General features: G+C 34.6%; 57 protein-coding genes, 1 pseudogene, 1 riboswitch and 1 other annotated feature (1 of these 60 running past the window's edge). Of the genes and pseudogenes, 10 read left to right on the forward strand and 48 right to left on the reverse strand.

Annotated elements, in window-relative coordinates:
* Positions 1–236 precede the first annotated feature (236 nt).
* The 3 genes from pyk to dnaE form a co-directional block, all read right to left on the reverse strand.
* Positions 237–1991: a pyruvate kinase gene (pyk, locus tag CBF37_RS04640; protein ID WP_125983562.1), complete on the reverse strand. Its 1755-nt coding sequence runs from the start codon at positions 1989–1991 to the stop codon at positions 237–239.
* A gap of 59 nt (positions 1992–2050) precedes the next feature.
* Entirely contained in the window at positions 2051–3013 is a 963-nt protein-coding gene (pfkA, locus tag CBF37_RS04645) for a 6-phosphofructokinase (RefSeq protein ID WP_125983563.1), read from the reverse strand.
* 187 nt (positions 3014–3200) lie between these two features.
* Positions 3201–6533 (reverse strand): DNA polymerase III subunit alpha, encoded by a 3333-nt coding sequence (gene dnaE / locus CBF37_RS04650; RefSeq protein WP_125983564.1) that lies wholly within the window; start codon positions 6531–6533, stop codon positions 3201–3203.
* Positions 6534–6675: 142 nt separating this feature from the next.
* Between dnaE and CBF37_RS04655 the strand changes: the two genes are divergently transcribed.
* Positions 6676–6855 carry a YjzD family protein gene (locus tag CBF37_RS04655; RefSeq protein WP_125983565.1) on the forward strand — a complete coding sequence of 60 codons (180 nt, stop codon included), beginning with the start codon at positions 6676–6678 and terminating at the stop codon, positions 6853–6855.
* 54 nt (positions 6856–6909) lie between these two features.
* Here the strand turns inward: CBF37_RS04655 and CBF37_RS04660 are convergent, their stop codons facing one another.
* The 11 genes from CBF37_RS04660 to CBF37_RS04710 form a co-directional block, all read right to left on the reverse strand.
* A complete protein-coding gene (locus CBF37_RS04660) occupies positions 6910–8121 on the reverse strand; it encodes a multidrug efflux MFS transporter (protein ID WP_125983566.1) in 1212 nt (403 codons plus the stop codon).
* Between the two features lie 406 nt (positions 8122–8527).
* A complete protein-coding gene (locus tag CBF37_RS04665; RefSeq protein WP_125983701.1) occupies positions 8528–9955 on the reverse strand; it encodes an NCS2 family permease in 1428 nt (475 codons plus the stop codon).
* A gap of 270 nt (positions 9956–10225) precedes the next feature.
* On the reverse strand, positions 10226–11416 hold the full coding sequence (locus CBF37_RS04670) for a coenzyme F420-0:L-glutamate ligase (protein WP_125983702.1): 1191 nt from the start codon (positions 11414–11416) through the stop codon (positions 10226–10228).
* Between the two features lie 261 nt (positions 11417–11677).
* Positions 11678–12511, reverse strand: coding sequence for a bifunctional hydroxymethylpyrimidine kinase/phosphomethylpyrimidine kinase (gene thiD, locus CBF37_RS04675; protein WP_125983567.1), 834 nt, complete (start codon positions 12509–12511; stop codon positions 11678–11680).
* The gene (gene thiE / locus CBF37_RS04680) at positions 12498–13157 is read right to left on the reverse strand and encodes a thiamine phosphate synthase (RefSeq protein WP_125983569.1); all 660 of its coding nucleotides are present in this window, start codon (positions 13155–13157) and stop codon (positions 12498–12500) included. Before thiE ends, thiD begins: the two co-directional genes overlap by 14 nt.
* Positions 13157–13999 (reverse strand): hydroxyethylthiazole kinase, encoded by an 843-nt coding sequence (gene thiM, locus CBF37_RS04685; RefSeq protein ID WP_125983570.1) that lies wholly within the window; start codon positions 13997–13999, stop codon positions 13157–13159. Before thiM ends, thiE begins: the two co-directional genes overlap by 1 nt.
* The gene (gene thiW, locus CBF37_RS04690; RefSeq protein WP_125983571.1) at positions 13974–14516 is read right to left on the reverse strand and encodes an energy coupling factor transporter S component ThiW; all 543 of its coding nucleotides are present in this window, start codon (positions 14514–14516) and stop codon (positions 13974–13976) included. The genes thiM and thiW overlap by 26 nt, the downstream gene beginning before the upstream one ends.
* The gene (gene tenA / locus CBF37_RS04695; RefSeq protein ID WP_125983572.1) at positions 14513–15184 is read right to left on the reverse strand and encodes a thiaminase II; all 672 of its coding nucleotides are present in this window, start codon (positions 15182–15184) and stop codon (positions 14513–14515) included. The genes thiW and tenA overlap by 4 nt, the downstream gene beginning before the upstream one ends.
* Positions 15185–15206: 22 nt before the next feature.
* Positions 15207–15851 (reverse strand): energy-coupling factor transporter transmembrane component T, encoded by a 645-nt coding sequence (locus CBF37_RS04700; RefSeq protein ID WP_125983573.1) that lies wholly within the window; start codon positions 15849–15851, stop codon positions 15207–15209.
* The gene (locus CBF37_RS04705; RefSeq protein ID WP_125983575.1) at positions 15851–17197 is read right to left on the reverse strand and encodes an ABC transporter ATP-binding protein; all 1347 of its coding nucleotides are present in this window, start codon (positions 17195–17197) and stop codon (positions 15851–15853) included. The genes CBF37_RS04700 and CBF37_RS04705 overlap by 1 nt, the downstream gene beginning before the upstream one ends.
* The gene (locus tag CBF37_RS04710) at positions 17190–17759 is read right to left on the reverse strand and encodes an ECF transporter S component (RefSeq protein ID WP_125983576.1); all 570 of its coding nucleotides are present in this window, start codon (positions 17757–17759) and stop codon (positions 17190–17192) included. Before CBF37_RS04710 ends, CBF37_RS04705 begins: the two co-directional genes overlap by 8 nt.
* Before the next feature lie 142 nt (positions 17760–17901).
* A riboswitch (TPP riboswitch) is annotated at positions 17902–17990 on the reverse strand.
* Between the two features lie 698 nt (positions 17991–18688).
* On the opposite strand from CBF37_RS04710, the gene CBF37_RS04715 reads away from it, so the two are divergent.
* Complete coding sequence (locus CBF37_RS04715) at positions 18689–19135, forward strand: hypothetical protein (RefSeq protein WP_125983577.1); 447 nt, start codon at positions 18689–18691, stop codon at positions 19133–19135.
* Positions 19135–20190: a hypothetical protein gene (locus tag CBF37_RS04720; RefSeq protein WP_125983578.1), complete on the forward strand. Its 1056-nt coding sequence runs from the start codon at positions 19135–19137 to the stop codon at positions 20188–20190. The genes CBF37_RS04715 and CBF37_RS04720 overlap by 1 nt, the downstream gene beginning before the upstream one ends.
* Before the next feature lie 33 nt (positions 20191–20223).
* Here the strand turns inward: CBF37_RS04720 and CBF37_RS04725 are convergent, their stop codons facing one another.
* From CBF37_RS04725 to CBF37_RS04745, 5 genes are all read right to left on the reverse strand, one after another.
* Positions 20224–20610 carry a YbaN family protein gene (locus CBF37_RS04725; protein ID WP_125983579.1) on the reverse strand — a complete coding sequence of 129 codons (387 nt, stop codon included), beginning with the start codon at positions 20608–20610 and terminating at the stop codon, positions 20224–20226.
* Positions 20611–20696: 86 nt separating this feature from the next.
* Positions 20697–21152 (reverse strand): hypothetical protein, encoded by a 456-nt coding sequence (locus CBF37_RS04730; protein WP_125983580.1) that lies wholly within the window; start codon positions 21150–21152, stop codon positions 20697–20699.
* A gap of 373 nt (positions 21153–21525) precedes the next feature.
* Positions 21526–21963: a hypothetical protein gene (locus tag CBF37_RS04735; protein ID WP_125983581.1), complete on the reverse strand. Its 438-nt coding sequence runs from the start codon at positions 21961–21963 to the stop codon at positions 21526–21528.
* Between the two features lie 157 nt (positions 21964–22120).
* The gene (locus CBF37_RS04740; RefSeq protein ID WP_125983582.1) at positions 22121–22537 is read right to left on the reverse strand and encodes a DUF697 domain-containing protein; all 417 of its coding nucleotides are present in this window, start codon (positions 22535–22537) and stop codon (positions 22121–22123) included.
* Between the two features lie 84 nt (positions 22538–22621).
* Positions 22622–23695 (reverse strand): iron-containing alcohol dehydrogenase family protein, encoded by a 1074-nt coding sequence (locus CBF37_RS04745; RefSeq protein ID WP_125983583.1) that lies wholly within the window; start codon positions 23693–23695, stop codon positions 22622–22624.
* 127 nt (positions 23696–23822) lie between these two features.
* Positions 23823–24073: a binding site (T-box leader), on the forward strand.
* 72 nt (positions 24074–24145) lie between these two features.
* Here CBF37_RS04745 and CBF37_RS04750 point away from each other — a divergent pair.
* The 4 genes from CBF37_RS04750 (at position 24146) to CBF37_RS04765 (ending at position 27632) form a co-directional block, all read left to right on the forward strand.
* Positions 24146–25006, forward strand: coding sequence for a MetQ/NlpA family ABC transporter substrate-binding protein (locus CBF37_RS04750; RefSeq protein ID WP_125983584.1), 861 nt, complete (start codon positions 24146–24148; stop codon positions 25004–25006).
* A gap of 11 nt (positions 25007–25017) precedes the next feature.
* The gene (locus CBF37_RS04755; protein ID WP_125983585.1) at positions 25018–26052 is read left to right on the forward strand and encodes a methionine ABC transporter ATP-binding protein; all 1035 of its coding nucleotides are present in this window, start codon (positions 25018–25020) and stop codon (positions 26050–26052) included.
* Entirely contained in the window at positions 26042–26704 is a 663-nt protein-coding gene (locus CBF37_RS04760) for a methionine ABC transporter permease (protein ID WP_125983586.1), read from the forward strand. The genes CBF37_RS04755 and CBF37_RS04760 overlap by 11 nt, the downstream gene beginning before the upstream one ends.
* A gap of 73 nt (positions 26705–26777) precedes the next feature.
* A complete protein-coding gene (locus tag CBF37_RS04765) occupies positions 26778–27632 on the forward strand; it encodes a YitT family protein (RefSeq protein WP_125983587.1) in 855 nt (284 codons plus the stop codon).
* A gap of 164 nt (positions 27633–27796) precedes the next feature.
* Here CBF37_RS04765 and CBF37_RS04770 read toward each other — a convergent pair whose 3' ends face one another.
* The 20 genes and pseudogenes from CBF37_RS04770 to CBF37_RS04865 all read right to left on the reverse strand — a co-directional run bounded on the left by CBF37_RS04770 (position 27797) and on the right by CBF37_RS04865 (position 47208).
* Entirely contained in the window at positions 27797–28591 is a 795-nt protein-coding gene (locus CBF37_RS04770) for an acetyl-CoA carboxylase carboxyltransferase subunit alpha (RefSeq protein ID WP_125983588.1), read from the reverse strand.
* 14 nt (positions 28592–28605) lie between these two features.
* The gene (gene accD / locus CBF37_RS04775; protein WP_125983589.1) at positions 28606–29463 is read right to left on the reverse strand and encodes an acetyl-CoA carboxylase, carboxyltransferase subunit beta; all 858 of its coding nucleotides are present in this window, start codon (positions 29461–29463) and stop codon (positions 28606–28608) included.
* A gap of 14 nt (positions 29464–29477) precedes the next feature.
* Entirely contained in the window at positions 29478–30842 is a 1365-nt protein-coding gene (gene accC / locus CBF37_RS04780) for an acetyl-CoA carboxylase biotin carboxylase subunit (protein ID WP_125983590.1), read from the reverse strand.
* 4 nt (positions 30843–30846) lie between these two features.
* Complete coding sequence (gene fabZ / locus CBF37_RS04785) at positions 30847–31275, reverse strand: 3-hydroxyacyl-ACP dehydratase FabZ (RefSeq protein ID WP_125983591.1); 429 nt, start codon at positions 31273–31275, stop codon at positions 30847–30849.
* Positions 31276–31287: 12 nt separating this feature from the next.
* On the reverse strand, positions 31288–31779 hold the full coding sequence (gene accB / locus CBF37_RS04790) for an acetyl-CoA carboxylase biotin carboxyl carrier protein (protein ID WP_165866636.1): 492 nt from the start codon (positions 31777–31779) through the stop codon (positions 31288–31290).
* Positions 31772–33010: a beta-ketoacyl-ACP synthase II gene (gene fabF, locus CBF37_RS04795; RefSeq protein ID WP_125983594.1), complete on the reverse strand. Its 1239-nt coding sequence runs from the start codon at positions 33008–33010 to the stop codon at positions 31772–31774. Before fabF ends, accB begins: the two co-directional genes overlap by 8 nt.
* Before the next feature lie 13 nt (positions 33011–33023).
* Positions 33024–33758 carry a 3-oxoacyl-[acyl-carrier-protein] reductase gene (gene fabG / locus CBF37_RS04800; protein ID WP_125983596.1) on the reverse strand — a complete coding sequence of 245 codons (735 nt, stop codon included), beginning with the start codon at positions 33756–33758 and terminating at the stop codon, positions 33024–33026.
* Between the two features lies 1 nt (position 33759).
* Complete coding sequence (gene fabD, locus CBF37_RS04805) at positions 33760–34698, reverse strand: ACP S-malonyltransferase (RefSeq protein ID WP_125983598.1); 939 nt, start codon at positions 34696–34698, stop codon at positions 33760–33762.
* Between the two features lie 10 nt (positions 34699–34708).
* Positions 34709–35674 (reverse strand): enoyl-[acyl-carrier-protein] reductase FabK, encoded by a 966-nt coding sequence (gene fabK, locus CBF37_RS04810; RefSeq protein ID WP_125983600.1) that lies wholly within the window; start codon positions 35672–35674, stop codon positions 34709–34711.
* Between the two features lie 77 nt (positions 35675–35751).
* A complete protein-coding gene (locus tag CBF37_RS04815; RefSeq protein ID WP_125983602.1) occupies positions 35752–35988 on the reverse strand; it encodes an acyl carrier protein in 237 nt (78 codons plus the stop codon).
* A 35-nt stretch (positions 35989–36023) separates the two neighbouring features.
* Positions 36024–36998: a beta-ketoacyl-ACP synthase III gene (locus CBF37_RS04820; protein ID WP_125983703.1), complete on the reverse strand. Its 975-nt coding sequence runs from the start codon at positions 36996–36998 to the stop codon at positions 36024–36026.
* 20 nt (positions 36999–37018) lie between these two features.
* Positions 37019–37459, reverse strand: a complete 441-nt coding sequence (locus tag CBF37_RS04825) for a MarR family winged helix-turn-helix transcriptional regulator (RefSeq protein WP_125983604.1) — start codon at positions 37457–37459, stop codon at positions 37019–37021.
* 360 nt (positions 37460–37819) lie between these two features.
* On the reverse strand, positions 37820–38719 hold the full coding sequence (locus tag CBF37_RS04830; RefSeq protein WP_240626665.1) for a YitT family protein: 900 nt from the start codon (positions 38717–38719) through the stop codon (positions 37820–37822).
* A 101-nt stretch (positions 38720–38820) separates the two neighbouring features.
* On the reverse strand, positions 38821–39567 hold the full coding sequence (locus tag CBF37_RS04835) for an NADPH-dependent oxidoreductase (protein ID WP_125983606.1): 747 nt from the start codon (positions 39565–39567) through the stop codon (positions 38821–38823).
* A 450-nt stretch (positions 39568–40017) separates the two neighbouring features.
* Positions 40018–41046, reverse strand: a pseudogene (locus CBF37_RS04840) (3-deoxy-7-phosphoheptulonate synthase).
* Between the two features lie 75 nt (positions 41047–41121).
* Positions 41122–43539, reverse strand: a complete 2418-nt coding sequence (gene pheT, locus CBF37_RS04845) for a phenylalanine--tRNA ligase subunit beta (protein ID WP_125983608.1) — start codon at positions 43537–43539, stop codon at positions 41122–41124.
* Positions 43540–43543: 4 nt separating this feature from the next.
* Positions 43544–44590 (reverse strand): phenylalanine--tRNA ligase subunit alpha, encoded by a 1047-nt coding sequence (gene pheS / locus CBF37_RS04850; protein WP_125983610.1) that lies wholly within the window; start codon positions 44588–44590, stop codon positions 43544–43546.
* 313 nt (positions 44591–44903) lie between these two features.
* Positions 44904–45233: a winged helix-turn-helix transcriptional regulator gene (locus tag CBF37_RS04855; protein ID WP_125983612.1), complete on the reverse strand. Its 330-nt coding sequence runs from the start codon at positions 45231–45233 to the stop codon at positions 44904–44906.
* 591 nt (positions 45234–45824) lie between these two features.
* Positions 45825–46325, reverse strand: coding sequence for an HD domain-containing protein (locus CBF37_RS04860; RefSeq protein ID WP_125983613.1), 501 nt, complete (start codon positions 46323–46325; stop codon positions 45825–45827).
* A gap of 118 nt (positions 46326–46443) precedes the next feature.
* On the reverse strand, positions 46444–47208 hold the full coding sequence (locus CBF37_RS04865; RefSeq protein ID WP_125983615.1) for a TrmH family RNA methyltransferase: 765 nt from the start codon (positions 47206–47208) through the stop codon (positions 46444–46446).
* A 121-nt stretch (positions 47209–47329) separates the two neighbouring features.
* Between CBF37_RS04865 and CBF37_RS04870 the strand changes: the two genes are divergently transcribed.
* Both CBF37_RS04870 and yidC read left to right on the forward strand, forming a co-directional pair.
* Complete coding sequence (locus CBF37_RS04870) at positions 47330–47605, forward strand: acylphosphatase (protein ID WP_125983617.1); 276 nt, start codon at positions 47330–47332, stop codon at positions 47603–47605.
* Positions 47606–47685: 80 nt separating this feature from the next.
* The gene (gene yidC, locus CBF37_RS04875) at positions 47686–48621 is read left to right on the forward strand and encodes a membrane protein insertase YidC (protein ID WP_125983619.1); all 936 of its coding nucleotides are present in this window, start codon (positions 47686–47688) and stop codon (positions 48619–48621) included.
* Between the two features lie 205 nt (positions 48622–48826).
* On the opposite strand, the gene CBF37_RS04880 is transcribed toward yidC, so the two are convergent.
* From CBF37_RS04880 to CBF37_RS04905, 6 genes are all read right to left on the reverse strand, one after another.
* Complete coding sequence (locus CBF37_RS04880) at positions 48827–50311, reverse strand: S41 family peptidase (RefSeq protein ID WP_125983621.1); 1485 nt, start codon at positions 50309–50311, stop codon at positions 48827–48829.
* Positions 50312–50333: 22 nt separating this feature from the next.
* On the reverse strand, positions 50334–50552 hold the full coding sequence (locus CBF37_RS04885) for a YozE family protein (RefSeq protein WP_125983623.1): 219 nt from the start codon (positions 50550–50552) through the stop codon (positions 50334–50336).
* Positions 50549–51070: a peptide-methionine (S)-S-oxide reductase MsrA gene (msrA, locus tag CBF37_RS04890; protein WP_125983625.1), complete on the reverse strand. Its 522-nt coding sequence runs from the start codon at positions 51068–51070 to the stop codon at positions 50549–50551. Before msrA ends, CBF37_RS04885 begins: the two co-directional genes overlap by 4 nt.
* Positions 51071–51074: 4 nt before the next feature.
* The gene (locus CBF37_RS04895; RefSeq protein ID WP_125983627.1) at positions 51075–51749 is read right to left on the reverse strand and encodes a YpmS family protein; all 675 of its coding nucleotides are present in this window, start codon (positions 51747–51749) and stop codon (positions 51075–51077) included.
* Positions 51746–52645, reverse strand: a complete 900-nt coding sequence (locus tag CBF37_RS04900) for an SGNH/GDSL hydrolase family protein (RefSeq protein WP_125983629.1) — start codon at positions 52643–52645, stop codon at positions 51746–51748. The genes CBF37_RS04895 and CBF37_RS04900 overlap by 4 nt, the downstream gene beginning before the upstream one ends.
* Positions 52646–52710: 65 nt before the next feature.
* A complete protein-coding gene (locus CBF37_RS04905; RefSeq protein ID WP_125983630.1) occupies positions 52711–53547 on the reverse strand; it encodes a DegV family protein in 837 nt (278 codons plus the stop codon).
* A gap of 118 nt (positions 53548–53665) precedes the next feature.
* On the opposite strand from CBF37_RS04905, the gene trhA reads away from it, so the two are divergent.
* Positions 53666–54313, forward strand: coding sequence for a PAQR family membrane homeostasis protein TrhA (trhA, locus tag CBF37_RS04910; RefSeq protein ID WP_125983631.1), 648 nt, complete (start codon positions 53666–53668; stop codon positions 54311–54313).
* 712 nt (positions 54314–55025) lie between these two features.
* On the opposite strand, the gene CBF37_RS04915 is transcribed toward trhA, so the two are convergent.
* The 3 genes in view from CBF37_RS04915 to CBF37_RS04925 are tightly spaced (at most 22 nt apart) and all read right to left on the reverse strand, a layout consistent with a single transcriptional unit that may run on beyond the window.
* Positions 55026–55523, reverse strand: a complete 498-nt coding sequence (locus CBF37_RS04915; protein ID WP_125983632.1) for a dihydrofolate reductase — start codon at positions 55521–55523, stop codon at positions 55026–55028.
* Between the two features lie 22 nt (positions 55524–55545).
* A complete protein-coding gene (locus tag CBF37_RS04920; protein ID WP_125983633.1) occupies positions 55546–56493 on the reverse strand; it encodes a thymidylate synthase in 948 nt (315 codons plus the stop codon).
* Between the two features lie 15 nt (positions 56494–56508).
* A protein-coding gene (locus CBF37_RS04925; protein WP_125983634.1) for an ABC-F family ATP-binding cassette domain-containing protein crosses the window boundary here: on the reverse strand, positions 56509–57671 show its 3' portion. The gene runs 727 nt beyond the window's last position; 1163 of the gene's 1890 nt are visible here — the last part of the coding sequence; its start codon lies beyond the right edge, outside the window; it ends in the stop codon at positions 56509–56511.

Genomic DNA, 57671 nt, shown 5'->3' on the forward strand with positions numbered 1-57671 from the left:
TTTCCATGTTGTGTGTGATAAACTTTGATTGTCCTTTTTCATAAGGGACCTCCTAAATGATTGATATTTCGTGGTCGGGAAACCAAATATATCTTATCATTTTAGGAGACTTTTTTTATACCACGCTGAAAGCTCTTCTGAACCACCCGCATAGCAGGTGGTTTTCAAAACATATAATAAAAAAGAAGATACATAGAATAACTATCTATGTATCTTCTTAAAATTTATACATTTAATTAAAGGGCTGCTTCGCCTTCAAAGATTACGCCTTGGTTAGCATTAACTGTGATAACCATGTTGTCATCAATTTTAGCTGTTGCACCTTCAACTCCAACTAAGACTGGGATACCTTCTGCAATACCCACAACAGCTGCATGAGAAGTTAATCCACCTTCTTCAACAACAATTGCTGATGCTTTTGAGATAGCAGGCATGTAGTCTTTATCAGTAGTTTTAACAACTAAGATTGCACCGTCTGTCATTTTAGCAATAGCTTCTTCTGCTGATGATGCTACGATTGCTTTAGCACAAACTGTATTTTCGCCAATTCCTTGACCTGAACATAATTTAGAACCTAATAACTGAATTTTCATTAAGTTAGTAGTTCCTGATTCACCAACTGGAACACCAGCAGTAATAATAATTAATTCACCATCTTTAGCAAATCCAGATTCTTTAGCAATATGAGCAGCTAGGCCGAACATATGATCTGTATCTTCTGGTTTTTCAGTGACTTCAGCATATACACCCCAGTCTAGAGCTAAACTACGCGCAACTCGATCTGTATAAGTTGCAGCAATAATATTAGCATTTGGACGATATTTAGAAATCATGCGTGCTGTACGGCCAGAAGCAGTAGCTGCAACGATAGTTTCTACACCTAAGTTACGAGCTGTGTAACCTACAGATTGACCAATACTCTCAGTCATATCTGTTTTATTATGTAATTTCAAAGCATATGCCGCACGATCAGAAATTGAATTTTCTGTTTTAATCGCAATATTATTCATAACTTTTACAGCCTCTACTGGATAATCACCCGCAGCAGTTTCACCTGATAACATAATAGCATCAGTTCCATCATAAATAGCGTTAGCCACGTCACTTGCTTCGGCACGTGTTGGACGAGGATTTTTTTGCATTGAGTCTAACATTTGTGTTGCTGTGATAACTGGTTTGCCTAATTCATTACATTTTTTGATCAATTCTTTTTGAACGATCGGCACATTTTCAGTTGGAATTTCGACACCCATATCTCCACGAGCAACCATTAAACCATCAGAAACTAATAAAATTTCATCCGCATTATCGATACCTTCTTGACTTTCGATTTTAGGAATAATTTGAATATGTGTTGCATTTTCTTCTTCTAATATTTTTTTGATTTCTAAAACATCACTTGCCGTACGTACAAAACTTGCTGCGATATAATCGATATCATTTTTAATACCAAAACGAATATCGTTAGCATCTTTTTCAGTGATACCAGGTAAATTAATACTTACGTTAGGAACATTAACACCTTTTTTATTTTTCAAGATTCCTTCATTTTGTACAACTGTTACAATTTCACCAGCAGCTTTATCGATTTCACTAACTTTTAAGTCAATTAAACCATCATCTAAAAGGATGTGGCTACCAACATGCACGTCATTAATTAAATCAGCATAAGTAACAGAGAATTTTTCTTTCGTACCTAAAACTTCTGTCATTGAAATGCGAGTAACATCGCCGATTCTAAAATCAAGTTGTCCGTTCTCCATATTGTGAGTGCGGATTTCAGGACCTTTTGTATCTAATAGAAGTGCGATTGTTTTACCCGTAATTTTCGCAGCTTCACGAATATTTTTAATACGAGCACCATGTTCTTCATAATCACCATGTGAGAAGTTTAAACGTGTAACATTCATTCCTGAGTTCATTAACTCTACTAATGTTTCAACTGATTCACTAGCAGGTCCGATAGTACAAACAATTTTTGTTTTTTTCATTACAAAACGCTCCCTATAAATTTATATATTTTTTTACTATAATACCTGATTAATCAAAACTAGAAAGAAATTTGGTGATTTAATTCGTATAAGCTTAAATCCGGATGGTGTTTTCCGTTTTCAAGTGTCTTAACAATGTCAGTTGCAACCATTTTATTTTCAACTAATCCGACACACAAACCGCCTTCGCCTTCTTTAAGCAAATCAACTGCGTATGAACCAAATTTACTTGCTAAAACTCTGTCTCTTGCAGTTGGTGATCCACCACGAACAATATGACCCAAGACAGATACACGTGAATGGAAATCACCGTATTCAGCTAATTTATCAGCAAATTCATGGCCGGGCATAACACCTTCAGCTAAAATAATTAAACAATGTTTTTTACCACGGTCACGACCTTCGCGAACTTTATTTGCAACACTTTCGATGTCAAAATCGTGTTCGGGAATAATGATATCATCCGCTCCACCTGCAACTCCAGCCCAAAGAGCAATATCTCCAGCATTACGACCCATTACTTCGATAATAAATGTACGAACATGGCTAGTTGCAGTATCACGAATTCTATCGACAGAATCTAATACAGTATTAATAGCTGTATCAAAACCGATTGTAAAGTCAGTACCAGGAATATCATTATCAATTGTTCCAGGAATTCCAATTGCCGGAAATCCGCGTTTTGTTAATGCCAAAGCACCATGATAAGAACCATCTCCACCAATAACAACTAGTCCTTCAATACCGAATTTTTTTAATTGTTCAATACCTTTCAACTGTCCTTCTTCAGTAGCAAATTCAGGATAACGTGCAGAATAAAGACATGTTCCTCCGCGTTGTATAATATCTCCAACATCCGGGACATCTAATTTCTTTATATCTCCCACAACTAATCCTGCAAAACCATAATTGACACCATATACCTCCATGCCTTCAAAAATAGCTTTACGTGTTACTGCTCTAACAGCAGCGTTCATACCTGGTGCATCTCCACCACTGGTTAAAATAGCGATGCGTTTCATAAGCGTCCTTCACCTCAACTAGTTTTCTAATTTTAGTATTTCATAAAAATGTATAAAATACTTAAACCCAAAGATATTCTACCATTTTTTTACCGAAAAGTCTTTGTTTAACCGAAAAAACTTTTTGAAAATTATATGAAAACATTTACTTTACTGTTTTTTTAATAACTTGCTCATTTATTTACAATTATTTAATAATAATTGTTTTCTTACCTAAAATGTCTTCTAAAATTTGTATAAATTGTTCAGTTGGATCAATCCAATATTGTTTTTCTAATAAAAGATTTTTCCCCTGATTCATGAAAACTAGTACAACTGGTGTACTTCCTGAAAACTGACTAAAAATATCTTTCAGCTGATTCAATCGGACGTTTGAATCATTAATCTGCTCGATTTTTATATAACATTTTTTTTGAGATAACTGGTTTTGTTTATCAAGCGCATAGTCAAAAGTGTTAACAATCAACTGATTTTGTTTTGAATACTGGCTTAATTCTACTTTTCCTGTCAAATATACAACTGAATCTTGTTCAACATTCATATGAAGTTGTCGAAATAGTTTTGGAAAAATCGTTACTTCAATTTCGCCTGTATTGTCAGTAACTGAAAGAAATGCCATGGACTCGCCTTTTTTCGTCCTGATTTTTTTTACAGTCTGTACAAATCCCAGCAATCTTACCTGTTCTCCAGGAACAATGTCTACGATTTTCTTTACTTTCAACTGCTGACTTAATTCTTTAAATGTATCAATGGGATGCCCTGACACATAAGTACCTAGATAGTCAACTTCTTGCTGCAATTTTTCTTCTGGACTAAAATCTGTAACATTCTCAGTCTTTAAACTGAGAACCCCTAATAAATCCATGCTGCCACCGCTATACTCAATATTACGAATCAAACCGCCTATATCTATTACTAATTGTCTGCGATTTCCGTGTAACTCATCAAATGCACCAGAATAAATGAGCGGTAAAATATTTTCCTCTTTCAGCCATTTTCCATTTAAACGGATCAAAAAATTTTCCAAAGAAGAAAAAGGCCCGTCTGCTTTTCTTAATTCAAGAATATGTTTGATTAAATCTTTTCTAACACCTTTAATAGATGAAAACCCAAAAATAATCTTGCCTTTTTGCAATTTAAAACTGAAGTCGCTTTTATTAATACCAGGTATTACTGTTTTAACTCCAAATTCTTTTGATTCTGCCAAATACTCTTTAATTTTCTCAGGATTATTTCTAACAGAATGAAGCAGCGCTGCAAAAAAAGGGACTGAATAATGAACCTTCAAATATCCCATTTGATAAGCCAAAACGGAATAAACAACGGCATGAGACCGATTAAATCCATAGTTAGCAAAATGTTCAATATAATTATATACTTCATTAGCTGTATTTTTGGAGTGCCCTTGATTCAAAGCTCCTTGAACAAAATGTTCACGTTCTTGGTCTAGAATATCTTTCTTTTTCTTACTGATAGCACGTCGAAGAATATCAGCCTGCCCCAATGTAAAACCAGCTAATTTAGAAGCAATCTGCATGATCTGTTCCTGATAAACAATTATACCGTATGTTTTTTCCAAAATTTCTTTTAGGCTGTCATCAGGATAAGCAATTGGCTCTTCTCCCTTTTTTCTTGCAATAAATTGATCAATAAATTGCATTGGTCCTGGACGATACAGTGCATTAACTGATGCGATATCTTCAATAGACGTTGGATGCAGTTTTTTAAGTACATTTTTTATCCCAGCAGATTCAAATTGAAACACACCGACTGTCTTGCCTTTTTGAAACAACTGCAAGGTCGCCTCATCATTCATAGGAATCTCATTAAGATACAGTCTGTTTCCGGTTAAATAGTCTATTGAATCCAAAGTATTTCCAATAATTGCTAAATTACGAAGACCTAAAAAATCCATTTTCAAGAGACCAATTGTTTCAATTTCACCCATTGCAAACTGAGTCAACGGTATATCATTATTTCCATTTTGAAGGGGAACTAGATTAGTTAAATCTTGATCACTGATAACGACACCCGCCGCATGTGTCGATACATGTCTAGGCAATCCTTCAATTTGACAGGCCGTTTTAAACAACAGTTGATTTCTTTCAGAAAAATCAACTAACTGCTGCAATTTTTTTGAAGTATTTAACGAATCCCCTAAGGTAATCTTTAATACGTTAGGAACGGCATTTGCCCATTGTGTTGCTTCACTTTGACTTAGACCGAACACACGCGAAACATCTCGCAAAGCCATTTTAGCAGCAAGCGTTCCAAAAGTTGCAATTTGTGCCACTCGATTATGCCCATACTTCATATACACATAGTGCAATACTTCTTCACGCCGATTATCAGGAATATCCATATCAATATCGGGCATTGTATAACGTTCTTTATTCAGAAACCTTTCAAATAAAAGTTGGTACTGAATTGGATCGACATTCGTTATCTGCAAAACATACGAGACTAAAGAACCGGCAGCTGATCCCCGACAAGCAGTCACAATGTCATGCTCTCTTGCATATTTCATAACATCCCAAACAATTAGAAAATAATCGTCGTATCCCATTTCATGAATAACACTCAATTCCATGTTCAAACGTTTTTGGTAAGCGGCATTATCTTGCTTATTTATCCTGCGAAGTCCTTTATCACACAGATCACGAAGATACTGATATGAAGGTATACCTTGTGGTAATGGAAAAGCCGGCAATAAAGTTTGATGTAACGGTATATCTAAACAAATCTCATTTATCATCTGTTCCAAATTTTGTATAGCCGACGATTGTTGATTATCGATATATTCTTTGATAAACATCGAGTAGTCAGGCAGCCAATTACTTCCTGTCCTTACCACAAAATCTTCAGCTGATAATTTGATTCCGCTTTCGATAGCTTTAAGTGTATTAACTGAAAAAGCATCATCTGATTTTAAATAGGATACTTGTTTCATAGCAATTAGTTTCACTGATAACTGGTTAAAGTATTCGATATAATTTAATCGTTCATTTTCTTCAGCAGAGTAGTAAGCTAATCCCTGAAACCAATCGTCAGCTTTTACGGTACTATTTATTGATTTAATGAAATCATTTACGTACGTACTTTCCTGTTGGCTGATTAGGTAGCGTAGTTCACTTGTTTCCCAAGGAAAACAGAGTATAACATCAGTAAACAAATGTTGGACATCAGCTAGGTAAAAAGAGATTTCCCTTTGTAGATCATTACGAAGACTTGATATTTTTAGTAAATTATTATATCCCTGCTTATTTTTTGCGTAGACACACACTTCAAATTGTTTATTATCATAATACTTTGATTGATATTGAAGTGTGACACCGATAATCGGTTTAATATTTTGTTTAATACATTCTTGGTAAAATTCAATGACACCGTGCATAACATTAATATCAGTGATTGCTAGAGCTGTGTAACCTTTTTGTTTTGCATCTCTAACTAAATCAGGTATACGATTCGTGCTCTGCAATAAAGAATAACTTGTTAATACAGATAATTGACCTGACATTAGTGTGCACCCCCTACTATTTCTAAAATTATTGTAACATATTCAGATTACTTTCTTTTAATGAATCTTTTCTTTTAATTAATGAAATCTTTACAAGTTCGCTGTTTATTGATAAACTATTTATTGAAAAGAGGTGCGGATTATGGGAAAAATTGTTGTTCTGATATGGACATTTTTACTTGGTCAAGTAGTCGGTTATATTGGCGGTGCGCTAAACCAAGGTTCTTATAATTTTATGGCAACCACAATCGTTTCTTTGATTGCTGGTATTTTAGTGATGATACTTGCAAAGGTTGCCCAACCAGCAAAAGTCAACAAATAAAGTAATTGCTTACCTTATTATTGTTACGAAAAAGCCATCCGCTATCGGATGGCTTTATTTTTTTCTTAATATGGAACTGAACCGGATATCACCTTGAAAATTAATAAGAGTAATTACAATATTCACAACAACAAGTAAACTCGTAACTACGAACACCATTCTGTAATTATAAATATTTGCTACTAATGATCCAATCATTGGCCCCACAACTTGACCCAAATTGGTAAACATCTGATTAAAGCTGAATACTCGGCTCACTCCTTCTTGAGGCGTCATTTTACTTATCAGCGTATTTATCGATGGCATCAGTGCACCAGTTGAAAATCCAAGGAAAAATCTTAGCATACCCAATTGAAAAGGACTTGTTACTAGTGACATTGGAAACAAGCACAGAGCAGAAATTATTAATCCGATTAACAGAATTCGCTGATTACCAATTTTATCCCCCAATTTACCTAAAAATGGTGATGAAATAAATGTAGATACGCCAGAGATTGATACAATTAAACCACTGACAAAAAGAATATTTCCCGAATTGTCACCTAACTGGCGAATATAAAGAGTTAAGATTGGGCTGATGCTTGTCATTCCTACTTGAAGAATTAATGTAGAAATAAATAAGCCAATCAAAATTTTAGGTGATTCAACTTCTCGGAATACTTCTCTAGTTGACATTGCTTCATCTCGTGTAATTGGTTCAAAATCCTCATGAACAAAGAAAATTGTCAGTACCGTATTAATTAATAAAATAAGACCTGTCACAATAAACACATTCTTTATACCAACCACTTCAGCTAAAAAACCACCCATCGAAGGTCCAATCAAGCTACCGGCTACAGCACCAGTTGCCAATGTCCCTAGTGCCCAACCATTTTTCTCCATTGGTGCTTGAGAAGCTATCATTGCTGTTGCATTAGGTACATATCCTGATAAAACCCCATTCATAAAGCGCATAAATAACAACCAAAAAACATTGGGAACAAATGCCAAAGAACCCATCGTTATCGTCATACCTGCAGCAGCACGAACCATCATCAATTTACGACCTTTACGATCAGCTAAACTGCCCCACATCGGTGAAACAATGGCCGCTGATAAAGCTGTTAAACTAATAGATAGGCCTGCATAAAACTCTACCTTATTCGCCGGAGCTCCTAACTGTTCTATGTAAATAGGAATAAACGGTAATACTAAACTAAAACTTGCACCTGTAAAGAAACAGCCTATCCACGCAATATATAAATTACGTTTCCAATCTACTTTCACTTGTCATCTCCCCTTTTTCATTCATTTACTATTATAGCTTAATTTAAATAAAATCATAGGGATTGTATAACTAGTTCTTAATAATTCATAGCATTGTCAGTTATTTTATCAATCAGATTAGCGACATTTAATAATATCACTTGATTATTTCTATTTATATTGTTAAATATTCTTAAACTCCAAATATTATAAAAGTAAATCCAGTGATAAGAACTAATTCATTCCAATTTTACTGTTCAATTTTATACATACCAGTCATTACTTAATTAATAATACAAAATATATTTCGAAAAAGCTTTAAATTACTTAGCACTTCCTAATTAATAAAGATAGTTTAAAACATACAAAAATCATATAAAAAAGACAGCACAATAGCTGTCTACTTCATACAAATAGTAAAATGTCATTATAAAAATGCCAACATTATAAAGTTGATGACAAAGAGTCCTGTTACCACCCAAAGAACCGGTGATACCTCTTTGCGTTTTCCTTTTACTAACTTAATAATAACGAAAAAAATAAATCCTGCTGCAATTCCATATGAAATACTGTAACATAATCCCATAAAAACTGATGTAAAGAATGCAGGTATCGCATCTTCTAAATCTGTCCACTTTATTTCTTTAAATGACGACATCATCATTACCCCAACTAAAATTAGGGCGGGAGCTGTTGCTTGAGGTGGTACCATTCCAACAATTGGCGATAGAAAACTACTCAATAAAAACATTGCTGCTACTACAACTGACGTGAAGCCTGTCCTACCTCCAACACCAATACCTGCAGCACTTTCAACAAAAGTCGTCACATTTGACGTCCCAACAATAGAACCAGCTGTTGTTGCGATAGCATCTGCAAATAATGCCTTATCCATTTTTGATTTAACACCGGAGCTATTTTCTACAGCATCTTCATCTTCTTTGGTAAAGATACCTGTTCGCCTACCTGTACCGATAAAAGTCCCAATAGTATCAAAAATATCTGATAAACTGAATGCTAAAACTGTCAACAGAACCTGTGGAATGCGTGAAGAATCAGCAAACAACGATGGTAATCCTTTAGTCCCAAAAGCCGCACCAAATGTTGTACCTAACTCTTTAAACGAGTTACCTAAAGAATTTTGATGAAAATCAACACTGGATAACTCCACAACACCCATTGGGATCGCCAGTATTGTGGTTGCAAGAATACCTATCAAAATCGCACCTTTAACATTTTTAATGACCAAGATTGTTGTTAAAACTAAGCCGATAAATGCTAAAATAATTGCTGGACTATTAAAGTTAGCTAGTGCTGGAACAATTCCTCCATTCGATACTACGTTTACCGCTTTGCCTCCCTCTACAGTTGACGAAACAATCGCTTGCTGATCAGACGTAAAATGCAAAAATCCAGCATTTTTAATGCCTACGTAAGCAACAAAAATCCCAATTCCTCCCCCTATAGCATGCTGCAAACTTTCAGGAATTGATTTAATTATCATTTTTCTTAGTTTAGTTATGGTTATAACGATATTAATTAATCCACATAAAAAGACCATTGCCAACGCTTGTTCCCATGAATAACCTAAACCCATAACAACTGTAAATGTAAAAAATGCATTTAGACCCATACCAGGAGCTTGTGCATATGGTACATTTGCAAACAATCCCATGATAAGCGTTCCAATTGCTGAACTGATAATTGTTGCTAAAAATACAGCCTGAAAAGGCATACCTGATAATGATAAAATTGATGGATTAACAAATAAAATATAACTCATCGCAAAAAATGTTGTTAAACCCGCAATAATTTCTGTTGAAACCGTCGTACCGTGTTCCTTTAATTTAAACATCTTCTCTACCAACTTAATTGACCACCCTTTGTTCGCTTTTTTATTATTATACTTTTGATTATATCTTAAAAAATAATTTTATCAACAATTATATTTACATTTTCTAATAAAAAAAATATATAGTTCGTGTTTAAGTAGTAAATATATGTAATTTCCTAAAATAAAAAATAAGCAACAAAAGCGAGTTGGCTTTCGTTGCTTAATTGTAATTATTTTTATCTATCTACATCACTTAAAAGTAAATGTACTATTTAAATTATGACATCACAATTATTTAGTAAAATTATCAAAATAACCTTGTATATAAACAATCGGTGTTCCTTTGTCACCGCTACCCGATGTCAAATCGGCTAACGATCCGATTAAATCTGTTAACTGTCTAGGCGTTGTGCCTTGCGCTTCCATAGCACCGACTAAATCATCTTCTTTGTTATCGATGTGTGCTTTAATTGCTTGTTCTAACTCTTCACCTCGTAATTCAGAAAAATTGTTATCAGCTAAATATTTTAATTTGACTTCATTCGGTGTTCCATCAAGACCAGCAGTAAATGCAGGTGATACAACCGGATCAGCTAATTCCCAAATTTTCCCGACTGGATCTTTAAAAGCCCCGTCTCCGTAAACCATTACTTCAACGTTTTTACCTGTTTCATCTTTAATCATCGTCTGAATCTTATCGACCACCGGCTGACAGTTTCTTGGAAATAATTTAATGCCTTCTTCTGTTGATTTGTTTGAACCCAACAAACCGTATTGTTCATTGTAGCCACTGCCGTCAACTGATGATGATAAAATATCATCTAGCGTATAAACTCTTTCAGCTCCAGCATTCTCTAAAATACGCTTTGTTCGCTGACGTGTGTGAATATCACAAGTTAACACATTTTTTGTGTAGTCTAAAATTGTTTTTGGTTTTTGCGAAAAAATCACTTCACATTCAGTACCTTCTTCAGCAATTAAGTCCTTGTAAAATTCAACGTAATCAACGCCAGTAAAACGATGTTTACCAAATCCGAATAGTTCTCGGAATTGAGTTTCCGATAAAGTATCAGTCCAAGGATTAATACCTTTTTCATCTAATAAATCTAAAGAAATCAAGTGGTTACCGACTTCATCTGACGGATAGCTCAACATTAAAACAATTTTTTTTGCACCTCTCGCAATCCCTTTTAAAATATTTGAAAATCGATTACGACTTAAAATCGGAAAGATGACACCAATTGTTTCATTCCCGAATTTAGTTTTAACATCGGCAGCAATTTGGTCAATCGTTGCATAATTACCTTGAGAACGAGCTACAATTGATTCTGTAATTGCCACGATATCTTTATCTTGTATGTCAAATTTTTCTTTATTCGCTGAATTTAGAACGGTCTCAACAACAATCGATTCAATTGAGTCTCCTTCATTAATAATAGGACAACGTAATCCCCTTGTTACTGTTCCTACTGTTCTTTCCATCATTTAATATCTCCTTTAAGCTTCATTGAAGTAGTTAATCTACCTTTGTTAATATACACGGTTTTCACTTTTTTGTAAAATTATCATACTAAATAAATCTAGTTATTATTAAAACTTTCTTCAATATTAAAAGAATTAGATAAATTTTAACTATACTCAATAGTTATCCTTTTAAATTTAATCAAACAAAAAGACCCTTTCAGCGGATTTTCTAATATCCGCCAAAAAGGTATAAATCATATTAGAGTTAAGATTTTGTATTTATTTATGAAAATCTTTGACAATAATATCTTGATTTAACGAAGCCCAGTGATTAGTCGGACCATGACCGTGACCAACAGATATCGGCTGACTGATAGCCCCTTGAATAAATTTTTTAGCAGTAATTATCGACTTACTAATCGTTTGGCCTTTTGCTATTTCAGCAGCAATACATGCTGAAAATGTATCTCCTGTACCATGTGTATTTTCTGTATTTATTCTTGGAGCTTCAAGCCAAAAGCGTTCTCCATCAGCCAACCACACAAAATCTGCTGATATTTTTCCTTGACCATGACCGCCTTTAATAATTACATGCTGAACCCCGAGTTTTCTTAAATCAGCAGCTGCTTTTATCATATCCTCACGTGTCGTGATAGGGTAACCTAGCAAAATTTCAGCTTCTGGAATATTTGGAGTCACAACACTAGTTATCGGCAATAGTTTTTCTTTAATCAATACAATAGCATCATCCGCTAATAATTTATGTCCTCCTTTGGCAATCATGACTGGATCAACAATTAATGGACCAAAATCAAATTTTTTCAGTTGCTTAATAACTTCAGACACATGTTTAGCATCGGCTAACATACCAGTTTTTACAGCTTTAATTTTAAAATCTTCAGCAAGTGACTGAAACTGAGCAGCAATAAAATCACAGGGTATCGGCAAGCTTGCTTGAACTCCCATTGTATTTTGAGCAGTCAATGCGACAAAAATTGTCATTCCGAAGACTTTTCTTGCTTGAAAAGTCTTCAAGTCAGCCTGAACACCAGCTCCACCGCCTGAATCTGACCCGGCTATTGTAAGTACTTGAGGCGTTTCATTTATCATCATGATCAGCTATCCCCTTTTTTAATATGTCTCGGTTAATAACTCCGCGGAGCATTTTAGTTTTTTGCTTAACTGATTCAGCTAACATAATATCACTTACTAGAGAAATTCCTGAAATGCCGCTATCTGCCAATATGCTTAAATTTGTTGTATTAATTCCGCCGATTGCAACAACTGGAATTGTTGTTTCTCTTGTTATTTGTTTTAATGTATCAATCGACACTTCTTCAGCATTCTTTTTTGTTGATGTTGGAAAAATGGCACCCACACCTAAATAATCTGCACCGTTTTTTTCAGCTGCTAAAGATGCAGCAACGGTCTTGCTTGAAACGCCTAACCATTTATCCGGTCCGATAAGTTGTCTGGTTACATCAACCGGCAGCTCATCATCACCAATATGAACACCTGCAGCGTCAACTGCTAAACAGATATCAATACGATCGTTAATGATTAATGGAATTGAATAGTCATCTGTAATTTTTTTCACTGTAGAAGCTAACTCATAAAATCTACGAGTAGTCGCCTTTTTTTCACGAAGCTGAACCATTGACACACCAGATTGACATGCCTCACGAATGATATTTAAGAAGATATCATCAGAAAAATCATAACGATTTGTCACTAAATATAACGGTAATAATTCCTCCATCAGCAATCGACTCCTTTAATTTGTTTGACCCATTCATACCCTTCCTTTAGAACAGACAAATGATTCAACGTATAGTGTCTGAAATCTGCTAAAGCAGGGCTGTCGCCAAGACTATCCCTTGATTTTTCTCCACAAATATTGAAATAACTGATTCCTGTTAAAACCGCTTCAACAGTCGTATAATCATCTGTTAAGCACGCAGCAATTATTGCTCCAACAATATCTCCAGTTCCCGTAAAAGAATCAAGTTCGGGTACACCGTTTGATAACTGAAAACATGACTCAGAAGATACCACTAAATCAATAGGTCCAGTCGCAAGGAAAACTGTATTAGGATATTCTTTGGTCAATTCTTTTAACTTCATTGTTAATTCTGACAGTGACTCCGATGTTTGATCTAACTGACTTCCATCCACACCTTTTCCATTAGACGCAAGACCACAAAAGGAGCGCATCTCAGACATATTGCCTTTTACCACATCAGGTTGATTTAATAATAGTGCTTTTCCCAGCTGCAATCTAAGCTGAGTTGCACCAACTCCAACTAAATCAACAACAACTGGCTTATCAAAAGCATTTATTTTGCTACTTGCTTGGACTAAATTCTCCTCACGCTCAGGTGATATATGCCCTAAATTTAATAATAACGCATCAATTTGCTGAAATAATTCACCAAACTCACGCGGATCATCAGCCATTATTGGTTTTGCACCAATATACAATAATGAATTCGCCATTGTTTCACATGTAATTTCATTAGTGATGCACTGGATCAACGGAGACTTTGTTAAAAATTTCTTAGTTAAACCAGCTTCTTTAAATTCTTGAATTGACAGCACCATTTACACTTCCTTTAAAAATTTCTTGAGTTTGTTTGAAAAAAGTTACTTGACTCAGCTTAAGCAAGACTATAAAACCGATAATCGATCCTGAAATAGCTCCACCAAAAAAACGCGGTGTATAAATAAACCAATATAAAGCTTGACCGCTACCTGTAAACCAGACCATTACCGGATATGATAGCAATGAACCGACTAAACCAGTTCCGATAATCTCTCCGGCACATGCACCGTAGCTGTGTCTAGTTAAACGATAGCCTAAACCGGCTAAAAATGCACCAAATACCGCTCCAGTTAGAGCTAAAGGAGGAATCCCTAAAAATGTCATCCGAATCAGTGCGCACATTAAAGCCATAACTGTTCCATAAATTGGACCGAGCATAACTCCGCCGATCACGTTTATCACACTTGACATTGGTGCCATTCCTTCAATCCTAAATAAAGGAGATAACACAACATCCAAAGCTATCATCATTGCTAAAATTGTCAATTTTTGTACGGATTGAGCTGATTTTGTCATTTATTTGCTCCTTTCGGCCAAGTCTCTTTAGTTACAGCCATATTCCAAAATAGATATTCTAGCTGACTGCTGATGTAAAAAGCCTCAATCATCTGTTCCTTTTCAATGTCTGTGCTAGTTAAAAAAAGCTGATCAGCTAATTCACAGTGCTCCAAAACCTCCTTTGCTGAATCCTCTCCCGAATATGTTTCTATCCAACGTTGGTACAACTCGTTAGGTGAACCAGTTTTAATCAACCTTAATCCTATTTCATGATAAAGCCAAGGACATGGAAGTAATCCAGCTACTGCACTGCTGACTGCTCCCTCTGCCAATTGTCGATACATATGCGACACATAATGGTAAGCTGTCGGAGCAATTGGTGTTGCTGCGACCTCCTCATCAGTTATACCCAGTTCTTTGAAAAACATGGTTCTAACCATAACCTCTCCAGATTCCAAATGATTCGCACCTTTAATCATAATTTCTTTGACTGTTTGATTATCTGTTTTTTCAGCTATCATGGCATGAATCTTGCTAAAATGCTCTAAATAGTATCTATCCTGAATTAAATAATAACGAAATTCATCTGCTGGGAGAGTTCCCTCAGCTAATTGTGTAATAAATGAGTGCTTAAAACTTCCCAACCAATATGGATTAGCACGTTCCCTTGCTATTTTTGAAAACATTTTCATTCCTCCGTATTAAATTTCATAAAAAAAGTATTACATTGAATCCTATAAAAAGACAAAGAGCAGTAACTGCACCTAAACGATTCAAATAAAATTTATTTTCTGCGCGACGATTGCCGTTTTCATCAAATCCTCTAGAAAACATAGCTTCCGTATAGCTGTCTCGCCATGACAGTGCGACAACAATTACCTTTAAATACAACATCGGTGACCAAAAATGCAAACTCTTACCTCTCATTTTACTTGACTCTTGAATCGATTTAACTTCTTGCGTAATTTCCGGCATTGCATGAATAACAACTAAAATCCCATAAATAAAATTTGGCGATATCTTTTTTTGCTCTAAATATAATAATAATTCCTCTAAATCAACTCCAAAAGCAAAGGTCATACCCATTGCGGCGAAAGCAAAGGTTCGACTAAATAGTAAGAAAGCTTGTTCTAAATTATTACCATGTAAATAAATCGACCAAAATGAACCGATTGCCGGAATTATCGGTAAAACTATCATCAGTATTATACCTCGCCATTTTTTGTTTATTAATAAATAAACTAAGGCGCTTGCAATAATACAAATATTTAACATGATTGATTGTGAGAACGATATTTCCAGTGTCAATATTAAGATTAACAAAGAAATCGTCAAAGAATTGGTAGACTTCATTATATTTCACCTACCTTCTCGAAAAATTGTTTATCAGCTAAATTGATATGATGATGGCTGATGCCATCTAAAGGAGTTAAGCGGTGTGTCACAATAATAAAACTCTGCGTCTTTGATTTCTCTTTTATCCAATCAACAAAATACTGACATGAACGTTTATCTAAACCTGTAAAGGGTTCATCTAAAAGCAAACACTCTAAATCAAGGCTAAGCATACAAATGAGTTGAATCATTTTTTTCTGTCCTTCACTTAGATGATAAATGCTGCTATTTAACTTTTCTGTCAACTTTAAATATGCCACGGCTTCTTGCTGCTTGAGGTTAAGCTCCTTATCATTTGATGAAAAAAGTAGTTCTTCTTTCGGAGTTAAAGTGATAAATTGTTTTTCAGCATCTTGTACAGCTAAAGAAATTTTTTGATACAGCTTTCTACTGCGTTTCAATCGACTTTCTTTTAAAAACAGTTTCCCTTGATATTGGTGTAACTGTACAATAGAGCGTAAGAATGTCGACTTACCCGTACCATTCTCTCCTGTTAAGGTTGTAATACCATCCCTAAAGGTAAAGTCTTCTTTAGAAATTAACTCTTTTCTACCCTGCTTCAAACAAAATTCCGAACCTGAAATCAATCTGTTTGTTACTTCTTTTGTACTATTTAATCTTACTTGTTCCTCAGCATTAGCTAATTCTGTTTTTAACAATCCCGTTTGACCTACTTCAAATCTAATATCAATTACATTCAAATAATTATTTAGATCGTGGTCGCATATAATAATTGTTTTACCTAGATCTCTTAGTTTTGCTAATTTATTTATTAATAGTTGACGACTTGATGGATCAATACTTGCAAATGGTTCATCTAACAAAAATACATCTGGATTTACAGCAACGATAACTGCTAAAGCTGCTCGTTGTTTTTGACCGCCCGATAATGTTGTCAAATCTTGATTCAAGATGTCCAGAGTTTCAGAAAAATCTACTGCTTCTTTAATACGAAATTTTAAATTATCACCATAAATGCCACAGTTTTCTAACGCAAAAACCATTTCATTATAAAGCGTTCTCATCGTAAATTGCTGAGAAGGATTTTGAAAAACCAGCCCAACTTTTTGAGCTTTTTCTGACATAGACAGATTTTGGTAAGAACAACCATCTATTAAGATTTGCCCCGTATAATCCAATGAAGAAAAACCAGCTATTAATCGAAGCAGTGTCGACTTACCACATCCACTATCTCCAGTTAATAAGACCATAGTTCCTCTTTCAAAAGAGGCATTAAAATCACGTAAAACCACATGATTTTTTCGTTTAAAAGTAACATTTTTTAACTTAATTTTTTTAGTCATTCACTATCGCCAATCCTTGCATCCGGTTATATAATTTCATAATAGCGTTGACGATAACTACACCAAAAAATGTGACTGATACAAAACGAACTACAAATAAAGTGATAATCATTAAAATAGAGTAATTTCCATAACCCTGTTTAAAGTATTCATATGTAAAACTCAACACCGTTGTTCCAACTGCACTATACATCAGTGTATGCATATCGAATCGGCGGTAGCGCGTAACAGCAAAACCCAACTCTGAACCTAAACCTTGGATGAAACCTGAAATCAATACACCAGGACCAAAATACGACCCATAAAGCATTTCAGCTGCCGCTGCCAACATCTCACCAAGAATCGAGCTCCCTCTTTTAGGAATCAGCATGCTTGCCATTGGTGCAGCCATCGTCCACATACCAAACAATATTTCATTAGCAAACGGCCCTAACCCTAAGGGCAACAAAGCAGATTCTAAAACAGCATATAAAAATCCAGCACCCATAAAAACACCGCCGAATAGAAATCCTATAAACCCTAGTAATACAACTTGCTGCAATGTCCATTTATTTTTGTCCATAATAAACGCCTCCCTATTTATCAATCTAAATTGAAACTTAAGGAGGCGTTAATCTCAACTGTTTATTAAAGTAACCCACTTTAATAAAAAAACCTATTCATATCAAATATGAACAGGCGAAAAAACGATAATTAACAGTTCTAATTATTCACAGACATTTCTCTTCGCCAGTACTAACTGGAGCAGATTCCACGGGTATAATCTCAGCTTAACGCACCCCAAATGTTTCTATTTAAATGTAAAGTCAGTATATCATTAAAAATTAGATATGACCACTAATTTGTGTAATTTTCCTATTTGCTTTTATTTACTATCATTCATCTGCTAAATTTTTCAACAACTCTATGTAGATTATTTCAATCCTTTTATCTTCTTTCCTGATTTATTCTATATTTTCAAATATACTGATACCGGCGAATGTGTCGTTTGGACGCACCAATCATCTGGACAGCATCCTTAATTGAAAACATCCATGATAATATTTTGTTTTCTAAAGAATATATCAAAATAAATCGTACAAATATTTTTGAAAATATCAATATTTTAAAATAACCATTTGACACATAAACTAGTTTTCTTACTAATATTTTATATAAAAAACAGAAATTTGTTATTTTTTTAAGTCGATCTTTTTAGCCAATACTGGACATTACGGATTTAAGGCTTCCTCTTCCAATCTGCTCTTAAAAAGAATAAACACATGTCAATTCTTTACTCATCAGTTTATCAGACGTACAAAAAAATACTAATAACTTTATTTACTTGGAGATACTTAGTCATTTGTAACCCAAAAAGGTTTGCACTACGATTATAGAAGTCTTTTCTATTGATAATTATATAATTTTAAATTTTTTTCTCATAATAACTAGTTTTATTTTCAATTTACGTTAAAATAATTAGTAGGTTTAAAAAAAGGAGTGTCCTATAACATGAAACGTACTAAAAAAAAATACTTCATAATGTTTTTGTTTGTTCTTATTATTGCAGGCGAATGTTTTTATATGTTCCAAGTTAACTTAACCTATAAACAAATTGTTAAATCAGACAATCAGGTAAAAAAAGTTAAAGCTGATTTAGATGAGGCTAACCGCCTCAAAGATGAATATACTAATACAAAAAAACTTGAAAAAATGCAGCGTGATACCGATAGCTTCACAAAAGATATCGATATTTATGACTTGGCTGATAAAAAGGCTGATGCACAATTATCACCTTACACTAAGGCTATTGATTCTTATAAGGAACCAGCTAAAAGCAAAGATTTAAAAACACAAATAAATACTTTCAACAGTCTTATACAACTAACACCTCCCTATACATCGAAATCCGAAGCAAGAGATACCCTATATAACAGTGCAAAGGGGGAAATTGACTAGTGGATGAGCGAAGAAAACAAAGAAAAAAGGAAAAGCATGATTATTTATTTATTGGCCTCATCATATTAATGTTCATTACATCTGGCTTTACCGTATACTCATATAAAAAAACCGGAGAGGATTCCCTACAAAAACTTACAGATAATCAAGACAATATTAATCGGATGAAAGAAAAAATTGATACTATTAATTATACAAATAAAGATAATAAAGATTACTATGAAAAAATTACCGGAGCCTATAAAAAAGTTGATGATGAACTAAGGGAAAAAAAGGATTTATTTGATAAATACATTGATGATGCCTTTGCAGCCGAAAAAGATCGAAAAAAGATGATTGTATCCATTGAAAAGAACATCAAAAAACAAAAAGCACCAGCCGGTAAAGAGATTCAAAAAAATACTAATGGTTTATATATTCTAGTTAAAAAAATGCCTACCGAAGAAGAAGCAAAAAAAGATTTCCCTGAAATTTGGAATGAAGCAGTACATATTGCAGGTCTTGTCAATAATAACAACGATTCAGGCCTTGCGTATACTATTTTTAAAACATTATATGATACAGACTATCCATTTGCTGACGATGGTTGGCCTAGTGAAGTAATTGATAAATCTGATAATACAGTTGTAGAAATCGGAACAAAATTATATGATTCTATTATGAACACTAATTTTTACGGTGAAAACCCAAGTAATAAATATGCCGGTGCTTCCGATTATAAAGCCGAAAATTATAAGCTCAAAAAGGAACAAGCTGAGCAAGATAAGAAAGACCGAGAACGCCAGAAAAAAGATGAAGAAATACGACGGAAGAAAAATACACCGCCAAACGTTTCGGATGCTTTGAATACATTTAAATCAAGTGAATTTTACGAAAGTGATGACAACATCAGTGATTTAGGCGTTGGAACAAATGATATGGGTGGATACCGTACATTTAAGATTGAACAAAAAAATACGACATCATCCAGTGATGATAAAGATAATAAAATCTTTAAATATGCTCGTGTTTACTCTGACGGAACTATTCAATACTCTGATGGACCGTTCACATAAAAAAAGATTACTCATTTACTGAGTAATCTTTTTTTAATCTTTATTTACTATCGAATTAACCGGTTTTCGATTAAGATACATTGGTAAAAAAATACAATGAGCAACAAAAACCGTAATTAAGCAAATGCGCATAAATAAATTTGGTACAATGATAAATGGTATAGCTAGAATTAAAAATAGAAATATTAACGCTTTTATTTGCTGAGTTTTCGTCATTCTTTTCTCTATAAGCAAATCATTCACATATTGTCGATACCATTTTGTTCCCGTGAAACGACTATGTAAACGTGGAGAGCTGCGGACCAATAAAAAAGATGTTAATAAATAAAACGGTACTGTAGGCAACAACGGCAATATTATACCAATAGTACCAAGAATAAATGTGACGGTCGCCAATACAATAAAAATAATTTTTTTCATAGTCTCCTCCTTTAATCTTCAATTTAATTGTAAGTGATTGCACAAACAAACACAATAAGAAAAGTCACCATACAATCAATAAATTGTTATGATGACTTTTTTACTTTTCTCTTTCTTTTTACGCGTTTTACCCGAACTTTACCATTCTGAGACATATGTTGTTCTTTTTTAATCGACATATAATGCTGTCTTCTGATTTGCCGTTCTCTCAAACATAAAACACCACCAAAAACATACATTAAACCTGACACACTAATCACACTAATAGCTCCTAACGCGATAAAAACAATCGTCCAATCTTTTGAAATTAAGACTTGATTTAGGCCAAACATAGCAATCGCTTGTCCGATTACTAAGATCAGAACATAAATACTTAATGCTCCTGACAGATTACCTATAAATAAAACGGACCCTGCGATGTCTTCTGTTTTAAATAATGAGGATGCTAGTCCGATTAACAAAGTAATCGGAATCACCAAAACCGCTGTTCGAACCCACCAAGCAATTTTAATCAATAATACGCCAATAGACTCTTGCTTCATATATATACCCACCTGCCCTATTGAATTCACTGATTAAATTATAGCATATTCAAAAACTAAGAATATAACTAATCAATTAAACGATCTTTGTTTTTTTGAGTATGTCAGATATTTTTGCAGTTTCTCTTTTTTCTTCACTTTAATTCGCTCAATCTTTTCTTTGGCCAAACATTTTCAAAAACCATTAATTTGCAATTTCTCAATCAGCAATTCATCTTCACTCATAACTTCTAATTTGTCAGGATGTCGATCATCAAAATCGAACGTAATCCTTTAGATACACATTGTTGTATCTCAGCGTATTCTTCAATGACAACAACATATAAACATTCATTTAATTTAATAAAAAAATCTCCTACTAAAATAAAATTTTTTATTTCTTTTTGCTTTTTTGTTTATATTTATTAGATGTTTTCTTATGTCTTCTATTTGCAGATTTTTTTTTAGAATTTTTAGATAACGCTTTTTTTTCTTTTAAACCGATAACAGCACCTATGATATAAAGTACTGAAATTAATGTATAACAAGTCAATACACCAAAAATCAAATAATATAATAACCAGCCTCTTATTTTTGGTACTTTTGTCAATCCAAAAAAAGCAATTATTTGACCGATTACTGTCGGTATAATCGTTAATGTTATAAAGCCTAAGATAGAACTAATTATTTCAGACTTTGAAATAAAGCCAGACATACTAAGTGTCATCACAACTCCAAAAATGAGGACTAATGGTACTGTAAGAACCCACCATGCTATTTTCATAATTTTTTGCGATTTACTTGCAAGTTTATTTTTACGGTTGGCTCCCATTATTAGATCCCCATTCTATCTGTAATTTTTATCTATAAATAATTCATACTCTTAAAAGTATTACAGATTAACTGCTTTATGTAAAGAAAATATCGAGCTTTTTAAATATAAAAAAGTCATTTGCTAAATTATCTGCAAATGACAGTCAGTTCTTTTATTATCTTTTTATTAGTCGTCCTGCCTTTCCAACAATTCCCAATAAGTCAGAGACATTATCTATTTCATCATGCTCTAAAGCATGTGCAATTGAAAATCCGATCATTTCCGTCAAGGCAACAGCTACCGAAGCATTTAGAATTCCACCAGATACTGTTCCAATGCCAGGAAAGAACTTAAATAAGTTACCAACAAGGCCTTTTCCGATTGTCGAAGCTGTTAGTGCCGTTAATAAGCCTTTTTTAGCTCCAGATGTCAGTTTTTTCCCATTTAATTTATACAATTTAATAATCATTGTCATTTGTATAGGTAAAATAAGTGCAGAGTCAGCAAAAGGTATTGGTGCAGCACCTACTGCGCCTGCCGCCGCAGATAAAGTATGTATTATTTTTTTTGAGCTTGGACTGACTGACGTCATATGTTTATCACCTACCCAATCTTACTTGTCTATAAACAAGTATAGTCGATTAAGGATGAACATTGTATCCGACTTAAGATGGATTTATTTATTTCCTAATGATTCAACTTTAACAATAGCTTCATATAATTTTTCGGGAGTAATGCTGCTGTCTAATAAAACGAAAGACTCTTCTGGACTAACTGCATGATTTAATACCGGAACTAAGTAATCAAAACCTGTATTACTAACATTTAATTCTGCTAACTTTGTCGGTAAGCCAACCTTATCATAGAATGGCAGCAGCGTGACAATTTCGCCAAGGTCTCCTGTATAAGCTAATTGAACTAGAATACCATAAGCAACTTTTTTTCCATGAAGTTCTTCATGTGTTTCTTCCAAATAAGACAAACCATCATGAAGTGCATGCGCACCAGCAGAACGACCATAAATTCCACCAAAACCACCGACTTCAGCTGCTAAAGCAATTATAGTATCGGTTAATCTAATAAAGGCAGGTGTTACTTGTTGATTCTTTAAATCCTCAATGCCCTGCTCTGCATCTTCCAACAGTAATTCTTTAATCATTTTTGCACTCGACACTGCCAAACGGATGTAAGCTGTTTTTTCTTCATCATTTAAAAATCTTAAAATGCCTTCAATTTCATACCATTTCGCCAATGTATCTCCGATGCCTGCAACAAAATAATCTTCCGGAGTTGTTAGCAATAACGTCGGATCAACTAAAGTCAGATAAGCAGATTTTTCAAAATAACCAACGCCTCTAAAACTGCGGTTTGGATAATAGACAGCCGCAACTGGTGCAAATGGTGCACAATTGGAAATTAAAGTGGGAACCAAAACTGTTTCTGCTTTTAAATTATCTGCCGTGATTTTAGCCGTATCCAACACACGTCCCCCGCCGATACCAACAACGACATCAGCTTCTCCTATTAAGTTTGACAATCGTTCACCGTCTTCGTAACTTGCTGTTCCGTCATAATAAAATACATTATCAATTTCTTTTTGATAATAGTCGCTAAAAATTTTAAAGCTTTTTTTTCCCGTAACAAAGGCAATTTTTTTAAACGGTTTTAAGTAATCAGCTAATTCTTTCACTGATCCTTCATAACTGACGTAACGATTTCCTCCCGGCCTAACTTCATTTGCTATATTCATATTGTATCCTCCTTTTTTTATTAAAAAAAGATTAAATTATTGCTATAATAAAGCAAAAAAAAATAAAAGTCAATTAAAAATAATCATTGACTTATCTATTTATCAAGGTTATATTAATGCCAATAATTAAAAAGCGATGAAAAGAAAAGTAGAGATACGTTAATTTTACAGAGAGTTTCTGATGGTGAGAAGGAACATACATTAACTATTTTGACAATGGCCTTTGAGCGATTAATCATGAGTTTATTCTTGACGAATGGTTAACGGGTGCACCCGTTACAGTTGCACAGTATGGAATTCTCGTACTGGTTGAGATTATGTTTGCGAAAACATAATGAATCAAGGTGGTTGCACGAAGCGTCAGCTCTCGTCCTTTTGAAATATATTTTACTGTATTTCAAAAGGACGAGAGCTTTTTTGTTACTTTTAAAAAAAATGGAGGAATTTAATATGAAACAGATCAAAAAGTTTATTGGTATCTCATTATTAATTGGAACACTGGCATTAGCAGTAGGTTGCGGAAATAAAAATCAAGAGAAAAGCTCGACAACAACAGATAAAGGCAGCAGTAAGACCATAAAAGAAGCAACAATTGGAGTTGCACCTGGACCTTACGGTGATATGGTCACGGAAGCTATTTCTCCACTGACAGAAAAAGAGGGATTTAAACTGAAAACCAAAGTCTTCAACGATTATGTTCAACCGAATAAAGCGCTTGATGCTGGGCAGATTGATGCTAACCTGTTTCAGCATACTGCCTACCTAGAAAAATTTTCAAAAGATAATAATTTGAATCTATCTGTTGTTCAACAAGTACCTACTTTAGGAATGGGAGCATATTCTAAAAAAATAAAATCTAAAGACGATATTAAAGATAAAGCAACGATCGCAGTTGCCAATGATCCATCCAATCTGGCTCGAACGCTAAAATTACTGACTGATGAAAAATTGATCACCTTAAAAGAGAACGTTGACGAAACTAAAGCAACGATTAATGATATCGATAAGAATCCACACGATTTCACTTTTAAAACGCTAGATGCGGCACAATTATCACGTTCGTTAGATACTGTCGATGTTGCACTTATTCCAGGTAATTTTTCATGGGCTGCAAAACTTGATCCAGCCGATGCTTTATTCTTAGAAAAACTTCAAGAAAAATATCAAAATGTGGTGGTTGTTAAAGAATCTGAGCAATCTTCTGATTTAGCAAAAACTCTTAAAAAAGTATTAGATGGTCCAGAATTCCGCAAAGCAATCAAAAAATCAAAATTCAAAGATTTTACAAAACCTGCATTCTGGTCTAAATAGAAAGGATACTTATGACGAAACTAATAATAGAAAATTTAACAGTACAGTTTCAACAAAAAAAGAAGACAATAACAGCAGTTGATGACGTTACTTTCTCAGTTAAAAGTGGTGAAATTTATGGTATCGTTGGATTAAGCGGTGCAGGTAAAAGCACATTAATTCGAACGATAAATCTACTGCAGCGACCATCTTCAGGAAATATAAAAATTGATGGTACGTCAATTACTGACTTAAAAGACACTTCTTTAAGAGATAAGCGACAAAAGATTGGGATGATTTTTCAACATTTCAATTTAATTCAAAATAAAACAATTGGTGATAATATTCGTTTTTCACTAAAAGCCGGCAATTATCCAAAAGAAAAAATCGATACGCGAATTGATGAACTCTTGAAAATTGTCGATTTGCTGGATAAAAAGAATGTGTACCCAAACAACTTGTCAGGCGGTCAAAAACAGCGCATTGGCATTGCTCGTGCTCTAGCCAATAACCCAGAAATTCTATTATGTGATGAAGCAACAAGTGCTCTAGACGTGGAAACTACAGAAGAAATTCTGCTAATCTTAAAAGAGATCAATCAAACATTTGGAATTACAATTATTTTTATTACTCACGAACTTGACGTAGCAAAAAGATTATTTAACAGAATTGCTGTTATGGAAAAGGGTCAAATTGTAGAAGAAAATACAACCTTTGATATTTTTGCTAATCCACAGCAACCGATAACAAAAAAATTAGTCAATCGTTACTTAAATATAGAGCTTCCTGCTGAAATTTTGGAACAGCTTGATAATGGATTACTAATAGAACTCAGATACCAAGGTGAACAGACGTTGGAACCTTTAATTTCTGATATCGCAAAAAAAAGTGATGTAAACATCAGCATTGTCCATGGAAAAATCGAATACATTCAAAATAAATCAATTGGATTATTGTGTGTTTATCTTACTGGAAATCAGCACGCACTTGGTTCTGCTTATACTCAATTAAAAAATAATGTACATTCAATAAGAGTCTTAAAAGGAGGTACTAAGAATGAACGCTGAAACCTTATCGATTTTACAAGAGAATCTTCCAAAAGCTCTATTTGATACATTTTATATGGTAGCTATCTCCACAATAGTCGGTGTATTATTCGGTACTTTTATTGGTCTAGGTCTTTACTTAATTAATCATCCATTATTTAGCCGTAATCCAATAATTTATCGTATTTCTGGATTCTTAGTTAACGCATTACGATCCTTACCTTTCTTAATATTACTGGTTGTCTTAATTCCACTACTAACCTTGTTACTCGGTGATCCTTATACTCCTACTGGCGGAGCGATTGCTTTATCGATTATATCAATACCTTTCTATGCACGACTAGCTGAAGGATCGTTTGCTGACATACCGAATGGTGTAATTGAATCCGCTGTAGCCAGTGGAGCTAAAATATCATTAATCATTCATGAAGTGATCATTCCAGAGAGTCTACCGGCTTTGATTCGTGGAACAGTCTTGACTATTATTAGTTTACTTGGCTACTCGGCAATGGTCGGTACGATTGGAGCAGGGGGCATTGGCGACTTAGCCATCCAATACGGTTACTATCGCTATGAAACAGTTATATTAATTATTGTCATCATGATTCTTGTTATTCTTGTCCAGCTTATTCAATGGATTGGTGATATATTAGCTGACTATTATACTAAGTAATTTTTAATCAAATTCTTCAACTTCTTGCACTATATATTTAATTACGTTATTATGCAAATTGGAGGTTGATTTAATGATTCAAAAATTACAACAGACTTTAGGAAAACGTCCAACCGATATTCTGCTGATCACTATTGGTTCGTTCGGTGTAGCTTTAGGTTTTGATGTGTTCTTATTGCCTAATAAAATAGTTTCTGGCGGTATTAATGGGTTAACCATAATCTTGCACGATACGTTAAATTGGAATCCCAGCATCGTTTTATTCTCATCTAATATCGTTTTGCTGGTTTTGTGTTTCTTATTGCTAGGAAAAGAAGTTTTCAGTAAGAGCATCTATGGTAGTTTAGCTGTCCCAGTTTTTGTTTCTCTACTTGCAAATGTTGATATCGGTGTAAAAGAACCGATATTAGCAAGTATTTTTGGCGGCATCGTTATCGGTACTGGTGTAGGCATTGTCTACTTAGGTAATGGATCAACTGGTGGAACGTCTCTACTGGCTCTAATAATCCAAAAATTTATTCCCTTACGAATCGGTATTATTTTAGGTATCTGCGACGGTCTTGTCATCCTTTGTGCTTTGTTTGTATTTAATGTTCAGACGGTACTATTTGCTTTAATTTCACTTTATTTATGCAGTCGCATGGTGGACACTGTAAAAACAGGACCTGACTTCTCGAAAAATCTATTTATTGTTTCAACTCAATATGAAGCAATTAGAGAGGCCTTGATTAAACTTGGTTGCGGTGTAACTTATATTCCGATTGAAGGTGGTTTAAATTTAGAAAAAAATAAAATGATCATGACTGTTATTCATGATGATCAATTTATGGAAATAAAAGAAACTGTCCTAGAGATTGATTCTGAAGCATTTATTACTATCCATAGTGCTAACGAAGTTATGGGTCGTGGTTTCACTTTAAATAAATAAACATCACTAAAAAAACAATCTCATTATTTAAAATAATGAGGTTGTTTTTTTATCTAATATACAGCTCTATAACATCTTTGTTAAAATTTTAAGTTTATATTCTCACACTGAGCTAATATTTTAGGTCTACTATTAAATTCCAAACTCTATTTATTGTTCATTTTTTAGAATTTACGGAAACGAGCCATTCTTTGCAACACTAACTCTTCCTCGCTTAACGAACTTAATGATGCAAGTTCATGCAGCAACATTTTCTTTAATGAAGATAGAATGATATCATTAGGCAATGTTTTACCATTTTTCGTTTCTTCAATAACTTTATCAATAATACTCAATTCAAATAAGTCATCTGCAGTTAATTTCATAATTTCAGCAGCTTCTTTAGCTCGACTACTATCTTTCCAAAGAATCGAAGCAAATCCCTCTGGTGAAAGGATTGAGTAAATACTATGTTCCATCATCCATACCTGATTACCGACAGCAAGAGCAAGAGCTCCACCGCTGCCACCTTCGCCAGTAATAACAGCTAGTATCGGGACATTTAGATGACTCATCTCGTACAAATTTTTTGCAATAGCCTCACCTTCACCACGTTCCTCGGCCTCTATACCGCAAAAAGCTCCAGGTGTATTTATAAAAGTTATAATCGGTCGTTTAAACTTTTCAGCTTGTTTCATTAGTCGTAACGCTTTACGATAGCCTTCAGGTGTCGGGGAACCAAAATGAGTTGTAAGATTTTCTTGCAAGTCTCGCCCTTTTTGAATACCTATAATTGTAATGGGGATATTATCAATTTTACCGATTCCGCCAACAATTGCTTGGTCATCTCCAAAATAGCGATCACCGTGACACTCAACAAATGTATCACATAAAAAGTTTATGTAATCCCGTGCAGTTAAACGATCTGCCGCACGTGCTAAAGCGACAACTTCACTAGCAGATCTTTTATTTGTTGTCATACAGTAGAACCACCTCATCTCTCGTGTAAATCTAGAATAATTGATAATTGTTCACGTATTTTGTTTCGAGGAACAATCTTGTCAATAAAACCATGCTCAAGCAAAAATTCAGCTCGTTGAAAGTCATCAGGCAATTTTTGTCCAATCGTTTGTTCAATTACACGTCGTCCTGCAAAACCAATTAATGCTTGCGGTTCTGCTAGAATTATATCTCCTTGCATAGCAAAACTTGCAGTCACCCCGCCTGTTGTCGGATCGGTTAATACCGTTACGTACAACAAACCAGTATCACTATGGGATTTTACTGCACCCGATATTTTAGCCATCTGCATGAGTGAAATAATCCCCTCTTGCATTCGCGCACCTCCAGATGCCGTGAACAATACCACTGGCAGTTTTAATTGCTCAGCTTTTTCAAAAGCTCGTGTAATTTTTTCTCCAACTAGACTGCTCATACTGCCCATAATAAAATGACTATCCATAATACCTATAATAGTTTCTTTACCTTCTATGCTGGCTTTTCCAGTAATAACCGCTTCATCCAATCCTGTTTTCTTCTGTGCTATTTGATGCTTTTCAGAGTACCCAGGAAAATCTAACGGATTTACAAATTCTAAGTTTTTATCCCACTCTTCAAAGCTCTCAGCGTCAACAACTAAATTTAGACGCTCTCTTGCACCAATTCTGAAACAATAACCGCAGTGAGAACATATTCGTTCAACACCCATCTTTTTTCGATAAATCGGTTTTCCGCAGCCAGGACATTTTTCCCACATATTATCAGGAACTGCTGGTTTAGCTATTTCTTTACTTTTTTGTTGGCTAGGTGCAGGAGTAATTCGGATATACTCTCGCTTTTTAAAAAGTCCCAAATTATTCCACCTCACTATCTATCATTTTTCCATGTTGGAAGAAACGTTTCTTGTAAGAAACTCGTATCGTATTCACCGCTGATAATATTCGGATGGGTAATTAAATCTAATTGAAATTCTTGATTTGTTACCACACCCTCTGTTACCAATTCTGATAACGCACGCTGCATTTTTGAGAGAGCTTCAACGCGTGTCTCCGCATGAACAATGACTTTAGCAATCATTGAATCATAAAAGGGAGGAATTGTATATCCGCTATACATACCACTATCAACACGAAGGCCTAAACCTCCACCAGGTAATAATAAATTAACAATTGTCCCAGGAGAAGGAGCAAAATTGAACTCAGGATTTTCAGCATTAATTCGGCATTCGATAGCATACCCGGTTAAATTAATATCATCTTGACGTAACGTCAAGTGCTCACCCGCTGCTATTTTTAATTGCCATTTCACAATATCAATTCCTGTAACCATCTCTGTAATTGGATGCTCAACTTGTATTCGTGTGTTCATTTCCATAAAATAGAAATTCTGCTCTTCGTCAACCAAGAATTCGATTGTTCCCGCATTTTCATACCCGACGGCTTTTGCTGCTCTAATAGCTGCATCTCCTATTTTATTGCGTATTACCTCAGATAATCGAAAAGCTGGTGCTTCCTCTAAAACTTTTTGATTATTCCGTTGTAATGAGCAATCTCTCTCACCAAGATGAATGGTATGTCCAAACTGATCACCCAGTATCTGTACTTCAATATGCTTAGCTGGATAAATAATTCTTTCTATGTACATCTGTCCATTACCAAAAGCTGCTAGGGCTTCCTGTTGAGCAGACTGAAAATGCCTTGGTAATTCGTCGGCATTTAATACTTTTCGAATTCCTTTACCGCCGCCCCCTGCTGCGGCTTTCAACATTAATGGGTAGCCGATTTCTGCTGCTATTTTTTGTGCATCCTTCAAGATTGAAACTTCACCCTCACTGCCAGGAATTACAGGAACACCAGCTTCTATCATCAATTTTCTTGCATTTATTTTATTTCCCATGTCATCAATCGTTTTAGGTTTTGGCCCAATAAACTTGATTTGACAATCATCACACATTTCCGCAAACACGCTGTTTTCTGCTAAAAATCCAAATCCCGGATGAATTGCTTCAGCACCGGTTACAATTGCAGCACTTAGAACTGCATGCATATTTAAGTATGAATCCGCTGCACGACTTGGACCTATACAAATAGCTTCATCTGCCATCTCAACATGCATTGCATGACGATCGGCCTCAGAAAATACAGCAACTGTTTTAATACCTAATTCTCGACAGCCTCTAATAATACGAACCGCAATTTCACCGCGGTTCGCAATTAATACTTTATTAAACATAGGCTTATGCCCCAATGATAAATGTCATCAACGCTTGACAGACTTTCTTGCCCTCAACTGATGCAGTAGCTTTACCAACACCAATATTACCTTTACGTTTGATAATCTCCATTTCCATCACAAGAACATCCCCAGGGACAACTTTTTGACGGAATTTTACTTTATCAATTCCTCCAAGGTAACCTGTATTTCCTTTAAATTCATCACTCATTAATAAAGGAATTGAACCAGTTTGTGCTAAAGCCTCTAAAATTAGGACACCTGGCATAACGGGCTCTCCCGGAAAATGTCCTGGGAAAAAGTGTTCATTATAAGTAACATTCTTAATTGCTTTAACGTAATGACCCGGCTCTAATTCAGTTACTTTATCTACCATCATAATCGGGTATCGATTTGGGATAATTTCCATAATTTCTTGACAGTTTAATTGCATGTTAAATGCCTCCTAGATTATTGTAAATAACGGTTGACCATATTCAACAACGTCTTCATTTTTGATCAAAACCTCTGTAATTGTGCCAGGTTGGTCACTTTTCACATCGTTCATAATTTTCATTGCTTCAATAATGCAGAGTGTATCTCCAATTTCAACCTTATCACCGACTTGTTTAAATGGCGCTGCTCCAGGTTCATTTGATGTATAGACGACACCGACAATTGGTGCATCTACTGTTTTGCTGTCTGACTTAACAGGAGTAACATCTGATTCCTGAGATTCCTTTGAATCGGCCATTATCGGTTGTTTTGACAAAACGTCCAAATTCGTTGAAGAACTATCTTCTGATATAGATTGTTGATTTACAGGCAGCTGAGTTACTTGTTCATTTTTACTCAAATACAGACTCAGTGATTCCATTGATAAATTCAATTCGCGTATGCTGCTGCTTTCGAAAAATTCCATTAATTCTTTTACTTCTTGAAAAGACAATTTATTCACCTCGCCATTTTTTTAAACATATCACGGCATTGTGACCACCAAAACCTAGTGAATTACTCAAAGTATAGTTTACTTCAGCCTCACGTCCAATTTTAGGTACATAATCCAAATCACATTCTTCACCTGGTGTTTCTAACCCGATAGTCGGTGGGATAAAATTATTGTTTATTGCTGCTAAACAAGCTAATGCTTCAACTGCTCCGGCTGCTCCCAATAAATGGCCGACCATACTTTTTGTACTAGACACCGGTGTGCGATATGCTTCATCTCCGAAAGCGTACTTAATGGCCATCGTTTCCGCACCATCATTCGTTGGCGTACTCGTTCCATGAGCATTAATATAACTAACCTCATGAGGTGTTATACCAGCTTCAGCCATCGCTAATTCCATACATTTTCCTGCGCCAGAACCGTCTTCGCTTGGACTAGTAATATGATTGGCATCACAATTTGAACCGTAACCTGCAACCTCACCGTAGATTTTTGCGCCGCGAGCTATTGCATGCTCTAACTCTTCAAGTACAAGAATAGCACTGCCTTCGCCCATAACGAAACCACTGCGGTCCTTGTCAAAAGGAATTGAAGCTCTTGCTGGATTGGGTTCTGGAGTTAATGCTGTCAACGCTGCAAAACCACCGATACCGATCTCACAAATCGTTGCTTCCGCACCGCCAGCAAAAATCACATCAGAATAACCATGTTTAATATTTCGATAAGCTTCACCAATTGCATTTGTTGACGAAGCACATGCTGTAACAATCGACGTACAAATTCCTTTAGCTCCCAGTTTAATAGCAATATTTCCTGCCGCCATGTTACCAATACACATTGGTACAAACAAAGGAGCAATTCGCTGAGGACCTTTTTTATGCATTTTAATTACTTGGTCTTGTATCGTCTTCATTCCGCCGATACCAGAACTGACTATCACGCCAATACGATCAGCATTTTCATCAGTTATATCAAGTTTACTATCCACATGTGCTTGTTTAGCGGTAGCAATACCATATACGGAGAACATATCCATACGTTTAACATCTTTCTTCTCCATATACAATGTTGGATCAAATTCTATAACCTCTGCTGCGACAGTTATTCCGGTTTCACTCGCATCAAATTTTTGAATTGGTGCGATTCCGTTTTTACCTAATAAAACATTTTCCATAAACTCATGAGCTGAATTCCCTAATGGAGTTATTCCACCTACACCTGTTACAACTACACGTCTCATCCGTTAATTCCCCCTATCCGTTCATCACCATTCCACCATCAACGTTTATTACTTGTCCTGTAATATATGGGCTGGTTGCTAAGAATATAGCTGCTTTCGCCACGTCTTCTGTTGTGCCCATTCGTCTAAGCGGTATTTGTTCTGATACCTGTTCTTTGACTTTATCACTTAAAACATCAGTCATATCAGTTCCTATATATCCAGGAGCTATCGCATTACATGTAATTCCTCTGCTTGATAGTTCACGTGCTGCAGATTTCGTTAAACCAATTACACCTGCTTTACTAGCCGCGTAATTTGCTTGACCAGCATTACCAACAAGTCCAACAACACTTGCCATGTTAATAATCATCCCGCTGCGTTGTTTTAACATAACTTTTGACGCATGTTTCATTGTATTGAATGTCCCTTTTAGATTAACATTGATTACTGTATCAAAATCATCTTCAGTCATTCGCATTAAGAGCATGTCTTTTGTAATTCCAGCATTATTAATCAAGACATCAACAGAACCAAAGACCTCTTTTGCCTCATTAATTAACATCTCAGCTTGATCAAAATATTGAACGTCGCCAATCACGATATGCGTTTTTACTCCATATGATTCAACTTCTTCAACTAAGACTGGATCAATGGCACTTCGTCCATTTAACACGATACTAGCGCCTTGTTTAGCGAAAGATACAGCTAATTCACGGCCAATTCCTCTAGAGCTTCCTGTAATGATGATTGTTTTCCCTGATAACATATTAATCCTCCAATTGACTTAACACTTTTTTTAATTTATCAAAACTTTTTAATGAATCTACATTCTGTACAGTGACATTTTTATCAATTTTTTTTACAAAACCTGATAACGCCTTTCCTGGTCCAATCTCGATAAATGTATCAACACCATTCTCAATCATTGTACGAATACTGTCTTCCCAATAGACAGGAGACATGACTTGCTCCATTAAATTATCAACTAAATCAGTTTCTTTTGATAAAATTTGTCCAGTAACATTTGTCACGACTGGTATCTTCATTTCCTGAAATGCAACGCTAGTCAGAATTGGTTTTAATTTTTCTGATGCAGGTTTCATCAACGGTGTATGGAATGGTCCACTGACATTTAAACGAATGATTCGCCTTGCTCCAGCCTCATGCAGCAGCAATTCTGCCTCTTCGACACCTACTAATGTACCGGCAATCGCAATCTGAGTTGGCATATTATAATTTGCTGCGATGACTAATCCCTTGCTCTGTGCGCCTAAACAAATCTCCTCAACTATCATTCGATCTAAACCGATAACCGCTGACATCGCTCCCTGACCAGAAGGAACTGCATCAGCCATGAATTGGCCTCTTTGTTGAACTACCCTTAGGGCATCTTCAAATGACAATGCTCCGCTCTCCACTAGTGCCGTGTATTCACCAAGACTTAATCCAGCTAATAAAACAGGATGAAGATTTAATTCTTCTTTAACCATCTTCATTAGTGAGACACTCATTGCCAATACTGCCGGTTGTGTATACTGTGTTTGATTTAATTTTTCATTATCGTTGATAATATCGATAATGTTATAACCTAAAACTTTACTCGCTAAATCCATTGAATGACGATATGTTTCAGAATATTCTAAAAATTCATTACCCATACCTGCAATTTGCGCACCCTGTCCGCTAAAAATAAAACCAATTTTCATAAATTTTCTCCTATGAATTCCAAAAAGCTGTTCTTGTATTCAAGACTTCTGTTGTTTCTTTCATCAACTCGTCAATTATTTCTGCACATGTCTGATTTTCTTTTTTCAGCATACCTGCAATTTGGCCAGCCATCAGTGAGCTGTCTTTTGTGTCTCCATCAATTACAGCACGCTTCAAGGCACCTTTTCCCAAATCTTCCAAACGATCAAAATCTGGTGTTGCTTTACCGCCTTCTTCTCGCTCAGCTTTTTCATATACTTTTGTTAATCGATTTCTTAGCCCGCGGACAGGATGTCCTGTCAATAAACCTGTGATAACAGTATCGATATCTTTTGCTTTCAATACTTTACCTTTAAAATTATCATGTGCAATTGACTCTTGAGAAATTAAAAAACGTGTCCCTAATTGTACTGCTTCAGCACCCAACATAATTGCTGCTGCAACTCCACGACCATCACCGATTCCGCCAGCTGCAATAACTGGAATTGTCACTGCATCAGCAACTTGCGGAACTAAAGTCATTGTCGTTGATTTACCGATATGACCTCCGCCTTCCATGCCTTCAACAACAACAGCATCGGCACCTTCCTTTTGCATGCGTTTCGCTTGTGCTACTGAAGCTACCACAGGTATTACAATAATTCCAGCCTCTTTAAAGCGTTTCATATATTTTCCTGGAGAGCCAGCTCCTGTCGTAATTACCTTAACACGTTCTTCAATCACTAAATCCACAATATCTTCTACAAATGGCGACATCAACATTATATTGACCCCAAAAGTTTTATCCGTCATACTTCTCGCTTGATCAATTTTATCTTTAATAATTTCTTTTGGTGCATGTCCTGATGCGATTAAACCTAATCCACCAGCTTCTGACACAGCACTCGCTAGTTTCTCCTCAGCTACCCACGCCATTGCTCCTTGAAAAATTGGATATTTTATATCCAGCATTTTACAAACCCTTGATTGTGTCATCTTTTCACCCTCTCATTTTTCTTAAAAAAATAGCTAAAGAAGGATAATCTTCTCAGCTATTTTAATGTGACAATTATTTATTTTCTGCAATTTTCAACAAATTTTACTAAGTCTTCAACAGTTGTTAATCCTTCATCTGTTTCAATTTTTACATCATCATCTTCAAATGCATCTTCAATATCATTCATAATTTGGAATAAATCCAAACTATCTGCTTCTAATTCTTCACGAAAGTTTGTTGTTAATTGTACTTCCTCTTTTTCTTTACCTAATTGATCCACAATAATTTCTTGAATTTTTTCAAAAGTTGACATAATAATAATTCCTCCGATAATATATAATTTATTTTTTATAATTTTATAAGTAAACTACTCCAAGTTAAACCTCCACCAAAACCAGTCATTACAACTAGTTGTTGACTATTCAATACTAATGTTCCCTTATCAATCATATCTGATAATAATATTGGTATTGATGCTGCTGATGTGTTGCCATATTCTCGAACGTTAGATAAAAATTTTTCTCTTGAAATATTTGTTTTTTTTGATAACATATCCAAAATTCGTTCATTTGCTTGATGAGCCAAAACGTAATCAATATCAATAGTATGAACGTTAGTTTCTTCTAATATATTCGACACTTGTTTCGATACATCTCTTAAAACAAAATCAAAAATTTTCTTTCCGTCCATTTCTAGGAACTCTCCAACAGTTTCTTCACTTTCTTTAAACGGGTGATGTTTCTTTTGCTGCCTCGCTTGCAAAGAATAGCTCCTAGATCCATCAGACTGAATTATTTCTGCTAAAAACCGCTGTTCTTCTGAAGTGTTTTCAATCAACACACCACCAGCACCATCACCAAATAAGACGGCTGTACTTCGATCATGCCAATTTATAACATTAGACATCGTCTCAGCCCCTATGACGATTCCCCGCTGATAACGACCAGACGATAAAAATTTTTCTGCTGTATTTAATGCATAAACAAATCCAGAACATGCAGCATTAATATCAAATGCAAAAGCGTTAGCAGCCCCAATCTTATTTTGGACAAGACATGCAGTTGAAGGCGTCGCAAAATCAGGTGTCATCGTTGCCACAATAATAAAATCAATTGTTTGACAATCAATACCTGAAACAAGCTGCTGTGCGACAGTAGATGCCAAGTCACTAGTTGTTTCATTAAAAGCGATATGCCTGTTCGAAATACCGGTGCGTGACATTATCCATTCATCAGTAGTTTCCATTATTTGAGATAACTCTTTGTTTGATACATCGTCAACTGGCACATACTTAGCCGTCTTAGTTATCATCGGAAAACTCATTCCGAACACTCCTCTATTCATCAATAATACTGCTTTAAAAAATTGTGCAAACTTTGTAATCCTTGGGTCAACGCGTTTTTCTCATCTTCAGACATGTTCTCTAATGCTGCATCCACCATATGACGATGAAATTTCTGATGTGATCGATAAAATAGTTTTCCACGATTCGTCAATTTCAACATTACGACACGTCGGTCATGATCACTGCGTACACGGTCTACGTAGCCTTTCTTCACCAAATTATTTATTGCAACAGTGAGTGTGCCGACAGTAATCGATAAATCTTTCGCTACTTCACCAGTCGTCTTGCTACCGCTCATACCTATTGCTTCTATTGTATGCATTTCTTTTATAGAAATATCATTAAAATCGCCTTTTTTCAACTCAGTTTCTTCGATAGTCAAAATATCATTAAAAACTCTGACTAATTGGGTATTGATAAGGTTGAATTCTTTCTCCATTCAGCAGGCCTCTTTCATATTTGTTTGATAATCAAAGTATATGAGTAAAAAAATAAAAAAGCAATCTTTATAATAGTTTGATAATCAAAGCATTAACTTAAATTATTTTGGTTATCAAATAATTTGATAATCAAAGTATATGCGAATGAAAATAAAATTTCAAGACTTTCTAACAAAAAAAATAAATTAATTTGAAAATCAAATAATTTGATAATCAAAGTATATGCAAAGTCTATCTTTTTTGCAAGTCTTTTTTTAGATATTTTTCAATTAAAAATTATTTATACATCATATTTTCACTTTTAAACTAATCAAAAAAGAGCTGAATACCCTATAGTATCCAACTCCTTGACATTATATTTAATTCATTGTATCTTTAATTTTTTTTTGTTGATCCTCATTCCAAAACTGTCCCATCACCGTTTGTGTTGGGATAATATTAATAAAAGCATGTTCATCCATTATATAAACAGCTTGTTCTAAAGTATATAACTCATAACGAGTTACTACAATCATCAATACTGTTAGTTCTTTTCTTGAATATGCACCTGTTCCCGGTAGGATAGTCATGCCACGAACCAAATCCTTTTGAATCGATTTCGTCACAGCATCTGGTTTAGATGTTGTAATTAAAGCAGTAACTTTTTGATGACTTGTGTGTATAGTATCAACTACTTGCGTTGTACAGAAAATTGAAATCATCGTATATAATGCGGCTTCCCAGGTAAATAAAAATCCAGCAGCAACGACAATTAAAACATTAATAGCAAACATTAATGATCCTACTGTTCTACCTGTCGTCTTAGATAAAACTAAAGACACAATATCCATCCCGCCAGTGCTAAATCCATATTTCATGGTTAAACCAGTCGCTAATCCTGTCAAAACACCACCAGCAATAGCATTCATTAACGGATTATCTGTTATCTCTTGAACTGGTATAATAATTGCGGCAAGCGATATACTGACAACAGTTAACAAACTATAAATTGTCGATGACTTTCCTAATTTAACCCAACCCAACACAGCAATTGGTACGTTTAAGAGAAAGATTAAAATACCTGTATTTATACTGATATTTGTTATTTCAAAAATAACACTTGAAAGAAGCTGTGATATACCGTTAACTCCTACAGAAAAAATATTGGCTGGTACTAAAAACCAGTTTAATCCTGCTGAAATCATGAAACCTGCCAGAATTAAAATAACAATTCTTTTCAACATTTCATTTTGTTTATATGCTTTACTAAAACGCGACACTTTTCATCCCTCCTAAATAAACTAATCCTAGTTAAACGTAACAATTTTTTACAAAAAAATAAAGAGAAACATCTCGTTTCCCTTTGTTTTTTCACGACTATTTAATCTAATAGCAATCCTTGTTTTTGTACTTCTTTCAAAATATCCATGCGCTTAGCTGGTCGACGACTCATTCCATCCGTAATTTGTTTTGTGAATGAATCAATTCGTTTATTTGCATCTCTTAAATCATAATAATCTGTGACGATTGTATCATAATCAGATAATTCTTGTTTGATGTCATTCACAACTTTATATTCGTTATCAAAGAACATGACTTCTTTTGGCAACCTTGGTTTTAATTGAGGTTCTTGATCTGGATAACCAAAAGCTAACCCAAGAATCGGGAAAGTTTTCTTAGGTAAATTTAATAATTCGATAACACCGCGTGCGTCATTTAAGATACTTCCCAAAAATACTGTTCCAATCCCCATACTCTCAGCTGCAAGATTAACGTTTTGGGCAGCTAGACAGGCATCTGTCATGCCTAACATAAAACGATCCATTGATGTTAGGACTGAAGTCTCCTGCTGATTTTCTTTTGCGATTTGCTGATTACGATGTTGGTCTGCTACAAACACGAAAACATGACTTGCTTCCGCAACATAATGCTGATTACAGATTTCTGAAAGAGCCTGCATCTTCTTTTTATCTGTCAAACAAACAATACTATAAGACTGCATAAAATTACTGGTTGCTGTATGACGAGCGACAGCTGTTAAAATTTCTATTGTATCATCGCTTAGCTTTTCAATCTTAAATTTCCGAATACTTTTGTGATTTAATTGTGTTTTTACTGTCTCGTTCATTACCTAGTTCCCCCTGATTATGTTTGGACTTTTTGTTGATGTTTACAATTTGGACAAGTTATCTTGATGGTCCCTCGGTGTTTTGGTACACGTAATTTTTGTTGACATGAATCACAAGTTATATAAATGAAGTCTTTTCGATTTTTAAACTGAGTCCATTTAAATAACAAAGGTTTTAAAAAACGACAATATTTTTTATTTTCAGCATCTCGCCTTGTTATATTTTTCGACAACATCCGACTATAGATTAACAGAAAAACTATCAGTGGCACAAGCACAAAATATTTCCATTTTATAAACGGAGATACTAATAACAAAATAATCCCAATAAAAAGCATATGTCTATTTAATAAATCGTTTCGACCGTATCTTTCTTTCATAAAATTCATCATTTTCTGTCGCAGGTTTTTCTTAGTAAACATCAACTCACCTCATTCACAATTAAACAGGCTAACCATTTGTAGCAATATACTCCAATAGTTCTTCTGTTTCTTTCCAACCCAAACATGGATCAGTAATTGATTTTCCAAATATACCTTCGCTTAAATCTTGACGCCCAGGTTCAATAAAACTCTCTATCATAAATCCTCTAACTAGCGGTGCTAAATCTGGATTCCATTGACGATGATGCAAGACTTCTTGAACAATTCTTATTTGTTCTTTAAATTGTTTACCTGAATTATCATGATTCGTATCAACTACTACAAATGGGTTCTTTAAACCTAATTTATCATATTCTTTTTTTACGTCAATTAAATTTTCATAATGATAGTTTGGAAGATTGTTTCCATATTTATCTAATCCACCTCTTAAAATAGCATGTGCCAACGGATTGGATGAAGTTTTTACTTCTTGATTATTATAAATAAATTCATGTGATTGTTGTGCTGCATAAATTGAATGAAACATTATCTGCAAATACCCACTAGTCGGATTCTTCATACCAACTGGTTGGTCAATCCCACTAGCAACAAAACGATGATTTTGATCTTCTACAGATCTAGCACCTATTGCTATATAGCTAAGTAAATCTTTAACTAACTCTAAATTTTCAGGGTAAAGCATCTCGTCTGCCGTTGTTAAACCAACTTCGCTAATAACACGATAATGTATACGACGAACTGCTTCAATACCTTTCATCAAACTAACACTACCTGCTGCATCAGGTTGATGTAATAATCCCTTCTACCCATCACCATTCGTTCTTGGTTTATTAGTATAAACACGTGGAATAATAAAGAGCTTGTCCACTAACCTATCTTGCACTTGCTTTAATCTTTTGGTATATTCTAAAACTGATTCTTCATCATGCGCTGAACATGGACCGACTAAAACTAGAATTCGCTGATCGTCACCAGTCATAATTCTCATTAACTCACTATCTCTTTTTTGTTTCAGTTCTAACATTTCTCCTGATAGTTCATAATTTTTAATCACATTTTTACTCATTATCTTTGAACCAATTTCTTTAAACGTCATCCCGAATCCCCCAATTATTAGAGAAAACGACTTTAACATTTTTGATAAAGTCGCCTTACTCTATATGCTTTAATTTTATCTAACTTCTATACTTAATTCTGAGATTAAAGCTGCTGTTACTTTTTCAACTGATGAAGTAACTTCTTCATCTACAAGGGTTGCTTCTTCATTTTGATAAATCAATGAATACGCTAAAGATTTTTTACCGGATCCTAAATTTTCTCCTTCATAAACATCAAATAAATGAATATCCTTAAGGAAGCGACCAGCTTTACTAATAATAACATCAATAATTTGTTGATTCGTTACAGATTTGTCGACTAATAAAGCCATATCTCGTTTTATTGATGGGTATTTTGTTACTTCTTTAAATGTGATTTGTTTTGTGCTTAGTTCACATAAAACTTCCAAATCTAATTCTGACACATACGTATCGATTAAATCCATTTCTTTAGCAACCGTCGGATGAACTTGACCTATAAAACCGACTACAATGTTATCAACAATAATTTCTGCTGTACGGCCGGGGTGCAAATCTTTATATTTTGTAGTAGCTACAAACCTGACACGTCTAGACATTCCTAGGATAGATAATAAGTCTTCAACAATCCCTTTAAGTGTAAAGAAATCAACCGAAACCGTTTGAGTGTTCCACTCATTTGTTTGCCATTCACCAGCGACAGCTAAAGCAACGTGTTTTGTTTCAATTGGTAAGATTGATTTCCCACGTGATTCAAAAACTTTTCCAATTTCATATAAAGCAATCTGTTTATTCTTTCTAGCTAGATTATAGGCTGTATCAACCAGCAAGCCAGAAGTTAGACTTTGTCTTAAAATAGAATGTTCTTGACTCATCGGCCAATCTAATTCGACAACGGGTTTTGCTTCTTTCACAAATCTTACCGCTAACTCAGGGGTCGTGAGTGCATAACTAATAGCTTCATCTAAGCCAGAACCTTCTAGATTTCGTCGAACATCTCTTATTAATTGCTGGGAATGTGTTAAGTTTCCTAGCAGTGAACTGCCACTTGGTAATGTGGAAGGTAAATTATCGTACCCATAAATACGTGCAACCTCCTCAACTAAATCAGCTTCAATTGTAATATCCCATCTTCTTGGCGGAACAACAACAGTGAATTGTTCGTCTAATTCGGTTGTTTCAAAGCCTAACTTAGCTAAAATAGTTAGAATATCTGCAACAGTCAATTCTGTCCCTAAAGAATCATTTATTTTTTTTAATGAAATCGTCACAGTTTGACTTTGAGCTTCATAAGGTGTGCTTATTACAGTTCCTTGGAGTACTTTACCACCGCTTAACTCAGCAATCAAGGACGCTGTAAAATCACTGGCTTCCATTATCGTTGCTGTGTTTATTCCACGTTCAAATCGTTTGCTTGATTCACTTGATAGGCCGAATGAGCGTGCTGTTCTGCGAATAAGGGTCGGTTCGAACAATGCCGTTTCTAATGCAACAGTAGTAGTCGCGTCATCTATTTCAGTTGACTCTCCTCCCATTATTCCTGCTAATGCAATCGGTTTTTCACCATTAGTAATAACTAGATTTTCAGAAGACAAAGCGCGTTCAACTCCGTCCAACGTAACGAGTTCTTCATTGTCTGATGCACGACGAACATCGATTTCAGCAGTACCTAGTTTATCATAGTCAAACGCATGCTGAGGTTGACCAAATAGCAGCAGTGTATAATTTGTCGCATCAACCACGTTATTAACAGGACGAATACCTTCATTCATCAAACGTGTTTGCAACCATAAAGGACTTTCAGATACTTTTACATCTTTTATAACACGCATCGTATAAGTTGGCGTATCTTTTACATTATCCACTGTAACTTTAATTTTGCTTTCAACTGACTCAGTATCATCTTCAGTAACGGTTTTTGTTGGAAAATGAACGGATTTATTATAAATAGCAGCAACTTCATGAGCAACACCACGCATACTTAAAGCATCGGCACGGTTTGGTGTCACTGACAATTCAATAATTTGATCATTCATTTCTAAATATCTGAATACTGGCTCACCAGGAACAGCATTATCTGGTAAGAAATAGATACCTTCAGAATAAGCTTTCGGCACTACGCTGTCAGCATATCCTAATTCTTGCAAAGCACACACCATTCCCAATGAAACTTCTCCACGCATTTTACCTTTTTTAATTTTTACATTATCTGCAATACGTGAATTTGGTAGTGCAACAATAACTTTTTTGCCTGCTTGAATATTTGGCGCTCCGCAGACAATTTGATACAAATCATCTTCACCGACATCTATCTGACACACTGATAAATGATCACTGTCAGTATGTGGTACACACTCTTTCACATCACCAACAACAATTTTTTTCAGCCCCTCAGCTGGTACAATCACGTCTTCAACTTCAATTCCCGTACGAGACATTTTATCTGCTAACTCATTGACTGGGATGTCTGTTAAATCTACTAATTCATTTAACCAATTATATGATACTAACATTTTTCTACCCCTTTACCTTAAATTGTTCTAAAAAGCGACGATCATTTTGATAGAAATAACGGATATCGTTTACACCGTATTTTAACATCGCAAATCGATCAGGTCCTAATCCAAAAGCAAATCCGCTGTATTTCGTCGAATCCACCCCTGACATCTCTAAAACTCTCGGGTGAACAATACCTGCACCTAAGACTTCAATCCAGCCAGTATGTTTACAAACATTGCACCCTTCACCACCGCATTTAAAACAACTGATATCTACTTCAACAGATGGTTCTGTAAATGGAAAATAACTTGGACGTAATCTGATTTTACGGTCAGCACCAAACATTTTCTTTATCAATACTTCAAGAGTTCCTTTTAAATCACCCATCGTTATCTTTTTATCAATAACTAAGCCTTCAATTTGATGAAATTGATGACTGTGTGTAGCATCATCATTGTCGCGACGGTATACCTTGCCAGGACTAATCATGCGCAGGGGTCCGTTTGTAAAATCGTGTTTTTCCATGGTTCTTGCCTGAACGGGAGATGTATGTGTTCTTAATAACAAATCTTCAGTGATATAAAATGAATCCTGCATATCTCGAGCTGGATGATCCTTCGGTAAATTCATCCGTTCAAAATTATACTCATCTTGTTCAACTTCATTTCCTTCAATAATTTGATAACCTAAACCTAAGAAAACGTCTTCTATCTCTTGCATAACCTGTGTCAGAATATGCGGTGTGCCAGTTTTAACCACTGTTCCTGGAAGAGTGACATCAATTGTTTCCTTGCCCAGTGCATCATTCAATGCAATCTCTTCTAGTTCTATCTTCTTATTATCTAGTGCATCTGTTAAAATATCACGTACTTCATTAGCAAAAGATCCAACAACGGGACGCATCTCAGCAGTCAAATCTTTCATGCCGCGAAGAACCTCTGTCATGGAGCCCTTTTTCCCTAACGTTTTTACTCTAATCTCGCTTAACGTGTTTAAATCATTTGCTTGAACAATTAAATCTAACGTTTCAATTTTCAGCTTTTCAAGTGTTTCCTTTATTGCCATTTTCTCAATTCCTTTCAAATTAACTAAAAATACGCAAAAAAGACATCATTCCAAAAGGAACGATGTCTCGCGGTACCATCCTAAATTACCAAATGTTTAATCATATAAACATAAGTATCTCTTGATTGTTAACGATGTATTACACCGGTTTGTTAAAACTACTAGAGAAGTGAACTTCACATACCACACATCAGCTTGCTTTCAGTCGATGACAAGCCTCCCTATTGATTGATTAGCTATGCTACTCTTTTCTCATAACGTATTTCTTTATTTACAAGTAAGTTTACAAGGTTTATCGATAAAGGTCAAGTACTTAATTGACCCAACGTTCACCCCATGTTTGAATTTCCTGCATTACGCTCTTTAAATCCTGACCTTTATCAGTTAAACGATACTCGATACGATTATTTTCTTCTTCAAAAACCTGTCTCAATAAAATACCTTTATCTTCAAGTTCTTTTAGGCGTTCAACCAGTACACGATCACTAACATCTGGAACTTTTGACGCCAGCTCTACAAATCTTTGAGGTCCTTCTTCAAGGAGAACATCAATTATTAATCCATTCCACTTTTTACCTAAAATTGCAAATGTTTTCTCAAATCTAGGGCATAATTGAAATTTTCTTTCTTGACACGATGTCATACTACCCCTCCCTTCACCTAACACAATCATCATATTAATTATAAAATAAAGATAACCTTCTGACTACCTTTCCGCTTGTAATTTATTTTAGTAACATCCTTTAGAGTGATAATCAATGCCAATCAAATTCACATCATTTCATTACCTAATAAAACTTGCTTCAAGCATCAGTATAAAAAATCGTTAATTATATACACAGTTAAATAATTCAAGCAGTATTACAAACTTTCTGATAAGTATATATAGAAAATCGGTTAGCGCCTGATATCGTTTTACCTAATCACAATTTTCCATGACCAAATATGACTTGAAAATTTATTAGGCGAACGATTAATTTATCACAATAACTAATTAATATACTTCCATCGATACCTAGCCGTTACTATGTTTATCACTTATAGACAACCCTTTATTCAATTCATCGATTAAATCACATAGAACATTATTATTACTCATCTATAATTCAATATTTATAAAAGTATACCAACATCAATTATCAATAACGTAGACATTAACAACACCCATTTTAACTAATAAATAGGTTACATAAAAAAACTTGCATAACCGAAATCATGCAAGTTGAAATAATCTTTAAATTTGTGATAATCCTAAATAATCAGATGCTTTATGTTTAAATTTGCGATATAAAGGAGCGATAGCTTCTTCACATGCACAATATTTATCAACCATCGTCACGATGTAGCTTTCTTTATACTTAGGTGGAGCAATCGTTGCACCAAACATGTGTTTAATAATTATATCTTCTTCTAATTTAGAAATTTTGGTTAATTTACGTGCATTTTTTAATGCGATTCTCGGATGAACATATGCGTGCGTTCCTTCGCCCATCTTTTGGTCACGCCAATCGTAAAAGAATAAGTCATGCAATAACCCAGCTCGAGCAGTAGCTCTGACATTTCCATTCCATTTTTTTGCTAATAAATAACTTCTGTAAGATACACTAATTGAATGTTCTAATCTATTTGAGTAATGATGTTGTTTAAAATCTGCTAAACTTTGCACTTCTTCCGTAAAGATTAAATCTTCTACAAGTGCAAGGTAGTCTTTATCATTTTGCCAATCCAATGCCATTTACGGTTCACATACTTTCTATTTAATGGATATTATTTACATATTTTTAACATAAAGTTATTTTATCACCATCAAGTAAATCTGGCTATATAAATGACTTAATTTAATAAATTCATAACTATTGTAACGAAAACATGAGAATTCCGGCTGCTACGGCAACGTTTAACGATTCTGCCTGACCTATAATTGGAATGTAAACATTTTTTGTAGTGTATTTTAAAATTTCAGCAGATACACCTTGTCCTTCATTTCCCATAACAATGGCAAGATTTTGATAATCTTTCTTTATTTCACGATAATCAATAGCTTCCGGATTGAGTTCTGTTCCGTAAATCAGATATTCTCGCTTAAATAATTCTGACATCCTCTCCGATACGTCCCCTTCTTCAAGAGTTAAATGATATTGGCTACCTTGCATCGCACGCAACACCTTTGGTTGGTAAACATCTGCACAGCCTTCTCCTAAAATGATATGAGTGAAGCCTGCTGCATCAGCAGTTCGAATCATTGTTCCGACATTACCTGGATCTTGAACGCAGTCTAAAATCAAAATCCGACCCTGATAAAGAATATCTACCGCAGCTTTTTTTTCAATAATTGCCATAATCCCTTGCGGTGTCGGTAACGTTGACAGTGTTTGAATAATTGAATCAGTGACTAAATAAACTTTTTCGTCATCGAAGTCTTGGATAAGGTAATTATATTTTTCCAACATATTTTCTTCAACGATAACATAAACAATATCAGCATTGTGTTTCACGGCCTCTTCAACTAAATGCTCCCCTTCAATTAAGTATAAATTTGATTCGGAGCGATATTTCTTTTTATGCAATTTTTTTGCGTTTTTAACAAAATTATTCTTCGCTGATGTAATGTATTTCATAATTTCCACCTTTGCATTTTATCATCAACCCATTATAACAAAAAACTAACAATTTAGTATAAAATTTGTCAATTTAAAAATTGCATTATATACTGAATTCAATATATGAAAGCGAGGAATTATTATGTCAATTCAAATGATTGTTTCTGGTAGAGTACAGGGAGTAGGCTTTCGTTACTTAACAAAAATGACAGCAGAACAAATAGGTGTAACCGGACTAGTAAAAAATCTAAATGATGGCTCAGTTTACATCGAAGCTGATGGTACTGATGAACAATTAGAACAATTCATAGCAGCAGTCAAAAAATCTCCATCACCTTCCGGTCGTGTGAGCGATTGTCAAATTCATTACAATACATCCAATAAAATACGAAGTAGCTTTGACGTCTCGTATTAAAATTAACTAAATTTAATTGAAAAAAATCATTTATTTAGTTATAGTTATCTTTGTGTAGATTATTGTAAAGGAAGAATTCAATGAAAAATTTTAAAAAATGGCTGATAACATCTGGTCTTTTTATGTTGCTGATTACGTTATCTGGTTGTGTTGATACCGACAAAAAAGGTAATCCTACTGGAGACGGAATAATTTATAACGTCTTAGTAAAGCCGATGAGTCACTTAGTAACATACTTAGCTGAAAACTTAGGTCTCGGTTTTGGTATGGCAATTATCGTGCTAACCCTTGTTGTCAGATTAATTATTTTACCGCTTGGTCTTAGTCAAATGAAAAAATCAATGATCCAGCAAGAAAAAATTGCTGCCTTAAAACCGCATATGGATGCTATTAATGAGAAAATGAAAAATTCATCTTCTCAGGAAGAACAACTTGCTGCACAGCAAGAATTGCAGAAATTATACAAAGAGAATGATGTCAGCATTATTGGCGGCATCGGATGCCTGCCTTTAATTATTCAAATGCCGATTTTTACTGCTTTATTCTTCGCAGCAAAAGTCACACCAGGAATTTCAGAATCAACTTTCCTAGGAATTAATCTAGGTAAACCAAGTCTTATCCTTGTAGCTCTCGCGGGGATTAGCTACTTTATCCAAAGCTACGTAAGTATGATGGGGATGGATGAAGCACAAAAGAAACAAATGAAAATGATGTCCTATATTTCACCGTTGATGATTATCTTCATATCATTCAGTTCCCCAGCTGGTGTAACACTTTATTGGGTAGTCGGCGGTATTTTCAGTTGTCTTCAATCAGCGATTTCAACCTTGTATCAAAAACCAAAAATCAAACGTGAGTTAGAGGAACATTTTGCGAAAAACCCTATAAAAGTTACTACATCAAGTATCGCAAAGGATGTAACTCCGCCTGTTAAACAAAACAATAAATCAAATAAAAATCAATCTACTAATAAAAAAATAGGTGGACGAAACGCTGGCAAGCAACAGAAAAAATAGTTTTATACTAATTAACGACTTTCACAAATCAGACTAAACAACTGATTTGTGAAAGTCGTTTTTTACTAACTTCATCATTTAAAATTTTTAATCATACTTTGATAAAAAATGATTAAAATAATCAACCAGTCACAAGACACACTGTAATTTTAATATTAAAAAGGAGCGAGAAGAAACTCGCTCCTTAAAAGGATTACTAAATATTCTACTTAACTTTTTCTAAAACTAAATCCATCGCTTTTTGATATTGTGTGTCATTAGCTTTCCAATAATTAATAACTGACTCAACGATTTTAACTGCCGTATCCTTATCAACTTCACCTGTCACAGTCAAGTCTTCTTTTTCTTGAAATTCACTGACGGCCGTTTTAGTTGTGTTTGTATATGTATCCGATTTTCCGTCAACTTGATAGCCTAATGCTTGCAAATCGCTATTAATAATTTTCACATCATCACTAATCATACCCTCCCTATACGTCTTAGAGGTATCAATCATGCGATTTTTTAAGTACTCAGGGTACTCAACGTCTACTGTAGGTTCAACACCCTTTTTATGAATCCACTGACCCTTAGGTGTTAACCATTTACTGATAGTCAATTTAGCTTCACCTTGATCTCCAAGAGGTATCAATGATTGAACAGTTCCCTTGCCAAATGTTTTAGTACCGACAACGTCAAAACGACCACTGTCTTTTAATGCAGCTGCCATAATTTCAGACGCACTCGCACTATCTTGATCTACTAATAAAACTGTTGGTAAATTAATTTTTTTACCTTCATCTAGTTGTTCACTAGCCGTATCCTTGCTTTCTTTTTTATTTCGATCTTCAAATTGAACAATTGTTTCACCATTTCTTAGAAAACGACTGGTTATTTCTTCAACTTGCGGCAAAATACCGCCTGGATTACCACGAACATCGATAATTAATCCCTTTGCTCCCTCTTTTTCTAATGATTCAATAGCTTTGTTAAACTCATCTGAGGTTGTATCATTAAAACTTTTAATGTCAATGTAACCAATATTCTTATGATTTTTATCGATGTTTGATTTGACAGATTCAACTGGAATTTTATCTCTTTTTATTTCTACATTGAATACTTCTTTATCACGTGCCACCTCTAATTTGACTGTCGACCCTTTTTTTCCTCTTACCTCTTTGACTACATCATTTAATGATTTGTCAGATACTTTTTTATCGTTAATTTTTAATATTTTATCATTGGCTCTTAACTGTGCTTTTTCTGCTGGACTACCTTTAATCGGAGGCTCTGCAATAGTAGGTACACCGTCTTGCATCGTCATGACAGCGCCAATACCCTCAAAACTTCCAGAAATACTATCATCAAAATCCTTTGCTTCACTTTTACTAAAATAGCTTGAATAAGGATCATCTAGTGCTTCAACCATTCCCTTTAGGGCTCCATCGATTAATTTTTGATCATCTACTTTATCAAAATAAGCCATCTTAATCACTTGGTTTAAGTAATCAATGCTTTGTATTGAGCTGCCTCGCAGCTGGGTAGCTTCTTTGCGCGAATAAATTCCAAAAACAGCTACAGTTGCACCGGAAGCCACAATTGCAATAATAATCAAGCTTATTATATATTGAGTAAGTGATATACTGCGTTTTTTCTTGGGCTGCATCTTTTGTTCTGATTCTTGTACTTCTTTTGAATCTTCTTCCTTCAAACTACTTCACGTCCTAACCTAATCAATTTGTTTCTACATAAAGTTCCCAAAGTTCATCGAACAAATCCATATTTGATATATAGTAAGCATTTGTTTCAAGGTAATGTGATATTTCTTCATAATCCTCCGACTGTTTTGGAAATTGCAAATCTGTAAAGATATCTTCTGCTAACAACACTTCTGGAGTTCGTAACTTAGTATCTCTGTGGGTTTGTATGTAATGGTAAAAGCTACGTTTCATAATCGATCACTCCAAACTTTTTTTAAGAACTGATCTCGTGTATGATGAGACAAAGCATATCTTGCTGGATTTTTTCTATAAAAATCTTGATGATAGTCTTCGGCAACATAAAACGGGCTAGCGGGTTCTATTTTAGTGACAATTGGTTCTGAATATTTACTAGATTTATCCAGTTCCGCAAGACTTTTTTCTGCCATTTCTTTTTGTTGAGGTGATGTATAAAATATTACTGGACGATAACTGTCGCCACGATCTTCAAATTGTCCAAACGCATCTGTCGGATCTGTCTGCTGCCAATAAATAGCCAATAATTCTTTATAAGAAGTAATATTTGGATCAAATTCAATTTTAACAGCTTCAGTGTGACCAGTTTGTCCACTGCAAACTTCTTCATATGTAGGGTTTTCCTTATGTCCACCGGTATAACCAGAAATAACCGAATGAATACCTAGCTGTGTATCAAATGGCTGAACCATGCACCAAAAACACCCACCGGCAAAGATTGCTGTCTCATTCATAAAATCACTTCCCTTTCTTTTCATCTGTTAAGTTCAAATACACACTAAAACTTATTTCATCATCAATCAAATTAATCTTATCTGCACGAAGTTTCATCCCATTTTTTAGTATGTACTTATCCAAGTGTAATGTAATTGTTTGTTTTTTTGAATCAACTTCTACCCACTTAGGAAAATCAACACTATGCGAAATATAATTAATCATTGCCGTAATCGGAACACTCAATGTTCCAACTGATAAATTTTTAGCTCGCAGTTGGACATTACCATTTGTTAAGACATACGGTTCAAAAAACAAATAAAAGTCAGTCTCATGACCTAAAAGGTCAAATGTGCCTTCGAGCATTGCCTCTTTATCAAGAGTAAATTTATAGTCCACTCCTGATTTTTTCATAAAATCATTTAAATAATAATCAAGAATATCATTAACTTGTTGTTTTTTCAACTGAACTTGAAAACTGGGTTCACCTCTAACACTTGTATTGGATTGATTGACAGAAAAGTTGGATCTTGGTGTCATAATTCGTGAGCCTAAAAAAACTGCCCCTCCAATTATTATTGCCGCCAATATTAAAAATGCAATTTTCCAAGGGTTATTAAAAAAATATCTTATTTTATTTTCGTGGACTAAATTTTCTTTATTTTCATTTTTGATTGTTCGTTTCATTGTCTCACTCATTTCTTAAACCAAAGTTCTTTGGTACTGCTTATTTTTTTCTCAAATGCATTCGCAATCACCTGATATCCTAAATTATTTGGATGGAAACTATCATCCTCAGAAATCAAATTATTAATCAACGCATTATTGACCGCTTTCTCTGCCTGTGCTTTTGTTAGCGATGAATCATTAGCGGGGTTTTCCTCATTCAGAGTCGGTTTTCCATCAAGTCCATTGGATATTTCTTCGTTAATTGGAACAAAAAAAGCATTTTTTTGTTCATTAACAAATTCACGAGAACCGTTATTCCAAAAATCAACAATATCCTGTGCTTCCTCAATTTCACCAAAACTCACAAGAAATGGATTATACACACCTAATTGATAAACTGGGGCTTCTGGATTAAGTGTGCGTATTTCCTCGTATAACTTTTTTAGTTCTTTTTGATATTTCGTCATAGGCTTCTCAAATTTTTTTATTGATGTTTTACCAAAAATTCTTGATTGAAAAGCTTGCATTAAGTCATTTCCGCCAACTGTCATAGTAATAACATTTGCTTCTTTGACAGATTTTTGCATGTCTTTATCCTTTTTAAGTCTTTTTAAAATTTGATCACTACGATCACCAGCTTTACCGAAATTAGACATTTGAACGACATCAATCGGCTGCTCATCTGTTAAGTCTCTTTGCAAAATTGGGACATACCCTCCTGATTTAGTGTTGTCCCCTACTCCTTCTGTCAAAGAATCCCCTATCGCACTGATTCTTAATATTTCCATTCTTTTTTCGCTAACTTTAACAGTTGGAGGATTAATTCGTTCAGCTGGTGCTATCACTAAAGACAATGTAACAAAAGTCAGTAAAGAAACAAAAACAAAGAACAGCGCATAGAGTATTATTTTTTTTAATTTTCTCATTTGAACACTCCTATTGATAAAAAAAACAGACCATTAAATGATCTGCCTTTCAAACAGTATGCTTATTATTTAGTATAGTACATAATCGCAAAGGCACCCTTACCAGCATGAGTAGCCACCAAAGGGATTGTATGAATAATCGGTATATCAAAGTCAGGCAATATTGTTAACAATGAATTTTTCAACTCAGTAGTTAGTTCGCGACTATCAGCATCTGAAATACCAATATATTCAAGATCTAGATGTGCCAAATTTTTTTCAAGTGCAGTTAACCATTTAGTAAACGTTTTATTACCGCGTCCTTTACCTACAACTTCTAATTCGCCGTTTACAAGTTGCATCATTATTTTCATGTTTAAAAATCCTGACAAAGCACCGACTAATTTACCAACACGACCTCCCTTAACTAGATTTTCTAGTGTTGCTACACCAATGTATAAAGATGTTCGCTTTTTAACATCTTCCACGAGCTGTAAAACGTCATCTTTGGAAGCACCTGATTGTGCTAATTTAGCAGCCTCATAAACTTGAAATCCTAACGCTTGATCAATATAGTCACTATCAATGACAGTGACATTTGATTTAGACATTTGAGCTGCTTGACGTGCAGTATTTACTGTTCCACTTAATTTTTCTGTTAGATGTATTGAAATGATTTCACTACCATCTTCTCCAAGTTTATCATATAATTCGATAAATTCCCCAATTGGTGGTTGACTAGTTTTGGGTAGTGATTTAGCATTAGCCATCATCGACATAAATTCAACATTATCCAATTCTTTATCAGCATATATCACACCATCAATCATTACCGATAGACTGACAACATTGATTTCTATCTCACTTAGTCGTTCTGGCGAAATGACTGCCGATGAGTCAGTTACTATTTTTATTTTAGTCATGTTTAAAACCTCTTTCAAAATTTAACATATTCGTGTAGAATTATATTAAGGTATCTTTTGTACAGTATAACAGATACGAGACATATTTTCACTTAAAAAAAACGAAAGGATGTCATAAATGCAACAAGGAAATACATTTTCACGCAAATATATGATAACGAATGAAGTATTTAATGCGATAACTCATGGAATCGGTACTGGACTCAGCATTGCTGGCTTAGTTTTATTGATTATCAAAGGAGCACGATTAGGGTCTCCAATACATGTCGTGTCATATACTATATTCGGATCGTCTATGATTCTACTGTTTTTATTTTCAACACTGTTCCACAGCTTGATCTTTACCAAAGCTAAAAAGGTCTTTCAGGTATTCGACCATAGCTCTATTTATTTATTAATTGCAGGTAGCTACACCCCTTTCTGTCTTTTAACTATTAAGGGATGGTTAGGATGGACACTTTTCGGAATCATTTGGGGTATAGCATTACTTGGTATAATTTATAAATCCATTTGGTTAAGCACTAAGAATAAAACCGGTGTCATTCTTTATGTTGCAATGGGCTGGCTTTGTTTGATCGCTATTAAACCTTTGTTTGATGGTCTTGGCGTTAATGGATTTTTACTACTGTTCCTTGGCGGTGTATCTTATACAATCGGTGCTGTTTTTTACAGCATGAAACACATCAAGTTTATGCATGTCGTCTGGCATATTTTTGTTATGTTAGGTGCTTGCTTCATCTATTTTTCAATTTATTTTTTTACTTAAAAAAAACACTTCCTGTTGAATTCGATTAAAATGAATTTAACAGGAAGTGTTTTCTTTATGTTGGAAAGGATAGATTGAGTGCCCAATTGAAATGAAAAATAAATGAAAATACTATCTAAATTGATTAGGCAAAAATATAACTGGAACTGTAAAGTTCCAAAATGTAAAAAATGGAATAGTTCTTAAAAATTATTGAAATTGAATCGTCCATTTAATTTAAATAAACGATTTCAAAAGCCAATTACATATCTACCTCTTGGAAGAAAATAACTTTATTTATCTTCAATAATGGATCAGTATAGTGACGAGAATATTCTTATAATATTGGAGAAAAGTAAGATATTAATCTTATATTTAAAACCTTAGAACAATTGCTGGAAGTGACAAATTATTTACCTGGGATCTTTATACACCTCATATAGTTATCAAAAAGAGTATAAAGAAAAAGCATTATCATGGGTATGTCCCAAAAAGGGCTCCCACTGATAATGCTTGTTTCGATTTGTTTAATTCATCATCACTAAATGCTAAACATGCTATCTAAACAGGTGCCTACATCTGTTGTAATACAGACGATTATAGATCACATTAATCACCAAAATAAAATATAAATCCAACAAAAACAAGTAAAATATCGCGAGTCTATACCTAGATAGTATATTTGTGTCTTATTTTATAGAGGTTGGTCCCCATTCAAACAGCCATCTCTTTTTTATGTGTTTGTATTTCTTTGATAAGTTTCGAAGTCATGCGGATATTTATTTTTATCATCTACAACACCCTCGCTAGTACTGACAATATTCCAATCTTCCCAATCAAGATATGGAAAATATGTATCTCCTTCAAACTCAGCTTTGATTAAGGTACGATACAGAACATCAATATGTGGTAAAAAGTTTTTATAAATTTGTCCGCCTCCAGTGATAAAAGTAATTCCTTCGAATTTTTCAGCGAAAGCCAATACATCGTCAATTGTATGTAGTACATCTGCACCATTTCCATTATAGGACATATCTGACGTTAATATGATTGTTTTTCGATTAGGTAATAGCTGTTTTCCCATCCCTTCAAACGTTTTACGTCCCATCACAATAGCGTTATTCTCTGTCATTTGTTTAAAAAATTGTAAATCATCTGGTAAATACCAAGGCAATTGATCATTATTACCTATCAAACCATTCTGGTCTTGTGCCCATATTGCAGCTATCATTATTATTTCCCCCTAATAATTATCATACAGCGATTGGTGCTTTTATCCCTTTATGCGGATTGTAATTTTGTAATATAATGTCGGCCATTTCAAAATCAAAAATACTGTTACGTTCTGGATTTAATTTAATTGTCGGCATGTCACGAACATCTCTACTTAATTGACATTTCATTTGATCATAATGATTACTGTACAAATGAGCATCACCTAGTGTATGAACAAACTCACCTACTTCTAAACCAGTTTCATGAGCGACTAAGTGGGTTAATAATGCATAGCTCGCTATATTAAATGGAACACCTAAGAACACATCACCACTTCGTTGATATAATTGACAACTCAACTTGCCATCAGACACATAAAATTGAAACATTGTATGACAAGGTGGCAAAGCCATATTGGGAATATCTTCTGGATTCCACGCTGATACAATCAATCGCCGCGAATCTGGTACCGTTTTAATCATGTCGATGACTTGTTTCAGTTGATCAATAGTTTCACCGGTTGACGTATGCCATCTACGCCACTGAGCCCCGTAGATATTTCCTAATTCGCCATATTTTTTTGAGAAATTACTATCTGAAATAATTTTTTGGCAAAATTCTGCTATTTCTTTTTGATAGATTTCATTAAAGTCTGCATCTGACAAACAACGGCGACCGAAATCTGTCATATCAGGACCATGATACTCTTCACTTTTAACATATCGCTCAAATGCCCACTCATCCCAAATATGGTTATTATTTTCAAGTAAATATTTTATATTTGTATTCCCCTTAATAAACCACAATAACTCACTTTTGATTAATGAGAAAGGCACTCGCTTTGTTGTTAAAAGCGGAAATCCTTGCTGCAAATCGAATCTCATCTGATACCCAAATATACTTTTTGTACCAGTTCCAGTTCGATCTGATTTTTCTATACCTTCATTTAAAATTTTTTTTCCTAATTCCAAATAAGCTTCTTCCATATGGACCCCCTCTTTTTAACTGTCAGCAAACTCACTTAAATATTCCCATCGCTCTATCATCTGATCCAACTGATGCTCTTTCAGAGACAATTCTTTTTGTAAGTCTTGCAACTTTCCAGCATCATTAGAAAACTTAACCATTGTATCATTGATCTCAGCAATCACATCTTCTAAACTATCAATATCAGTTTCAATCGTCTTCCATTCTTGTTGTTCCTTATAGGTTAACTTATTTTTTTCCTTCTTCACCTCAACTGGCGGTTCAATGTCTTGCCACTCTCTAGTTTCAGAACTTTCAACTACCTCCTCAGTATCTGATAAAAGATAATCCGACATTAAACCATAAAAAACCTTAATCACGCCACTTCCTTTGAAAATTAACAGCTTATCCATTGTTTTATCCAAAAAATATCGGTCATGGCTGACGGTAATTACTGCACCCGGAAAAGTTTCTAAATAATCTTCCAATATTGTTAACGTTTCAATATCTAAATCATTCGTCGGCTCATCTAACAACAAAACATTAGGATGTTGAATTAAAATATTTAAAAGATACAATCGACGTTTTTCTCCGCCGGATAATTTTGAAATCAAGGCTCCATGCATATGTCTCGGAAATAGAAAACGCTCCAACATCTCTGTCACACTAATTGTTGTACCATCATTTTGTTTGACTTGTTCAGCTTTTTCTTGCAAATATTGAATCATACGTTTTGATTCATCCATCTGCTCATTTTCTTGTGTATAGTAACCAATTTTGACAGTCTCACCAACATCAATTACACCACTATCAATAGTCAATCGACCGCTGATTAAGTTTAAGAGTGTTGATTTTCCACTGCCGTTTTCTCCGGTGATCCCTAACCTCTCGCGCGATTGAACTAACATCGAAAAATCATTTAGAATAATTTTATTGTCAATTTTATAGTAAGCATGTTTAACATCAATAACTTTTTTGCCCAATCTTTGTGTGGCTACAGAAAAACTCAAATCATCAGTTCCTTGCTGATTATTCACCGACTCTTTTAAATCATTAAATCGATTAATCCTTGCTTGCTGTTTTGTTCCTCTACCTTGGACACCGGCACGCATCCAAATAAGTTCTTGTTTGTACAGTTGCTTATTTTTATGGATTTGTTTTTCTTCAATTTCTTCTCGTTCTGCGCGTTGATTTAGGT

The organism is Vagococcus vulneris (assembly GCF_003950515.1).
GTDB classification, from domain to species: Bacteria; Bacillota; Bacilli; order Lactobacillales; family Vagococcaceae; genus Vagococcus; species Vagococcus vulneris.

Bases quoted from the DNA above. Each gene is read 5' to 3' on its own strand.
- CBF37_RS04765 (WP_125983587.1), top strand. From the start codon at position 26,778: ATGATTCAAAAATTACAACAGACTTTAGGAAAACGTCCAACCGATATT.
- CBF37_RS04770 (WP_125983588.1), bottom strand. From the start codon at position 28,591: ATGACAACAAATAAAAGATCTGCTAGTGAAGTTGTCGCTTTAGCACGT.
- CBF37_RS04825 (WP_125983604.1), bottom strand. From the start codon at position 37,459: ATGGAGAAAGAATTCAACCTTATCAATACCCAATTAGTCAGAGTTTTT.
- yidC (WP_125983619.1), top strand. From the start codon at position 47,686: ATGAAAAATTTTAAAAAATGGCTGATAACATCTGGTCTTTTTATGTTG.
- CBF37_RS04725 (WP_125983579.1), bottom strand. From the start codon at position 20,610: ATGAAAAAAATTATTTTTATTGTATTGGCGACCGTCACATTTATTCTT.
- CBF37_RS04815 (WP_125983602.1), bottom strand. From the start codon at position 35,988: ATGTCAACTTTTGAAAAAATTCAAGAAATTATTGTGGATCAATTAGGT.
- fabK (WP_125983600.1), bottom strand. From the start codon at position 35,674: ATGACACAATCAAGGGTTTGTAAAATGCTGGATATAAAATATCCAATT.
- fabD (WP_125983598.1), bottom strand. From the start codon at position 34,698: ATGAAAATTGGTTTTATTTTTAGCGGACAGGGTGCGCAAATTGCAGGT.
- fabG (WP_125983596.1), bottom strand. From the start codon at position 33,758: ATGTTATCAGGGAAAACAATCATCATTACAGGAAGCTCTAGAGGAATT.
- CBF37_RS04915 (WP_125983632.1), bottom strand. From the start codon at position 55,523: ATGATAGCTGCAATATGGGCACAAGACCAGAATGGTTTGATAGGTAAT.
- CBF37_RS04750 (WP_125983584.1), top strand. From the start codon at position 24,146: ATGAAACAGATCAAAAAGTTTATTGGTATCTCATTATTAATTGGAACA.
- pheT (WP_125983608.1), bottom strand. From the start codon at position 43,539: ATGTTAGTATCATATAATTGGTTAAATGAATTAGTAGATTTAACAGAC.
- CBF37_RS04700 (WP_125983573.1), bottom strand. From the start codon at position 15,851: ATGAAGTCTACCAATTCTTTGACGATTTCTTTGTTAATCTTAATATTG.
- CBF37_RS04730 (WP_125983580.1), bottom strand. From the start codon at position 21,152: ATGAAGCAAGAGTCTATTGGCGTATTATTGATTAAAATTGCTTGGTGG.
- pyk (WP_125983562.1), bottom strand. From the start codon at position 1,991: ATGAAAAAAACAAAAATTGTTTGTACTATCGGACCTGCTAGTGAATCA.
- CBF37_RS04740 (WP_125983582.1), bottom strand. From the start codon at position 22,537: ATGACGTCAGTCAGTCCAAGCTCAAAAAAAATAATACATACTTTATCT.
- CBF37_RS04710 (WP_125983576.1), bottom strand. From the start codon at position 17,759: ATGGACAAAAATAAATGGACATTGCAGCAAGTTGTATTACTAGGGTTT.
- CBF37_RS04735 (WP_125983581.1), bottom strand. From the start codon at position 21,963: ATGGGAGCCAACCGTAAAAATAAACTTGCAAGTAAATCGCAAAAAATT.
- CBF37_RS04920 (WP_125983633.1), bottom strand. From the start codon at position 56,493: ATGGAAGAAGCTTATTTGGAATTAGGAAAAAAAATTTTAAATGAAGGT.
- CBF37_RS04905 (WP_125983630.1), bottom strand. From the start codon at position 53,547: ATGACTAAAATAAAAATAGTAACTGACTCATCGGCAGTCATTTCGCCA.
- msrA (WP_125983625.1), bottom strand. From the start codon at position 51,070: ATGAATGAGACAGCAATCTTTGCCGGTGGGTGTTTTTGGTGCATGGTT.
- CBF37_RS04895 (WP_125983627.1), bottom strand. From the start codon at position 51,749: ATGAGTGAGACAATGAAACGAACAATCAAAAATGAAAATAAAGAAAAT.
- CBF37_RS04665 (WP_125983701.1), bottom strand. From the start codon at position 9,955: ATGTTTAAATTAAAGGAACACGGTACGACGGTTTCAACAGAAATTATT.
- CBF37_RS04655 (WP_125983565.1), top strand. From the start codon at position 6,676: ATGGGAAAAATTGTTGTTCTGATATGGACATTTTTACTTGGTCAAGTA.
- CBF37_RS04865 (WP_125983615.1), bottom strand. From the start codon at position 47,208: ATGAAATACATTACATCAGCGAAGAATAATTTTGTTAAAAACGCAAAA.
- pheS (WP_125983610.1), bottom strand. From the start codon at position 44,590: ATGGCAATAAAGGAAACACTTGAAAAGCTGAAAATTGAAACGTTAGAT.
- tenA (WP_125983572.1), bottom strand. From the start codon at position 15,184: ATGTTTTCAAAAATAGCAAGGGAACGTGCTAATCCATATTGGTTGGGA.
- thiW (WP_125983571.1), bottom strand. From the start codon at position 14,516: ATGACAAAATCAGCTCAATCCGTACAAAAATTGACAATTTTAGCAATG.
- fabF (WP_125983594.1), bottom strand. From the start codon at position 33,010: ATGAGACGTGTAGTTGTAACAGGTGTAGGTGGAATAACTCCATTAGGG.
- CBF37_RS04860 (WP_125983613.1), bottom strand. From the start codon at position 46,325: ATGGCATTGGATTGGCAAAATGATAAAGACTACCTTGCACTTGTAGAA.
- CBF37_RS04670 (WP_125983702.1), bottom strand. From the start codon at position 11,416: ATGGAAAGAACAGTAGGAACAGTAACAAGGGGATTACGTTGTCCTATT.
- thiE (WP_125983569.1), bottom strand. From the start codon at position 13,157: ATGGAGGAATTATTACCGTTATATTTAGTGACAAATCGTTATGATTTT.
- CBF37_RS04835 (WP_125983606.1), bottom strand. From the start codon at position 39,567: ATGAACGAGACAGTAAAAACACAATTAAATCACAAAAGTATTCGGAAA.
- CBF37_RS04900 (WP_125983629.1), bottom strand. From the start codon at position 52,645: ATGAGAAAATTAAAAAAAATAATACTCTATGCGCTGTTCTTTGTTTTT.
- dnaE (WP_125983564.1), bottom strand. From the start codon at position 6,533: ATGTCAGGTCAATTATCTGTATTAACAAGTTATTCTTTATTGCAGAGC.
- CBF37_RS04745 (WP_125983583.1), bottom strand. From the start codon at position 23,695: ATGAATATAGCAAATGAAGTTAGGCCGGGAGGAAATCGTTACGTCAGT.
- CBF37_RS04820 (WP_125983703.1), bottom strand. From the start codon at position 36,998: ATGAGTTTTCCGATGATAACTAAGACGGCTAAGTATGTGCCAGTTGAC.
- CBF37_RS04715 (WP_125983577.1), top strand. From the start codon at position 18,689: ATGAAACGTACTAAAAAAAAATACTTCATAATGTTTTTGTTTGTTCTT.
- CBF37_RS04855 (WP_125983612.1), bottom strand. From the start codon at position 45,233: ATGACATCGTGTCAAGAAAGAAAATTTCAATTATGCCCTAGATTTGAG.
- CBF37_RS04755 (WP_125983585.1), top strand. From the start codon at position 25,018: ATGACGAAACTAATAATAGAAAATTTAACAGTACAGTTTCAACAAAAA.
- CBF37_RS04885 (WP_125983623.1), bottom strand. From the start codon at position 50,552: ATGAAACGTAGCTTTTACCATTACATACAAACCCACAGAGATACTAAG.
- thiM (WP_125983570.1), bottom strand. From the start codon at position 13,999: ATGGTGCTGTCAATTCAAGAATTTAAAGAAGCTGGTTTAACTAAGAAA.
- trhA (WP_125983631.1), top strand. From the start codon at position 53,666: ATGCAACAAGGAAATACATTTTCACGCAAATATATGATAACGAATGAA.
- accC (WP_125983590.1), bottom strand. From the start codon at position 30,842: ATGTTTAATAAAGTATTAATTGCGAACCGCGGTGAAATTGCGGTTCGT.
- fabZ (WP_125983591.1), bottom strand. From the start codon at position 31,275: ATGCAATTAAACTGTCAAGAAATTATGGAAATTATCCCAAATCGATAC.
- CBF37_RS04760 (WP_125983586.1), top strand. From the start codon at position 26,042: ATGAACGCTGAAACCTTATCGATTTTACAAGAGAATCTTCCAAAAGCT.
- thiD (WP_125983567.1), bottom strand. From the start codon at position 12,511: ATGATGATAAATGAAACGCCTCAAGTACTTACAATAGCCGGGTCAGAT.
- CBF37_RS04705 (WP_125983575.1), bottom strand. From the start codon at position 17,197: ATGACTAAAAAAATTAAGTTAAAAAATGTTACTTTTAAACGAAAAAAT.
- pfkA (WP_125983563.1), bottom strand. From the start codon at position 3,013: ATGAAACGCATCGCTATTTTAACCAGTGGTGGAGATGCACCAGGTATG.